Source organism: Brevibacillus sp. NPDC058079 (genome assembly GCF_042885155.1).
Classification (GTDB): Bacteria; Bacillota; Bacilli; order Brevibacillales; family Brevibacillaceae; genus Brevibacillus.
The window spans coordinates 1-40,375 of sequence record NZ_JBHVSO010000009.1 but is presented as its reverse complement, the minus strand read 5'-3'; the positions used below and the strand labels follow the sequence as shown (position 1 = coordinate 40,375).

Here is a 40,375-nt window from a genome sequence, read left to right as displayed (position 1 = left end):
CGAAGCCTGAACCAAAGCCAGAGCCGAAGCCTGAACCTAAACCAGAGCCTGAACCGGAAAAACCAGAGAAACCGGATAAACCAGACAAACCGGATAAACCGGATAAACCTAGCAACCCAGATCAACCTGGCAACCCAGACCAACCTAGCAACCCAGACCAACCTGGTACTCCTGATGCAAACAACAACAACAACAACAACAACAACAACAACAACAACAACACTACGAACCCCAACACTTCAGGAGAGTTGAATCAAACAGGAAATACGACCAAACCAAACGATTCGGGAGCTGCCAATAACTCCAACGTCTTGGAAACCAACGAATCTCCATCTACAGGTAAAGTATTGCCTCAGACTGGAGAACAGGCTAACCCACTCCCAATCGTTGCAGGCATCGTTTCGATCTTGATCGGTATTTCGATCATGTATCGCAGAAACAGAAAAGCGTAGCTCATCTAAAGGACCAAGTCCAGGGATTTTCCCGGCTTGGTCCTCTTTTTCCCTACTCTAGCAATTGCCGGAGAAGCGGTTCACTTTTATATAAAATCTCCAGATGTGTCGCCTCTACGTAATAACGCTCACCTTCCAGCGCGAATACACTGTTTGCCATGACACTCCCATCCCCAGCGTCACTATTGATCGAGCCCACTACTCTTCCATCGACCCATTTATCGGGAGACAGCGAAGGGACTGTTCGCAGGTAATGAATCGTTTCGTGTCCAATGCCAGCTACCAGCGTGACGCGAATATTGCGAGCAGCGATAATCCCCATCGTTGCGTTCAAGAAGTCCATGTATTGATTTTTCACGACCATTTGTTCATAAGGTACGAAGGCTTCTACCCCCTGTTTTTTCTCCAGCAAATAATCGCCATATGCTGCTGACGGGGTGAGATCAAGGAGACTGGGAAAGTGTCTGTGAATAGCTTGTATACGATGAAAAGGGATGCTTTGCTCCAAATAGGCCAGATAAACATTCATGTATAGCTCTACGACATTTCTTTTGGCAGAAACGGAGCGCGGCAGCTTCCCTCCTGCCCAATAGCTGTAGGCGACAGGCGATCCTGCGTTGGGAGTCGCAAAAATGAGCAGCTGATCCACATCGTTTTGATAAAATTCGCTCTGGACATAGGATCTAGCAACAAGGCCCCCCATGCTATGGCAAATGAGATTGACATAAGGTGAACCTGTCGTTTGCTTCGCTCGCTCGATGACAGGTAGCAAAAAGCGCTCGGCTGAAATATCGATCTGCCTTCGCCAATCATAAAAAGCTACAAACAATTGTTCATTGAGAGGGTAACCCATTTTTCCAAGTAAACGGATAAATGGCTCGTAAGCCGTTCGGGCAAACCCGAAGCCCCAGTCACCTGTACCCGGAATAATTTGATCACTCATCGACCCAAACAGCCCCGGAACAAAAATAATCGGTGCCTTTTGCGCAAGAAAAAAACTCATGCTTGCACTCCTCTCCCTCCCTTTTGTCCCATGACCAGAAGGAAAACAACATATGCTTTTGCCTATGCCAGAGCAGCTTGGCTGGTTCCCTTGCTTCGATGAGTCTCGTCATTTTTTGCCGAAACTTCCCACCTGAGCGAAACAAAGCGATATAATAAAGCGTCAAACGTTTTAGAGGTAGTTCAAAAAGTAGTCGTCTTTTTGAACGCGCATAATAAGCCAAAATTTTAAGCAAATCTATCTTGTCGGAGGATTGGCAAAAATGAAAGTACGCAAGTGGTTTATGCTTTTGCTAATGTTCGTACTATGTATTCCAACGATGGGGATATCCGTGCAGGCCGCGCAGACATCCTCTAGCATCAGCATCTATTTGGACGGGCAACAAATCAAAAGTGACGTCGCTCCGTACATTATTCCAAAAGCAAACGTAACGATGGTCCCTATGCGAGTGATCGGCGAAAATCTGGGAGCCGAAGTAAATTGGGATCCAAAGTCCCAAACCGCAATGATCAGCAAACAAGATACCTTGTTGTCCATGACGGTTAATCAGAAGAACGCTCTCGTGAACAACAACAGCATCCCACTCGATGCTTCTGTTCAGAACAAACAAGGAAGAATCATGGTTCCGCTACGTTTTGTCTCCGAGCAGTTGGGCCTTGCGGTAAAATGGGAAGACAAAACAAGAACCATTCGCTTACAAAGCGGCAACGTCGCTACCATGACTCCGCCACCACAGGATGTATTGAGTGAAACTGGCGGAATGGAACCAAGCACACCTGTCGTGACAAACGGAGATTTGCGCGGGGTATGGATATCTACGGTCTACAACTTGGACTGGCCATCTTCCGGTTCTTACGCAAACCCAGCGAAACAGCAACAAGAATACATACAGCTGCTCGATGAGCTGCAAGCCATGGGAATGAACGCTGCCTTCGTGCAAGTACGTCCATCTGGAGATGCTCTGTACCCTTCTACACTCACTCCATGGTCGAGATTTTTGACGGGAACTCCAGGGAAAGATCCTGGCTACGACCCGCTTGCCTTTATGGTAGAAGAAACGCATAGACGCGGGATGCAATTCCACGCTTGGTTCAACCCGTTCCGTGCCACTACGGATGCAAAAACAGACCAATTGCCAGCGAATCACGTGATCAAGCAACACCCTGACTGGATTGTGAACGCAAACAAAAAGCTGTACATCAATCCGGGTGTTCCGGCGGCACGTCAGCAAATTATCAATGAAGTAATGGAAGTCGTGCAGCGCTACGACATCGATGGTGTCCATCTGGATGATTATTTCTATCCTTCCAATGTCGCCTTTGCAGACGATGCAGCTTTCAAGGCTTACAACAGCAAAAAAATCGTGTCCAAAGCAGACTGGCGCCGCGATAATATCAATCAGTTTGTTCAACAATTGAATCAGTCCATCAAGAGCGTCAAGCCTCACGTTCAGTTCGGGATCAGTCCATTCGGTGTATGGCGCAACAGCAACGTCGATCCGACCGGCTCCGATACAAAAGCTGGCGTTACTGCGTATGACCACATGTTTGCCGATGTGCGCACGTGGATTCAACAAGGATGGATCGATTATGTGACTCCGCAAATTTATTGGAGCTTTTCCTTCGCCCCTGCCCAATACGACAAGCTCGTTTCTTGGTGGGCAAACGAAGTACAAGGGACAAACGTCAAGCTCTACATCGGTCATTCCCCTTACAAGCTGGGAACGGCTGAAGCAGGCTGGCAGAGTGCCCAGGAGATTATCAACCAGTTGAATTACAACGCGATGGTTCCACAGGTTCAGGGCAGCATTTTCTTTAGTGCCAAGGACTTGCGGAAAAATCCATTAGGACTGCTCCCAGCTCTTAGCAGTTATTACAACCGCTAGATAAATAGATAAAACCCCCGAATACTCGTAGCAGAGCATACTTACTTGCTACATGTGTTTCGGGGGTTTTTCTTCTACGCTAATTTTTCTACAATGAACTTGAGTTGCGCTTCCAAGGAGATCGGGTCATTAAAATAGGAGCCTTTCTGATCAATCTGAAAAACCTTGTTATTTTTTACTGCCGACAAGCCTTTCCAAACGTTTGTACCGTATACACTCTCCGGATTGGCATCATCTCCGGACCATGCACTGGTAAAAATGTAGTCTCCCGCAAAGTCCGGCAGTGTTTCAAGCGAGACCTCCGCCCAACCGGTATTGCTATCAATGGTTTCTTTTTGTACGGCATTCGGAGCCTTCAACTGGAATTCGCCGTAAAGGATGTCTCCACCCCTTCCGAAGTTGTGCCCAAACGCATAGATCCCCTTGGCGTATGGCTGCAGAATCGAAACGGTTTTATCTCCTACCGCTGCTTGCACCTTGGGTTTTGCCTCAGCTATTTTCTTGTCCCATTCGGCAATCCACTCATTCGCTTTGTCTTCTCTTCCTGTCATTTTGCCAAACTCCCGCAGTTCTTCGCGGATTGGCTTCTTACCGTATTGAATCACTACCGTTGGAGCTATTTTGGTGAACTGCTCGATATTCTTATCCCCTTCAAACACAATAAGTAAATCAGGATTCATCTCCAGTACTTTTTCTATCGATGTTCCGTCGCCTACGCTTTCGATACCATCCAGCTTCCCTTTAAAATACGGGTTTCCCATAGCATGGTCCGTGATACCGATAGGCTTGATCCCCAGTGTCAGAAAATGTCCAACATAGCTGTCTGCAAGTATCACAGCCCTTTTTGGGTCCTTAGGAATTCTCACTGTGCCATTAAATGCCTGGTAGTTGATATATTCATTGTTACTCTCGTTAACTGAACTTTCCTGCACGGGTTGCGCAGTTGGATTAGCTGGTGCCTGTCCGCAGGCTGATAACATGCTGATCATGATCATAATAACGGCTACCATTATGATCTTATCTAAGCCTGATTTTCTCATTCTCAAAAGAACCTCTCCTTCACCAATACTTGAAATTGATAATCATTCTCGTGAATTTTAGCATAAAGAGCTAGCTCTGCCCATCTTTTTCGTTCTCCGAGATACCATTTACAATTCGTCACAAAAAAATGCCGCGAAGCATGTTCGCGACATTGGTAGCTTTATTTTTTTGGCTTATTTCGTTACTTTGTGAAGACCGAACAGCATGAGGACATCATTATCGTTGGTCTCATACTCTTTCACTTCACCTTTAAAGGAAGTTTCTTTGACAACAATCTTGCTGCCTGTCGCATTTGGTTTCATTTCAATCATATATGAAGATAGATTAAGATCATCTGCGTTGATACCTAACTTCTCGGAGAGATCTTTAACCGTAGCCTTGTGCTCACCTAGTTGACTGTCTTTAATGGTTACTGACTGGCCATCCTTAGAAAAAACGAATGCAATCGTTAGGTCTAGGTTACTTTTTTCCGCTACGTTTACTTTTGCATCTGCTGTTGTGGTTGCATACGGTATAACAGTACCAATCACCCCAGTAAGTAACAAAGCTGATGCAGTTGTCATCCATTTCTTTTTCATTGGTCTCGCTCCTTTTCATATCCTTTTTTATGTGCAAGTAAATCTCTTACTCTTTTACTTGCTAAATCTAGGGTAAGAGGAAATGTTAAAAAAAATCGTGGGGTAAAACTAAAATTTTCCTTAATTCATCGCGCATCTACGGTTCTCCGAAATACAATTCACAATTCGTCACAAAAAATGCCGCGAAGTATGTTCGCGACATGTGAAAGCCTTATTTTTTGCCGAGCTCCGGCTTGTCTTGGTAAAAGAAATTCGGCGTATGGTTTGTGTTATCGTACAGACTGTGGAAAATGTGGGTAGCTGTTCCGGAGATCGGTGGAACCAGCCATGTCCAGTCACCAGTAACGGCTCGACCACATTTCTCTTCTCTTTCCTCAAATCGCTTGAATTGCTGGCTCGCCGTATGGTGATCGACAATTGATACTCCTTTTTCCTTGAAGGAATGCAGGACGGCTACGTTCAGCTCGATGAGCGCTTTGTCTCTCCAAAGTGTCGCTTCCTTGCTCGTATCGAGCCCCATGACCTCTGCGACCTTTGGCAGCATGTTGTATCGCTCTTGGTCAGCGAAATTGCGTGCACCGATCTCAGTCCCCATGTACCAGCCGTTAAAAGGCGCGGCCAAATAGTCGATACCGCCAATCTCCATGCGCATATTCGAAACAATAGGAACCCCATACCATTGCAATTCCATATCAGCAAAGCCCGGCAAATCGGGATGCACGATCGGTACCTCCAAGACCAGCTCCTGAGGAATCTCAAAAAACTGCGGCGTCCGATCTCCAATTTGTACGACAAGCGGCAAAACGTCGTAGTTTGTGCCTTTCCCTTGCCATCCCAAGCTCTCACATAGCTTCGTCAGCGAAAGCGAAACTGGATCACCCAATACGCCGTACTCTGTCTCGTATCCCGCGTAGCGAATTAGCTGGTCATTCCAGATGCGCATGGGTGCTCTGCCTGCTACAGCAGGTGCAAAAACCGTGATGGTCGGGCGAATTTTCCCGTCATTGGTGGCAAAGTCGATGTGTCGGAGCATGGCCTGCGCCATCTCTTCTTCTGTTTCGACGTGCCGCTCATCTATCACAAGTAACGATTCCCAAAAGAATCGCCCAATACATCGATTGCTATTGCGCCAGGCCATTTTTGCTCCGTGCCGAAGCTCCTCAGCCGTATGCTCATAGTATCCCTGCTGATGAATCAGCTGTCGTACTTCTTGCAGCCGTTGCTCGGTTTCGTCCGTTGTCTTGTCCAGTTCACGATAGCATGTCCGGATAAATTGCTCTGCCGCTTCCATCAGTTGAATTAGTTCCATATTACCCTCTTTTCACGCTGAAGGGTGTCACTTCGCTGCTATTTTCTTCATCGTAGAATTTTGTTACTTACATTATAAAATTACTCTTGTGTGATTACCAATCATGTAGGCATATGGACACATATCTGTAAGAAACACGGAAGCATTCAACCTAACTGTAACGTCAGGGTCTTTTCACCGATGAATAAATATAGAACACCCAGAGAATGTCAAGAAAGGAAGGTAAGTACATGAAACGCATCATTCTCTTACTGGCACTTATTTTAGGACTAACGCCCTTTCAACAACCTGTAGCACTGGCAGCACCAGCATTTAAAGATGTCGATCCCAAGCAATATGGGTGGGCAATGGACGCTATCTCCTTCATGGTAGACAATGGGGTCGTCAGCGGCTATCCCGATGGAAGCTTTCAGCCCGGAAGATGGGTGGACAAAGCTGAAATGACGGTGATGATCTATCGCTTGTTTGATCGCTACAGACCTTTCGAGCCGAATGGTAACTACTATATCCCAGATTTCCAAATTGATCACTTTGCCGATGTGCCGAAAAACCACTGGGCCTATAAGGAGATCAGCTCAATCGTGACAATGGAATTGGAGAATGCCGTTTTTCTTTCTCAAAACGGCTACAACTTCTATCCAGATTCCAAGTTAAATCGCATCGGCACAGTCTACGTCCTCCCTGTTTGGTTGCTAGAAAGCTCATACGATATCGATGACCCTGCCGTGGTTCAGACGATTATGTCTATGCGTGATATCCCCATTATCATTGCTCCCGATACAGATTTACCGTCTAAAGTCGATTTACTATCAGATGGACGCTTTGACTTAGATGATGACGGGGAAAACCGGACGAACACACTTTTCCCTTTCATCGTCAAGAAAAAAGGGGACTTATATCACTTTGATACCTACAGCGTAAATACTGCGTTCAACATCGCCCTCTTGCAACAAAAAGGGATCATGACCGCATGGAATGGCGAATTCGAGCCGAACGAAATGTTAACCCGCGCAGAAGCAGTAACCATTTTGTATAGAATGTATCTAGATATGAAGGAATTAGGCAACCTGCACTTACACTCGAGCAAATAGAAGATCAAACTTGTTACCCAATAAAAACACCTCCACTTCCTCAATCGGCATGGAGGTGTTTTTATGCAGATGAAAAAAAGACAGATGCTTTCACACCTGCCCTTTCTCCTAAACCGTCATATGGTTCCACATCTCCGACTTACTCAACGAAACAGCATCTGCTCCACTCTTCAACGCTTCGTTGACCTGTTCCATATTCCAAATCAACCCGCCCAAAATAATCGGCTGCGCCAAATGCTCCTTGATATAAGAAATAATCGACGGCGCTATCCCCGGCATGATTTCAATCGCATCTGGCTGGTTTTCCAAGACGTTTTTGATGGTCGTCGTGAGAGAGGTTGAATCGATCAAAAAGACTCGCTGGATCGTCAGCATCCCTTCCTTTTTGGCCGCGCGAATCATCGGTCCTTTGGTAGTGACAATGCCCGTTGGTTGGATATAGGTCGACAAGAAACGAAAAGCCTCCTTGTCATTGGACAAGCCATTCATGAGGTCTGTGTGCAAAAAAATCGGCTTGCTCGACTGACGGATGGTTTCGGCTTCCTCCATCAGCTTGGTCAGCTTTCCGTACATCAAAAGGACCGCGCAAGCTCGAGACGCCATTGCCTCTCCCAAGCGATCCTGTTCGGTTGCCGCAATAACCGGATTCGTTTTCAAAATCGTTTGCATGTCCATGTTATTCGCCTCCTGCCCTCAGTAGCCGTTCAACACTTACCTCAGCGCAGCCAAGCTGCTTGGTCTCTACAACCCAATGACCCGCGAATCCATTGTCTTTTAAAAGTGACAGGATCGATGCGAACGGAATCGTTCCGTCACCCACTGCCAAATGGTCGTCCAGCTTGCCAAAGTTATCACTCAGGTGAAGAGCAGACAAATGAGGAAGTACCTCCCTCAATGCATCGATCGCATATCCCGGACGAATCAAATGGGCATGGCCCACGTCGTACACGATTCCCACGCGAGAGGATTGTACGTGACGGCATATACGCACGAGATCCTCGACGTTCCACCCCAGCACTTTAGGATAAGGGGGAACATTCTCGACCGTCAGTATGGTTCTATTCTCTGCGGACAGCTCGGAGATCAACACGTAGAGTGCCTGACTCACATTTTCCACACCTCTGGCACGCTCTGTTTCCGCGAGTCGGTCTTCTACCTCCCCCGCATGCATCACGACATGGGTGCAGTCGAGAAAGCTGGCAATCTCCAGGCAGCGCTTCATCGTGTCCATTGTTTGATCCCGGATTGCCCCTGCGTCCGCCGCCAGATTGCAGCCGCTAATCGGCGCATGAATCGACCAGGCAACCCCTCTCTCGTCTCCCAGCTGCTTCACCTCTTTCAACTGCTCCCAGGACCAGTCCAAGAGGTCGGCATGATTCTCTTCACACATAATCTCTATGCCCTTCCAATCATGGTGCAAAAGCTGAAAGATAGCATTGCGCAAGGACAGATCAAATAACGCATAAGTGGATACGGCAAACGAGCTTTTGTCTCTCATCATTCATGACCCTCCCTCTTATTTCACGCCGGAGTGGATGAAGCTGTTGATAAACTGCCGCTGGAACAACAAAAATGCCAGCAACAACGGAAAAATCACCATGACCGTCGCTGCACTTACCTCGGCCCACTGCGCCCCTGTCTCAAACGATTGGGCAAAAATCGCCAGACCGACCGTCAACGGACGATTTTCCACGGAATTCGTAATAATCAGCGGCCACATGAAGTTGTTCCAATGGTAGCTCACCGAGACCAAACCAAACGCAATGTAGGTCGGCTTCGCTAACGGAACGTACACCCGCCACAGAATCTGAAACCAGGAGCAGCCTTCCATCCGTGCCGCCTCCTCCAGCTCGTTCGGGATTGTCTTGAAGGTTTGTCTCAACAGAAAGACCCCGAAGGCAGAAGCGAAGTACGGCAGCATAATACCGATTTTGGTATCCAGCAAAGACAAGTCACGCAAGACGTTATAGTTAGGGAAAATCAAGATATCCGCTGGGACCATGAGCTGGACCAGGAACAGGACAAACAACACATCCTTTCCCCAAAATTGCAGCTTCGCAAAGGCATAGGCTGCCAGTGTAGCCGTAATAATTTGCGCCACCAAAATACCAGTCACGATCAAAAAGGTATTGATGTAGTACTGATCGAAGGGCGCTGCGTCCCACACCTTCGCAAAGTTATCGAGTGTAAAATCTGCACTGAGCGACCACGAAGTCGCTAGCTCCCTCGGACGAAAGGAAGTCCAGACCGCCCAAAGCAAAGGAAACAACCAGAGAACGGCCAAGCCGTACATTCCAACCGTTGTGATTTTGCGAAGCATCTGCCATCCCCCTTAGTTGTAATGAATCTTTTTATCCATACCAAAAAACTGAAAAGCAGCGACTAACAGCAGCAGCACGACCATGACAATCGTCAATGCCGAAGCCATTCCTTGATCCCAGAATGAAAACGCCGTCTCGTATATGTAGTACAGCAAGAGATTGCTGGCATTATCCGGTCCGCCTTTGGTCATGATCACCAAATGGTCTACCAGCTTGAAAGAGTTAGTGAAAGCGATAATACTGACAAACATCGTCGTTGGCATGAGCAGTGGAAAGGTAATGCGGCGAAAAACCGTCCACGACGATGCCCCTTCCATGGAGGCGGATTCGTATAGCTCCTGCGAAATGTTTTGCAGCCCCGCCAAATAAAAGATCATGAAATAGCCCGCTTCCTTCCAAATGACCATGAAGATCATCGCCCACATCACATTTTTCTGATCGCCGAGCCAGTTCATGTCGCCTTTTCCGAACCACTCCATCACATGACTAAGCGCTCCGTACTCCGGTGTGTAAATAAACAACCAGATGTTCGCCACTGCAATCATCGGAACAACTGTCGGGTAAAAATAAGCCGTGCGGATAAAGCTCTTCCCTCGTAATGCCTTGTTGGCGAACAGAGCCATAGCTAGCGCGAGAGCCACACTCGTCGGTACCGTTCCGATGGCAAACCAGATATTATTGGTCAGCACCTTCCAAAACACTTCATCTTCCACCATTTGTTTATAATTATCTATCCCGTTAAAAAACGGCTCTGGAGAACCCAGATCCGCTTGATGAAAACTGAGTATGAACGTTTGTATAACCGGATAGAAGGTAAACAACAGCAGGAAGATGAGGGAGGGAAGGAGCAAGAGCCAGGCGTACATGTTCACTTTCCATTTTGCGCGTAGTTCCCCCATTGTCGCTCCCCCATTGCCTTGCTTGATTTATTTGTTGAATGGCGCCAGCATCTTGTCCGCTTCTTCCTGCGCTTTTTTCAATGCTTCCGCAGGCTCAGATTGACCAGTAATCACGGATTGCAGTGTGTCGTTCAAGAGCTTTGTCACTTTGCCGTTATTGTGTGTAGACAGCTCAGCATGACCGTATTCCAGCTGGTCGCGAGCTACTGCTGCTGCCGGGAAGTCCTTGACGTATTGCTTCATAGTCTCTTCTTCGTAAGCAGATTTGCGTGTAGCAACATAACCCGTATCGACACTCCACTGAGCAGCGCGCTTAGGCTCGGTCATAAAGCGAATGAATTTCCATGCCGCTTCCTGTTTCTTTGCATCCGTTCCCTTGAACATGTAGAAGTTACCGCCACCTGTCGGGCTGCCGTAGTTCTTTTTCGCTGGCAAAAATGCTACGCCAAAATCAAACTTCGCGCTTTTCTTCACGTTCGTCAGGTTCCCTGTCGTGTGGAACATCATCGCCGTTTTGCCTTCCAAGAAATCAGAAGGTACAGTCGCCCACTCGTTGACGCCCTCAGGCATGACTTGATGCTTTTTGGACAAATCTACCCAAAATTGCAGGGCTTCTACATTTTCTGGCGTATCAAAAAACACTTTTTTCCCATCTTCGGACATCAAGTTCTTGCCGTTTTGCAGGGCCAGCGCTTGGAACATCCAATACGTGAAGCTCGAGGAAGGAATCTCGACGCCGTAGCGTCCGTCCTTTTTCAATTTGGCAGCGTACTGAACCAGCTCGTCCCATGATGTCGGTGGTTTTTCCGGATCAAGACCGACTTCCTTGAACGCGTCCTTGTTGTAATAGAGCACGATGGTGCTGCGTTGGAATGGAATGCTGTATGTCTTGCCGTCTACTTGGGAATTCGCCAAAAAGCCCGGGAAGAAATCTTTTACGTATTCGTTGCCGCCATCCTTGGCAATGAAGTCATCTAACGGAAGGATTGCATCCATGTCCATCATCGTATGTAGCTCAGTGGAGAGCATCACCGCTACGTCGGGAGGAGTTTTGCCCTGTACAGCTGCCTGTACTTTTGTCGTCGTATCCTGATAGCTGCCCGTATACACTGGCTTGACTGTGATATCTGGGTTTTCTTTGTTAAATTCTTCTGCCATTCCGTCCACGATCTTGGTCAAAGGACCGCCAACCGCAACCGGATAATAGAAGGACAGCTCTGTTTTGCCTGACGAATTGGCTCCTTTTGCCGCGTTGTTCGTGGACGAAGAATTGCCACTGGAGCAACCCGCGATCAGACTCATACTCATGACGACCGCAAACAAGCTTTTGACAACTTTACGCATCGCAGTACCTCTCCCTTTTCTTTTCTCAATTGGTCGTAACCGCTAGATTTTTTCCTGTTTCTCCATCAAACACGTTCACCTGAGCTGGATCAAAACGAACATGCATGGTTTCGCCTCTTTTGCAGTGCCATTGCCCGTTCCATTTGGCCTTCCACAGCTTGTCTCCCACGGTGAATTCCACAATGGTCTCAGAACCGAGAATCTCTACTCCCTGCACGGTGACAGGAAGTTGGCAGGAAGCATCCACAGTTTGCCCTTCAAGGGCGGGCTGCAGTGACTCTGGACGCAGACCAAGAACGACCGGGGTCTGGTCCTTGATACCGTTAAACTTAGGAAGCGGCAAAAAATGCTGACCTGCCAGCTCAATCCCTGCTTGATCGCCAGCCCGCCAAATGGCAGGTACCGTATTCATCGGGGGCGCCCCCGTAAACTCCGCCACGAACAAATTCGCTGGATGGTTGTAGACGTCGAGCGGTTTGCCGACTTGCTGGACCTCGCCGTCGCTCAGGACCATCATGCGGTCCCCCATTGTCATCGCTTCCACCTGATCGTGTGTAACGTAAATCATCGTGATGCCCAGCTCTTGCTGCAAGCGACGGATTTCCGTGCGCATGTGCCCGCGCAGCTTGGCATCCAGATTGGATAACGGCTCGTCCATCAGGCAGATAGGGTGCTGACTGATGATAGCCCGTCCGAGTGCAACACGCTGTCGTTGTCCCCCGGATAATTCCTTCGGCTTGCGTTGCAAAAGATGCGCGATGCCCAACATCTCCGCTACACGCTCCAACCGCTTGCCCTGCACCGCTTTGTCTACTTTTCGAACCTGCAAACCAAACAAAATATTATCTTTTACCGTCAAATGCGGATAAAGTGCGTAATTTTGAAAGACCATGGAGATGTTTCGCCCACTCGGAGGGACTTGATTCATCGGCCTGCCGCCAATCAACAGCTCTCCCGTGCTGATCTCCTCCAGCCCGGCAATCATGCGCAGTGTGGTTGATTTCCCACAACCAGAAGGCCCTACCAGCACGAAAAATTCTCCTGGTAGAATACGAGCACTCACTTCATTGACTACCTTCTGGCCCCCATACATCTTGGAAATGCGCCGCAATTCCACTTCAGCCACGACTTTCCCCCCTGAACCTCTCGCTGTTTTTTACGTATCACTCGACTATAACAATTGCTTACTAAGGTAATATTTGGGTATTGTAAAGTTTTTGCGCATAGTCCGTAATAATTCCCCCGACTCCAGCCTCGGTTGCCCGCTTCATATCTACTTCCTCGTTAACTGTATACACGGTCAAAATGATTCCCCGATGCTTAGCGAATCGGATTAGCTCTGGCGTGACAATCTGATGGTTGATATAGTATTGGGCATTCAGTTGAACCGCGTCTGTTATCTGCTTTTCGGCATACTGTTCCAGCTGTTCCTTTGGCTTGGTCCCGCTCAAGGTAAAGCCCAGTCCCAATTCCGGATCGAGCTTGGCAAAACGCTCCAATACTTCTGAGCTGAAGCTGCTGACAATCACATCTTCAACCATGTCGTGCTCCTTAATGACCTTCGCCATTTCCTTTTCGTACCCAATCCCCTTTGCTTCCAGAATGAGCACTGCTTTGCCCTTGGCCGCTTCCAGCAATTCATCCATGGTAGGAATGACAGCATCGGTAATCTCAGGCTGGTACCAGGAAGGATTTGCTGGATCGAGCTTGTTCGCGTTCAATTCGCGCAGCTCCTTCAGCGTGAAATCCTTTACCTTCCCTGTCCCGTTGGTGGTACGCTCCAGATCAAAATCGTGGATCAGGACAAGGTGGCCATCCTTTGTTTTGTGGACGTCTGTCTCGATAATCTCCACACCCAACTCCATCGCTTCTTCAAAGGCGTACATCGTGTTTTCCGGCTTTAAGGAAGGGATACCTCGATGCGCCATGACCATCGGGGGTTGCGTGATGCTTTTCTCTGGGTACGCAGCAAGCAGCTCATGTACCTCTTTTGGGTCGTGTGAGACAACCCCGGCCACACCCATCTCGATCATTTCACTTGCTTGGCTCTTGTTCGCCCGATCAATTCCCCACACGGACAACCCGCGATTGCGGAAGTAGCGAATGACCTCCTCCGTCATCGCAGTTTGCGAGAGAACGATCACATTGGAACGACTGCTCCTGGCTGAGCGTACGAGCTCCTTTTGCTTCTTTTCGTTCAGCTTGCCGTCGATATACACGAGGGCACCACGGTATTCATTATTTTTCTCCCGCATCTCTTGGACGATTTCCGGTCGGGAAGACACAATGTGCACATCAGAGAGATTCTCTTTCTGGAGCAGGCGATCGACCTCCGCTACCAATTTCTTGTCCTCGATATGAATCACCGGGATCGCCTTGCCCTTGATCTGGTACAGTACCTCGTCCAGCGATGTGCCGTCCTGGGTGACGACTCCGTTCTTCCCGGATTTTTTCACCGGAATAAAAATGGAAGACGCTTCTGCTTCCAGAATCGCATCGATCTCGGACTCCTTGTCGTACATGGCAATCACCGTCGGCGGAAGGACAATTCCAGTCTTAGGTTCAGGGACAATCAGCACGTCGTCTTTCAGATCAGAGACTGGAATCTTGTCTTTTCGGGCATTCGGTCCAAACAACAACTCACCAGGGGTCGGCTTGGGCTGATCGACAAAATCTCTGGACGCATCATTCGTATCCTTTTCCGTCAGGCGTTCCATCGAATGTCCGCCAGCTACTCCCGGATGAGAGGTGACTCCCGGAACCTTCGCATCCATATAAGCCATCGAATCCACCACATTGTAATCAGGATCCATCAGAATGACGTGGTCACCGCCATTCGCCAAATAAATGCTGCCTGTCGCCCAATCCGTCGGCAACAGCTCAGGGACGTCCTCCATGGAATCGAACAATTCAAAATCAGGCGTGACGTCATGGCGTTCCACGATTCCGTCGGCATAGCGAGAAATGAGAATCGTCTGGTAAGGCTCAATCATGGTGCCTTCCGGAAACGCATGCATCCCTTCATTTCCTCCACGCTTTTCCTCGTCGCCGATCATGTAGCCACTCAAATCAATCGGATCGTTGGAGATATTGGTGATTTCGATAAACTCGCCTGTGCTTTCATCAAAAAGGGGATCATTGACAACTTCTGTAATGAGCAAGGTTTTGCTCACCGCGCTTTGCGCCATCGCGGGCATACTGCCTGTCACCAGACTTGCTGCCATTAGTGACCACAACCACTTTTTGCTGCTCTTTCCCAACTCCATCTCCCATGCCTCCTCGTTTTCCTACTCGACTTGCACCATGGCTTCCATCGTCGGAAGGATGTAATCTGGCTGAATCTCGGTGGCTTCCAGTTCCCGACTGGTCGTCACACCTGTCATTACCAGCGCCGTTTTCATGCCGCTGTTTTTCCCAAGTAAAATGTCTGTCTCCAAACGGTCGCCCACCATGACGCATCTTTCTGGCTGCACATGAAGCTGTTGAAAAACCTGATCGGCGTAGTACCGGGACGGCTTGCCAGTCATCGCCCAGACAGAGGCTCCGCCAGCCGTTTCAATCGCTCTCGCCAACGCCCATGTATCAGGAATGGCACCCCCTGGGACCGGACATAACGGATCGGGGTTCGCTACGATCAGGTGGGCTCCATTTCGCACAGCGTCAGCAGCTTGTTGCAGCTTTTCATACGTAAATGCTCGGTCCATTCCGACCAATACATGCGTAGCTTCCTCCGCATCTTGCACCTGCTTTATATGAAAGCTCGCAATCTCTTCCTCCAAGGCAGGCTCCCCAACAATCAGGGCACGCGCTTGCTCCGCATTCTCTTGAAGATACAATCCCGCGGCATAGGCAGCCGTCATGATTTCTTCCCGCTGAGCAGCCAATCCGAGCTTCTGGAGGCGAGTCTGACAAGCTGTTCTTGTCTGTACCGTCGTATTGGTCAAAAACATGATTTTTTTCTGCTTCTCCCGCAGCGCGGCAAGTGTCTTTTCCACCCCAGGAAGCAGTTCATTCCCAAGAAAAATCGTTCCATCCAAATCAAAAAAATACGCATCGTACCTATCTGTATCTAGCAAATCCCCTGCTCGCTCCTTTCATTCGAAAACACAAAAAGCCCTCATACACGGCAATAGCACAAAGAAACAAACCGAACAAACGGTCTTTTTCGAATCTATTGCTGTATGAGGGCTTTCTCCACGTCTCGACCCACTTACAGACGTTATTCATTTGGTTGATAGCTCGATCATAACAAGTCATTGTTAAGGGATTGTTGAGCTACTTTTGGTTTTTTGTGAACAACGCCAAAACTAACCAGTGATCGTTAGCCAAAAAAAGATTGCAAACTGTCTAAGAAAGAGTAAAATTCTTTGTGGATGATAATGATATTCATTATCGACATATAATCATATAATTATGCACTCATATTAGATGAAGGGATGTCTTTTCATGATTCAAAAATGGAGTTATCCACTCGCCGCAGTTGTTCTCGGCTCTTCCTTGCTCGTCGCTTGTGGAAACGCACAAACACAAACCGAAGAGAAAAAACCAGAAGCCGCTCAGCCTGACAAGCCTGCCGCTGCTGATCAGTCTGCGACAGCGAGCACTGCTTCTGCTCCTTCTCCTGAGCTGCAAGCCTCTATTGATCAATACCGAAAATGGGTCGTCGACCAAACCGATCAATTCGTAAAAGCAACAGAAAGCTTCACCACCGCCGTTAAAGCAGGCGATATGGAAAAAGCGAAAAAGGAGTATGCTCCAGCCCGTGCGTACTTTGAGAAAATCGAGCCTATCGCGGAATCTCTCGGCGATTTTGACCCGTGGATCGATGCCCGCGAAGGCGATGTGCCTGAAAACGAATGGCGCGGCTATCACAAATTGGAGAAAGCACTCTGGGAAACCAAATCAGTTGCTGACCAAGGAAAAGTGGCGGATCAGTTGCTGCAAGATGTGAAGCAGCTCCGCGTGAAGGTAGAGAGCGTTGAAATCGATGTGCCTATGCTGGTAACCGGTGCGGTTGAGCTCTTGAACGAGGTATCGACGAGCAAGGTGACTGGTGAGGAAGAACGCTATTCTCATACGGACTTGTACGATTTCGCTGCAAACGTGGAAGGCGCTCACGAAATTTACAAAGTATTGAAGCCTGCTGTTACGGCTAAAGACTCTGCTCTTGCAAATGAAATTGAAGCTCGCTTCGCTGATTTGGATAAAGCACTCGCACCATACCGCAAAGGCGACGGCTATGTGCTGTACACCGAGTTGAAGGAAGACCAGGTGAAAAAGCTGAGTCAGTCCCTCGATGCATTGGCTGAACCATTGTCCAAAATGGGTACGATCGTAGGAGGCTAACAAGATGAATGACAAGCATCTCGCAAACACCACAGCGAACAAATTCACACGTCGAGAAGCTCTAAAGTTGGCTGGTGTCGGGGGGATTGGACTGCTGTTGGGGGCAACTGGGGTCAATACACTTTTGCCCTCTCCTCCTAAAAATGAGCAGACAAGTGCCACTCCGACCGGCGCAGATGAGGTCATTCCCTTTTATGGCAAGCATCAGTCCGGGATCATTACACCTATGCAGGATTTTATCTGCATGGGTGCTTTTGATTTGACGACGACCTCGCTAGGGGATGTCCGCAAGCTGTTTCAAAGCTGGACGCAGGCAGCAGCACACATGACCGCCGGCAAAAACGTTGATGACGAGAGCGATAACGCCCTTCTTCCTCCTATCGACACGGGAGAAGCCATGGGCCTGCGCCCGATGAAATTGACGATCACATTTGGACTTGGCGCTTCTTTCTTTGACGAGCGCTTTGGTCTTGCAGCCAAACGCCCAGCTCCCTTGGTCGATTTACCACGCTTCAACAGCGATGAAATGCGAAAAGAATGGTCGGGTGGCGATATTGTCGTGCAGGTCTGTGCCAACGATCCACAGGTCGCCTTCCATGCTCTGCGGAACTTGGCCCGGATCGCTCGAGGCAAAGCTGTCCTCCACTGGCTACAGGAGGGCTTCCAGCGTACCAGCGCATCCGACCCGACTGGCTCCACACCACGGAATCTGATGGGCTTCAAGGATGGCACGAACAATCCGCCGGTGAACGACCCCGCTACCGCAAATGAGGTCGTCTGGGCTCACACTGCTGAAAGTCCTGCGTGGATGGCAGGCGGAAGCTACATGGTCATGCGTCGAATCCGCATGCGGATCGAGGTATGGGATCGCTCTTCCCTCACCGATCAGGAGAATACATTTGGTCGTCATCGGTTAACTGGAGCTCCTCTTGGCAAAGCAAATGAGTTCGACGAGCTGGAGCTGGATCGCAAGGATGCCAAGGGCAAACCCGTTATGCCTGTGGATTCCCATGTCGCCTTGGCCCATATGGAGGGCAAGGTGAAAATTTTGCGACGCGGTTACTCTTATTCGAGTGGAATGGATCTCAAGACTGGTCAGCTCGATGCTGGGCTTTTGTTCATTTGCTACAATCGTGATCCGCGTAAGCAATTCATTCCGATGCAACAAAAGCTCGCATCCGTCGACCTGCTCAATGAATATATCACCCATGTCGGCAGTGGTTTGTACGCCTGTCTACCTGGTGCAAGTGAGGGCGGATACATCGGGGACACGCTTTTTTAACCAACTACCTGGGATGGAGTGAACACCTTGAAACGCTATCTGTTTATCATTTGTACCTGCATGCTGCTATGGACATCTGCTCTGTCTGCCGCTGTAGCCGCGCCGCTGGTGCCAGAGCAGCTCAAGCAAATGATCGCCCTCTCTAGCGATGCCTTGATTAGCAGTGGAGATAACAACTGGGAAGAAGTAGCTAAAGCGATCAGCAGTATGAAGAGCATCTGGGAAGGCAATTCGGAAGAAACCTCCGCAGATGCACAAGCATTGACGCAAGCAATCGTGGAAGCAGAGCAAGCCCTTGCCCAAGCGAAGGCGAATCCTGACACTGCAAAGGCAGCCATCTCCAATCTGGCAAAAGCGACGGATCGTTACGTCTCGTCCAAAGAAGAAGGCGGTCAACCAAAAGAAAGAGCACACAAGCAAATTGCGGCATTGCTACCGCTCTTGCAAAACAGCATGACAGCCATCACGGAAGGCGATCTGGCGAAAGCCAAGCAATCGTACAACAGCTTCGTCACCGGCTGGTACAAGGCAGAGGGTCTTGTGCGAGCGGAAAATGCCGCAATCTACGGGGATATGGAAATCAAAATCAGCAGTGCACGCATTGCCTTGAATACAGAACCACCAGACCCTAAAAAGAGCGCAGAGAAAGTACAGGCACTCATTTCTACCGTGGACAATTATTTGTCAGGAAAAGCAGTCCAACAGGCCGCTGCGAATCCTTCTTCTGAGCAGCCCACCATCTCGTCTCTACTGGAACTCCTTGCATCGATAGAAACAGATATCGCCAATCAGGATGCAACCGCTGCTTCTGACAAAATGGAGACCTTTATCACCTCTTGGCCCTCTGTAGAAGGCGTGGTCATGACCAAATCACAAGCTACCTACAGCAGTATCGAAGCCAAGATGGTCGCCGTCCCGACACTCATCCTGTCCAATCCCCCGCAATGGGAAAAGGCGACGGCTCATCTTGCGGAAATGAAGACAGAGCTGGCGCCATTTGCGACAGCATCCTCGTACACCGCTTGGGATGCGGGACTCATCTTGTTCCGAGAAGGACTGGAGGCTATCTTGATCATCGTCTCTCTGCTTACTGTCCTGAACAAGTCAGGTAATGCCGACAAGCGCAAATGGATTTGGTCTGGGTCCATTGCCGGGATCGTAGTTTCCGCCATTCTTGCCGTCATTCTCAGTTTCGTTTTCTCCAACCTCTCCACAGGCAACTCGCGAGAAACGATTGAGGGAGTAACCGGACTGATTGCCGTCTTCTTTATGGTAACAATCGGTGCCTGGTTGCATAAGAAGTCCAATTTGCAGGCATGGAATCAATTTGTCGAGAAATCTATCGGCTCTTCTTTGGCAAAAGGAGCTCTATGGTCACTCTCATTCACCGCCTTTCTCGCTGTCGCCCGCGAAGGGGCAGAAACGATTATCTTTTATATGGGGATGGCCGCTACGATCTCCATGACAGACCTGGCGATTGGCATTTTGAGCGCGCTTATCGTCTTGGCCGTGATTGGCTTGGTCATCATCAAGCTCAGTGCACGCATTCCGGTTCGTCCGTTCTTTTTTGTAGCCAGCCTCTTGCTCTACTACATGGCGTTTAAATTCGTCGGCGTCAGCATCCACGCTTTGCAGGTGACGGGAAGCTTATCTGCACACAGCAGCGATTACTTGTTGTATGCACCGACTCTCGGCATTTACGCGAGCTGGGAAACGACGATCCCGCAATTGATCATACTCGTGATCGTTCTCTTCAATTTGTTTCTGTATTCTCGAAAAAGAGCCGCCACTTCTATTCCGCGGGTGAACTAAAAAAGAGAAAACCTGAAAAACGCAGCTCCATCACGAGGGCTGCGTTTTCTTGTAAACCCTGATATTATTTTTGGCAATCATTCTTTATCGCAAGTTCACAGTTTTTCTGTTATCCTTAAATTTTTATGGAGGAAGTTATGTTACCATATTACAGGTGTAACCTTCTTTTTACATTTTCCGTCATTAGAAGGTACAAGATTCGATATATAGGATAGGGGTTAGATATGGGGGCAACATCAAATTCTGTTAAAGTTGACGTCAAAACAACGCCACGCGTTCGACAAAATATGGTCTACCTATTAGTGAAGCAGCTTCGTCCACATCAATGGACGAAAAATTTGCTGGTCTTTGCTGCCTTGCTATTTTCCTTGCACAAAGTAAGTCCGGATGTCATTGGAAAATCAGTGCTGGCCTTCCTGCTGTTTTGTTTTGTATCCGGCTGTGTCTACATCCTCAATGATTTTGTCGATATCAAAAATGACCGAAATCACCCGGAAAAACAGTTCCGGCCCATGGCTTCTGGTGCATTACCGCCCGCGCTCGCATTAGCATTCGGTGCGTTTTTGCTACTGGGTTCCCTTTTTAGTGCTTATTACTTTGACCGATTATTCGCGCTCGTACTGCTCGTTTACTTTGTGCTCAACGTCGCTTACTCGCTGAGGCTGAAGCATGTGGTCATTCTGGACGTCATGATTATTTCAGCCGGTTTTGTTTTGCGTGCCATCGGTGGAAGTCTGATGATCCAAACGCCGTTCACGCCGTGGTTTTTGCTCTGTACGATGCTGCTCGCACTGTTTTTGGCCATCAGCAAACGTCGCCACGAGTTGATTTTGTTGCAGCAGGATAAAGGAACGCATCGCAAAGTGCTCGACAGTTATTCGTCCGAATTGTTGAATCAGTTGAATACGATTGTTACGACTATGACAATCATCAGTTATTCCTTGTTCACTTTTACATCAGGACGCACGATTCACTTGATGTGGACCATTCCGCTCGTGATCTTTGGTATTTTCCGTTACCTGTATTTGATCACCGTCGCAGGTCAGGGCGGCAGTCCGGAAAAAGTTTTGTTGCAGGACAAGCCGATTCTCATTACGGTGTTCCTGTATGTCGTCATGGTGGCCGGGATTATTTACGTATTTGAATTTAAATAAGGAAGTTCAAAAGGTCGAATTTTGAACTTGAATTTCCTTGCACAGATAGGTTGTGGATCAGGCTATGCCATCAATTGTTCTAATCATCATTTCCGTGGTCCTCAGTGCGTGTGGACAAGTCGCGATGAAGATGGGCGCATCCTCGCTCTCCAGCAACAGTGACATGCTGCTACTGAAGTTCCTGCACTATTTCACGAACCTGCCGATTATGGTGGGACTTGCGCTTTACGGACTTTCTGCGTTTATCTGGATTGCTGCGCTGGAAAAGGTGCAGCTCTCCTATGCTTATCCCATGGCAGCACTCGGATACGTGTTGGTAGCTGCGCTGTCCTTCTTGATCTTCAACGAACCGTTGTCCCTTACACGTATTGTCGGTCTGGCGATTATCGTCGTGGGCGTCGTCGTCATTTCTCAGTCGTAATCATCACGTAGAGGAGTTTTATCATGTTATATGCGGTAGCGCCGTTCATCGGCTGGCTTGTGTCCGGAATAACCAAATTTTTGATTAATTACCTCCGTTTTGGGTCCCGGGCCAAAGAAATGGTCGGGAACGGCGGGTTCCCCAGCACGCACACAACTGTCATGGTCACGACTGTGTTTCTGATAGGTTTGCAGGAGGGCTTTACTCATCCTGCATTCGGGCTGGGTGTGGCTGTGACGTTTATTGTGATCATCGATGCGACTGGATTGCGCAGAGCGGTAGGAAAACATGCAGAGGCACTCAACAAGCTCGCAAAGGAACATCCGGACGTGTTTCCCGCCAAACCTTTGCGCGAAAGCATGGGACATACCAGATGGGAAATTGCCGGGGGTCTGGTGCTCGGGGTACTGCTTGCGACCGTATTGCATCTGCTGGCAGCGAACCTCCCTAACCTCATTGGCTAGTAGATTCGTAGACAGGAGATTATATTCATGAATAACCGTACAGCTACGTACTCGTTCCTGCTTGGAACGGCTTTGCTATTGTTTATGGCTACGATTGTGCTTAGCACATCGGTTTTATTTTTGTTCGGCGTGTCCGTGACGGCCGCCAGCTTTTGGATTGGCCTCGTTGCGGCTTTGGCTGCGATGGGCGGGATGGTGTCGGTCTTCGTAAGTTCACGTCGTCGGGCCTGGTTTTTCTCCCTGTTGGCTGGACTGGCGGTTGTTTCAGGCATCAGCTACTCCATCAGTGCCAATACGTTTGATCTTTCTTTTGACGGACAAACGTATCATCAAGAAGCAATCGTGAAGATAACCGACGGCTGGAATCCGGTTCGTGACCAGCCCATCCTCAAGCCTCCTAGTTCAAAAGAAGTGGAGGAGATGGATAATAGAGAGGTTCTCTCGGCCTTTCACCTTTGGATCAATCATTACGCCAAAGGTCCTTGGATGCTCGATGCAGTCATGTATAAACTGACTGGTCAGATCGAGGTTAGCAAAATTTTTAACCTGTTGTTGATTGCATCGTCCTTTTTCCTGACACTCGCTGCCATCCGGACCGCTTTCCCAGAGAAACAAGGGGCTGCGATTGCCTTCGCGCTGCTCGCAGCGTTCAATCCCGCGGTGATCATGCAATCGACTTCCTTCTATATTGACGGACAGCTCGGGTCACTCGTGCTCATCATCTGCGCTCTCGGCTATCTGCTATATAAGCGCTACCATGTGTGGACGCTACTAGCGCTATGCGCAACGCTCATGCTGCTGGCGCAGATCAAATTCACGGCTTTGGGGTATGCCGGATTGCTCGGCTTGGCTATTCTCGTGCTCTTCTTTTTCTACGATCGCCGTCAGCACATCAAGAGCATGCTCGTGTGGCTTTCGATTAGTCTGGTTATTACGGTAGGGGTTGTCGGGTACAATCCGTATGTCACCAACACGCTAGCGAAGGGGCATCCGTTTTATCCGTTGGCGGGCAAAGGTGCCGTTGATATCATGACCTCGAACAGCCCGCATGGCTTCAAAGACAATACGAGCATAGAAAATCTGGCTATCTCCTTATTTTCTAAATCGGAGAACATCGCAACACCCCATAGCCCTACATGGAAGGTGCCATTTACGGTCACCTTGAAAGAGCTCGCAGTGTTCTACTCTCCTGACGTGCGTGTAGCCGGATTCGGGCCGCTTTTCGGAGGAGCTGTGATTGTCACATGCCTGATTCTCGTTGTCTTGCTTCTGGGGACTCATCGAAAAAAAGGAGCACCTTTCTTGTGGATCAGCCTGGCGCTTTTCGTGACCGTGCTTATTAATCCGGAAAGCTGGTGGGCGCGCTATGTTCCGCAGCTTTGGTTGATTCCACTCTTGATTGCGCTGGCAGTATGGGATGTCCAGAAGGGCTTTTTCCGTCATGCGGGCAAGGTTCTGGTCGTCATTTTACTCGCCAATATGGTGATGGTAAATGCTTCTCATATCATTGGACAGTCTGGCGCCAATGCATTAGTTAAAAAGCAGCTTGAAGAGATCAAGGCAAGCAACAAAACGCTGGTCGTAGACTTCCACCATTTCAATGCGGTGAAAGTACGTCTACAAGAAGCTGGCATTCCTTTCGTCGAGCAAAAGCTGGATAAAGGCGAAGAGGTCAAAGGATTTATGACTACGCGTGCCGTTTACCTGTTGAAATAAAACATAGAAGGGGCCGTCTCTAAGTCGGGAAATCGACTTTTGAGACAGCCCCTTTTTAAATTCTAGGTTGCTTGTTTAGTGGACAAGTTGCCAACTAGCAAAAACGTATAAATCTTCATAATCATTTCTGGAAAACTATGGTAGAGTTTACTTGTATTGATTATCCAGAAGGGAGTGTGCATCATGCCTGTTGAAACATTCAAAGCAACTGCACATCTACAGAAGGGAATGGTTGTGAAGGCCAGTTCCAGAAATTTCGAGATAACCATCGATGAACCGAAAAGCTTGGGAGGAACGGATACTGGGATGAACCCCGTTGAACTGGTACTCTCCGCATTAGGTGCATGCCAATCTATCGTTGCCAGAGTATATGCCAGGAAGTTTAACGTTCAACTAGACGATTTTTGGGTGGAAGTCGAAGGCGATCTCGATACAGATGGCTTCATGAACAAATCTGATGTTCGACGCGGGTATTCTGAAATCCGATACACCTTTCATATCAAAACCGATGCTCCTAGAGAGCAAGTAGAGTCTTTTGTGGAATTTTTGGAACAGACATGCCCCGTTGGAGATACGATTGCGAATCCTGTCACTCTTAAATTAAACGGTATTGTTATTGAAAAACCGAGCGAGCTAAAGGCGAATGATTAAAACAAGGCTCCCAATTGGGAGCCTTTGTCGTATTTTTGATTTTTACATAAACACAAAGTAAATGACCGCTGCCAGTACCAAGCGATAAATCGCAAAAGGTGTCAGCTTGATGCGATTGATCAGCTTCAAGAAGAAACGGATCGACAGAAGCGCGAACACAAACGCGCTAATAAAACCGATAACAAAAAATGGAATGCTGTCCATCGTAATCGCATCCCAGCGCTTCAACAGCGACAAAAAGCTCGCGCCCGCCATGATCGGCACAGCCATAATAAACGTGAAGTCTGCCGCTGCCCGATGGCTCATGCCCAACAGTACGCCCCCCGAGATCGTGGAACCCGAACGGGAAAAGCCAGGCCACAGGGAGAAGCATTGAATAAGTCCGACCAGAAACGCTTGCTTGTACGTAATTTGGTCAACCGACTCGATCTTGGGACGTCTTGGTCGGAACCAATCCGCAGCAAGCATGAGAAGAGCGCCCAGCACGAGTCCGATTACAACTGTCTTCGTCGAGAACAAATACTCATCGATGTAGTCGTCAAACAGAACACCCAGAATCCCCGCAGGAATCAACCCCACAATGACCGTAGCCAAATTCAGTCGAGGTCCTGCCTGAATCTCACTCTTACCCGCCAGCTTTTTCAAGCCGAGCAAGCTCATGAACCGATCCCACATCAAAACGACAACAGCCAAAATCGAGCCGAGCTGAATGACAATTTTGAAGGTATTGGCCACTTCAGGTGAAAACAAATCTTTCGTTTGGAACAAAAAGTCATCCACGATGATCATGTGACCCGTAGAGGAAACAGGGGCAAACTCAGTCAAACCTTCTACTAGCCCCAGCACAATCGCGACAAAAGCTTCCCAGAGACCCAAAAATTCCACGCTCCTATGAATGATGTCCAAAATCAATATGTAGCAGCCGCCCTGTAAAAGAGCAGACTACTGCTTCTAGCATTATAACGTTCATCTCCGGTACAAAGTTACATTGTGATAGAAAAACATTCTAGCAATTTATTGATGGTTTCCCATAGTGAAAGCCCTCATGTTTTTCTTGATTCATTTTTACCTTGCAAGATGTGAATCCAAAGCTGCGTAGGAAGAAGCGAATTTCCAGTCCAAGCGCCTCTGAAGCCCACCTCAGCGTAGGAATAAATGGCGGGGAATTTAAGCTTCACTTATGAATGACATCCTCGAAACTTCTACGTTTGAAGCGCTCCCGCCATTTATTTCGAAGCGGACAGTCAATCACCCCTTGCGGGGCGTAGGCCGAAGCGCAGACTGGAAATTCGCTTCTTCCCTCCACCACAGCCCCTCATCGATTCACATATTGCAAAGTCCCTTCCCCCATGTCACCTAGTCGCCAAAGCGCGATTTTCTCAATGCCCGCTTTCTTTGCGACTTCGACCCATTGCGATAGCGTCTCTTCATCCGCATACCAAACCGTGTGCTTTTGTCCGTCTTCATCCATATAGTCGAAGTACAAACTACCACTCGCTTTATCCCGCTTTTGCGGCTCGACACTAGAGATAGCAAGGTCTACTGCCTGTTTTTCCGTCACAGCCGTCACTTTTCCATCAGAAGCCCAATCAAATCCGCCTACAGAGAGGGCCATGACCTTGTCACCCGGCACCTTTTTCATTCGATTGGCGAGCTGCTCAATAAATGCATGATCGGCTTTGGGACCTGGCTCTGTATTCGTACCGTACAAATTATAAGCCATCATGACGTAAGTAGGTCCCTTTGGCAATGCCAAGTCTTCAATCGGCGCGCGCGGCTCCAATACGATGCGAAGCGACTTCCCCTCCTGCTCCATATGCTGATACAAGGTATGGATAAAAGTAAGGAAGTTGTCCCAGTCTTTCTCGTCAATTCTCTCATAATCGATTTCTAAACCATGAAAGCCATTCTGGATCACGGCATTCTTGATCTCCATAATGTGCTTGGTACGGCTTGCATCTGTCGCCATGAGCCGGCTGACAATCGACGGGTCCTTTTGAACCTGCGTACCATCACTGTTAAGACGATCATTCACGATGGTCAAATCGAGATCGACATAGCTGCCCTGCTTCGATGCTTCCTTGATTTCCGGCATCGCCTTGGTCATGCGGTCAGTAAAGTGCAGCTTGTCGTTTTCATCAAAATACGCGGCGAAGACTTGCACACTGGACAAGCCATCCGTCATCCTGCGGAAATCCTCTAAACCGGATTCCCACTGCCAGTCTACCACCCAGGCAGTCAACTCCGTCCTGTTGTTGGCTGCATCTACAATCTCTATGCTTTCGGTATCATTCCATTTCATCACGTACCACACGAGGGTGATACACGCTACTATCAGAAGAACAGTCAAAATGATCGATCGTTTCTTGATGTTTGACACCTTACACTGATCCCCCTTGTTTCAGATTTAAAAGGTGTCGATGACCCAGTCCATTGTGGAAGAAAAAGCTTTCTTGATCGAACTGACGACTCCTGCAAGCCCTGTCTGCACATTACTGAACAGCGTCTGCTGCTCACCATTTGGTTGCACCAGGGACCCAATCTGTATGTCCGCAAACACACCGTCATAAATGTCGTCTTTTTTGTTCACTTCACTATAGGCCGCTTCCAATGCAACACCACCGCTTCTAATGCTCGGGTCGATCTGTTGCTGATCCATGAGCGGTGTTTTATCCACGGAAACACTGAGACGGTCTCCTTGAACAGTGATTTCGAGTTGACGCGTATTTTTAATGTTAATCGGGTATTTTTCCAGCTCGGGAGCACCTGACTCACCCTGCTCTCGCGTATAAACAGAGGCACGGTCAAAGGTCAAATCTTCTGGATTCCAAATCACTTGGCTCAATTCCGTCTTGAAAAGCTCCTGAACTTCTCCTTTTTCCTTCTTCTGCTCGACGCGCAGCTCATTATCATGCAGAACGACCCGTACAAAGCTGCCTTTTTCCCGATCATAGCGCAAATAAATCGTCTGCTTGCCGATTACATTCCCTTCCAGCTTGGCAGAAAGCTTGATATCCTTCTGGGTGTCGCTGTTTTTTAAATATAACATGCCAGAGCCAGCAGCTGGAGAGGTCAGGACGATCTGATCCTCCATAAATTGCGCGGCGCCACTGAGACGATCCCACTCTTTGGCCTGCTCTTCATCGCCGCGAACGAAGCGAATCTTCTCGTCAGTGTCTTTTTGGATGCGCATTAACAAATGATTCGTGTACCAGTAAGGCTCTGGCTGCACGCGGGTCAGGTCGTACAGATCACCCTCGCTGTCGTTGTAGGCGGTTCCTTCCCGGTTAAAGTGCATCGTAAAATACTTTTTGATATTCGCGTCGTTCGCATCCGCTACCAAGCGATTCATGCCGCCATACAGGGTGTTCGCATGCATAATCATATAGGCACCCGGGACAAAGCCCAATTGATCCATATACGTATCATTCATCAACTTGTAGTCTTTGTTCATTCTCGCTTCCATCTTGCTTCTGTCTTCAATCGGGATCATATTGCTGTCACGGATAAAGTCCATCAAGTAGTGGTTATAGTAGCCCACTTTTGTTTTATTCGTTAATTCACTCTCATCCTTTACCCCGATGAAATTGCCCTGATCATCAAACACATTGATATACGTCAACCGATAGCCGTTGGAACCGAGCTCCCAGAAGCCATTTTCCATCATTTTTTTCAAGTCTTCCGGCTGGAGGAATTTGTTCTCGCTGTTTCCCATCTTGTTGCCGTAAGACAATGCTGTTGCTTTGAAGTTGTACTTCTCCAAAAGCGGTTGGGCAAACAAGCTCGAATCGTTGCGGCCATCTTCAAAAGCCAAAAACAGTGCCTTGTCAGGAAGTGGCTTCTTTTTCTTGTAAAAGTCCAAGATATCTTGTTGCGAGATCGTTTGATAGCCCTGGTCATACAACGCCTGCAGCTGCTCGTCCAATTGCTTCTTGGCTACTAATTTCGGTGTACCCGAACGACCTACGCCAAAATAGGAGATGGCGATAAAGCCTTTTTCATTCGTCCAGTTCGCCTTATTCGGCTCCTCGTACTTCTTCCAATCAAATACCGCATTATATAACATGACACCCAGGACGACTAAGATAGCGACCTGGATCAGCGTCTTGATGAATTTATTGCGATCTTTTTTCCGATAGTCCAAGACATCGCTCGTCGTTTTCCCCATAACTCCTGACACCCTCACTCCCTTTGTCTTTCCCTCTTAAAATGGCAGCCCAAAACCTTTTTTGTTCTTCTTTCGAGCTTCTTTTTTCAATCTCGCTTCGACGTCCTGCGGTGTTTCTCGCGTACCCCAAGTAGATTTCCAGAATGTCACCCAAGCCACAGGCATCTGCCACAGCAACACCAGCTCATAAAACACACAAAAGACAATCCCGAAAACCCATAGCTTGCTTCTACGGAAAAACAGATGAGCCAAGCTCATTAAGAGCGCCATCAACAGCAAGCCCATTAAAAACGTACCCGGGAAAATATGATGAACGAGCGGAACGTATACGAGGTTGTACAGTACGATGACGGGAGCAGCGATAGGAACAATCAGACCAATGTAAAAGAAGATCGCCATAAAAGGCTCCTTGCGCCAAATAAAGCCGCTGGCACGCAAAGATTCCCTCAACCACGAACGCTTCCAGCGCATCTGCTGCTTCAAAAATATATTCATGTCTGACGGCACAATCGTCGAGCAAATTGCAGAATCCTGATAGCCTGTCCGATGGGTTCGCAAAATAAAGTTGGTCATGCTTCGGTCATCGCCAAAAGTGGCGGGCTGCCCGAGAAACTTCTGATTCAGCCATGCTTCAGAATGCTGCAAAATCAATTCCTTGCGATAGCAAGACAACGGCCCAGACAAGCAAGTGACACTATCAAACCACGACTCAGCCGCCTTCATAATGCGAAAAGCAATGTAGTAACGAACCGTTTGGAGCTTGGTGATTGCGTTGGTGAACTTGTTTTCCACATCCGTACGCCCTGCGACACCACCCATTTTCGGGTCTTGGAAAGGCTGTACGAGGTTGCGAATCGCAGTCGGTTCCAAAAAGCTGTCCGAATCAACGAAGACAACCAAATCGTGCTTGGCCATTTCCACACCTTTTACCAAAGCAACCCGTTTCCCGCCGTTTTCAGAAAGAATGTGCATCTTCACGCGTTCGCGAGTCATATAGCGCTCAGCCTCGTTATGAATCATATCGATGACCTTTTGAATCTCTTCTGCTGATCGGTCTGTCGAGCGGTCGTCTACCACGATGACCTCCAGCTTATCAATCGGGTAGTTCTGATTCACACAACTCAAAATCGTCCGGTGAATCCACTGCTCTTCGTTGAAGCACGGAATAATAATACTCACACCCGGTGTATAGTCCGGATTGACGGGAACCTCCCGATAAAGAGCACCGAATAAATACCGTGTCAGCAAAAAGGCAGCGGCAATCAAGCTGTACAAATACAAGTACATGTTGTATTTGAAATAAATCACGCTCTCCGCGCGCATGAGCACGATAAACGCCGCAGCGAAAAACAGGGAGGCACTTGCGATATAAATCGCGTATCCCCAGCGCTTTTTGCGAAAATACTCGGTCAGCGGTTTGGAAAACTCGAAGGCGAGCATGAACTTCTGACGCCCGTCCTCTTCCTGCGTAAACCAGCGAACGACAGTTGCATCCAGCTTCACCGTTGACTCATAGCCTTCTGGCATTGTACCTGGCGGGATTGTGCAATAAATCATAAACACTTGTCCCACCTGGATGTCTTCTATCTCTGAATCTAGTTCAACTAATAGGCCAGTCGAAGAAATGTCGACGGCTCTGGCCTTGACTCCATCCTTGACCCGCTGTTTCTTGGTCAATAGCGTCACCGGGAAATCCGCCATATAGCGCAGACTTAGCATCCGAATGCGATTCAAATATTCTGGGTCCTCCAGCTGTCCTTGCTCATTCGTATCTTTAGCACCACGTCGGTCCACTTGGACACGAATTTTCTCCGGGTCTGGCACATTCGATAGCACGCGCCTCTCCGTTTTGGAAACCGTCAGTACTTCATCGATTTTCTCTTTCTTTTTAGGCTTTATTTTCTCTATCAACTGTTTCATCACTGTCGCTCTCTCCCCTCCACTGCCTACAAGCTCCAGTAATGAAATCCACTGTTTTCAAAGTCAGCTTTGGAATAAGTCTCTTTTATATCGATCATGATTTTTGCTTCATTCTTGCCGTACATCGCGGCAAAATCAGCGACTTCCATCTGGGCAAAGGGAGCATGCGGTACGGCTACAACCACAATGTCCAAGTCATGGAGAGCCTTCGTCTCTGACAGCTCGATGCCGTATTCCTCGTATGCCTCCTGAGGATTTACCATCGGGTCTACGACCAGTGGGTTGATCCCGTACTCCCTCAGTTCCTCAACGATATCCGTCACCTTGGTATTTCTGATATCCGCGCAATTCTCTTTGTAGGACAGTCCGAGTATGCCAATCCGTACATTCTTGAGGTCGAGCTTCGAACGAACAGCCATTTTGATAATTTGTTGAGCGACATATCTCCCCATGCCATCGTTAATATGTCTAGCCGCCAAAATGATGCGGGAGCGATAGCCGCTGTCCTCTGCTTTGTACGTTAAATAGTAAGGGTCGATACCGATGCAATGCCCACCGACCAAGCCCGGTGAAAAAGGGAGGAAGTTCCACTTGGTTCCTGCCGCTTGCAATACTGCCTTCGTCGGAATATCCATCTGATTGAACAGCATAGCCAGCTCATTCATAAACGCAATATTGACATCCCGCTGAGCATTTTCAATGACTTTTGCCGCTTCAGCTACCTTGATGCTTTCTGCTCGATAAACGCCTGCCTTGATCACGAGCTCGTAGACGCTTGCTACGATTCCCAATGTTTCTTCATCCATCCCCGATACGATCTTGACGATGTTTTCCAAACGATTTACCTTGTCTCCCGGGTTGATGCGTTCAGGTGAATAGCCAACCTTGAAGTCTATGCCACAACGCAAGCCCGACTCCGACTCCAGGATTGGCAAGCAAACTTCTTCGGTTACCCCTGGATAAACGGTTGATTCAAAGACAACGATTGACCCTTTTCTCAACTGTCTGCCCACCATGCGGGATGCACTTTCTACATATTTCAAGTCGGGGACATTGCCGCTTTTGACCGGAGTAGGCACTGCCACGATAAAAAATCGCGCTTCCTGCAATCTATTTTCATCTGAAGTGAATTCAATAGCAGCGTCACTCGTCAGCCCCTGATCCACGTCATTATCATAAAAGTGTCCCTTTTGATAGGCTGCTACTTTTTCTTTGTTTACATCGAATCCGATCACAGCCGCACGCTTGGACAGTGCCATCGCTATCGGCAAGCCTACGTACCCAAGACCGACGACAGCAATTTTCTCCTTTCTCTCCACAATCCCTTCGTACAAATTCATAAGCTGGCTCCCTCTCCCTGTTCTATTTTGGGCTTTATTGGCCAAACATCTCTGTCATGGGTACAAGCGTGTAACCTTTACTTCTAAGCTGGTCAATTACGATTGGTAGCGCCTCTATTGTGTGAATGTCATCGAGCATGTGCAGCAGAATCACGCTTCCGCTCCGCGTTTGCTCCATAATGGTTTTGACGATATCGTCCGCACTCCGTTTCTTGTCGTAATCGGACGGCGTCACATCATAAATCGTAATATCCTCGTAGCCCGTCGCTGCAATCGCCTTGAGTGTCTGTTCGTCAAACGCCCCAGTTGGTGGTCTGAAATACATCGTCGGCTTCTGCTGAATCGCTTCGGTAATGATCTGATGGGCTTTGACAATCTCTTTTTGCAATTCTTCCGGCGCAATTTTGGTATTTACCGGGTGAGAATAGGTGTGGTTGGCTACATCATGACCCGCTTCAGCAATCGCTCTCGCCAAGTTTGGATTTCGCTCTACACCATCTGCGCGAAGGAAAAACGAAGCCTTTACTCCTTTTTTGTCCAAGATATCGAGAATCTTCGTAACTGTTTGATCCGTACCCCAATCATCGAAGGACAAGGCGACCATCTTCTTGTCTGTTTCTTTTCGATAGATGAGTTTTGGCTTGGACTCGTAGTACGCCGCATTCATTTTTGCTGCATCAAAACCCGGAATTTCTTGCAGCGGCTTTCGCTCCCCGCCTTGTGCAATCAACTCGTGCAATGGGACGAATCTGTAACCGACATCCGTAGCTGCCTCTGCGAGAAGACGGATGTTTTCTACGACAGACTTGTTCTCCTCTGTATCCATCGCGATGATGCCGCCGCGATTCATATATTTTCTTAAGTAATGAATTTTTTGCTCCTCCGTCTCTTTTTGCCAATTGTGCAGAAACAGACTGGAGGACACGACCGCTTCTTGTCCATTATGCGCAGCTACCAATCGAAGATCGTCGGAGTAATCGCCCGACTTCGTTCTGATATACCGCGGTGTTTTGTCGGTCTCTCTTTTGATGACCTCATTAGCCAATTTGATATCTTCGTACATTTTCTCGTAAGATTGACCCTGCAAATCTGACTGTTTTAACGTGTTGTTTTCAATTTCGTGACCTCTGGCGACAATTTCTCGCGCAATGTCAGGCTCTTCCGCTACTCTCATTCCTGGCATGAAAAAAGCTGCCTTGATGTGGTACTTGTCCAACTCCTCGAGCAGTCTTTTCATCGTGTCCTTATCTGCCATCCCATTAAAAGTAAGAGCAAGCTGTCTTTGCGTCGTGTAGACCATAGACACTGCCTTGCTCTTTTCCCCTTGGTAACGCTCGATATTTTCAGGTTTGGCTGGCGCTGGCCCGTTATCTGCACCGTTTTCTTTCCCCTGAAACGGTGAACAGCCTGCCAACAATGCCACGATCGCTACCAGGGAGATCCAGTGAAATAATCGGAACCCACTGGCCCCTTTCTTATGACTAATCATGATTGTCCCCTTTTCATGTAAGAAATGCCCTATACACATAAAAAAACGACTATTTCATCTGCGCAACAAGTAAAGTGTAATCACACACTCTTCCGCAAAAATGAACATAGTCTGCCACTACACGCTAGACTAACATAACCACCTATACCAAACAACTTTTTGAAGCGGTTTCATTTATGACAATTTATGGAAATGGAAAAAATCGCCTTCAAGACGCTATTTTCAAAAAAAGACGAGCCTCATCGGGCCCGTCATTCGCTGTTACAGTTTGATCGCGATTAATTTTAGTTCCGTTAATTCCTCGACCGCATACTTGATCCCTTCGCGGCCAAAGCCACTGTCTTTTACTCCGCCATACGGCATGTTGTCTACGCGGAACGTTGGAATGTCGTTGATCATCACGCCTCCGACCTCCAGCTCTTCCGCTGCACGCATAGCCGCGTGAATGTCACTCGTATAGATACCTGCCTGCAAGCCGAATCGGGAGTCATTTACCGCCTCAATCGCTTCGTCCATCGTCTCAAACGGTGTAACGACTACGATTGGACCGAAAACCTCTTGGCAGGAGACGGCAACATTCGCGCCCACATTGGTCAGAATCGTAGGGGCAAAGAGGTTGTCACTGACAGGCTTCCCGCCAGTAACTACATGTGCACCTGCTTCTACTGCTTCCTGTACCCATGCTCCCATGCGTTCATGATCCTTGGCGGAGATCACAGAGGACATGTCTGTCTCTTCGTTCAGCGGATCTCCCAGCACGAGCTTTTCTGTGCCCGCCTTAAACTTCTCCAGGAACTCTTCGTACTTGCTTTGGTGAATATAGACGCGTTGCAGCGAGATACACACTTGACCGCTAAAAGAGAAGGCACCCGTCACGCAACGATCAATCAACGCTTGCGTGATTTCCACGTTGTGGTCGATGATTACTGCGGAGTTGGAGCCAAGCTCCAAGGTCACGCGCTTGAGTCCCGCTTTGTTTTTCATTGCGATTCCAACCGCTGGGCTTCCCGTAAACGTAATCGCGGCAATTCGGCTGTCACTGACCAGCTTTTCGCCTACGACTGCGCCTTTTCCAGGCAAAATATTGAGTGCTCCTGCTGGCAAGCCTGCCTCTGCGAAAATATCGGCCAGGATCAGCGAGCTAAGCGGCGTCTGACTCGCTGGCTTCAGTACGACGGTATTTCCTGCGGCAATGGCAGGCCCAACCTTGTGTGCTACGAGATTAAATGGAAAGTTAAAAGGCGTGATCGCGCCGACTACGCCTATCGGCTTACGTACCGTAAAAGCAAGACGTCCTTCACCACCCGGTGCTGCATCGAGCGGCACCGTCTCTCCGTGAATGCGCTTCGCTTCTTCTGCTGCGAACTTGTAGGTCTGGATTGTCCGAGCGATTTCTACACGACCCGTGCGAAGTGGCTTGGCGGCTTCCTGTGCGAGGATGACCGCCAGTTCCTCCTTGCGTGCTTCCATAATCGCAGCGGCCTTCTCCAGTATCAAGGCGCGCTGACTGGCTGGCATTTTCGCCATGACTTTGGCTGTTGCTTTGGCCGCCTTGATTGCCTCGTCGACGTCATGATCGTCTGCCTGAGCGATTTCAGCCAGCAGCTCCCCAGAATACGGGGAGTAGAGCGGTGCGTATTCTTTTGCTTCTTTCCATTGTCCGTTGATGTAGAGATGCTTTTTCATGAGTATGGAGAACCCCCTCGGGCTTTTTAGTTCGTCACGTATTGGCTTTTCAGAACATCCGTCATAATGTCCAGTGCCTCTTCCAGTTGCTCGTCTGTAATAACCAGTGGAGACAGGAAGCGCAGCACGTTGCTGTGTACGCCAGCAGAAAGGACGATGACGCCAGACTCGTAGCAGCCTTTGGTCAAGCCAGCAACGAGCTCTTTCGCTGGTTGTTTGGTTGTTGGATCGATAAATTCTACGGCGCACATCGCACCTAGCCCGCGCACCTCTGCGATCACAGGGAACTCTTTTTGCAACGCGTGGAAATGTGCCTTGATCTTGTCCCCGATCACCTGCGCACGACCAGAAAGGTCTTCGCGCTCCATTTTTTCAATGACTGCCAATGCCGCTACACAGCCAAGCGGACTTCCTCCATAGGTACCGCCGATCTCACCTGGATTTGGCGCGTCCATGATTTCTGCGCGTCCCGTAACCGCAGAGATAGGCAAGCCTGCCGCGATTGATTTGGACATGGTGATGATATCTGGCTCGATATCAAAATGGGTAGAAGCAAACATGGCGCCAGTACGACCGAAGCCTGTTTGAATCTCATCCGAAATGAAGAGAATTTGATGCTTTTTACAAATGTTATAGACTCCTTGAACGAAGGACACAGGCGGAACGATAAAGCCGCCTTCTCCCTGAATCGGCTCCATAATCACGGCAGCCACTTCTTCCGGTGCAACCTCAGTCAAGAGGAAGTCCTCGAACTGACGTACGCAGAATTGCGCGTACTCATCATCAGTCATGGATTCCGGCTTGTTCAGTGGATACGGAAACTGCGCTTTATACGTAGCTGGAGCGAATGGACCCATCTGGAATTTGTACGGCTTCACCTTGGAAGTCAGTGACATACCCAGAAGCGTACGACCATGGAAGCCGCGGCTAAAGGAAATGATGCCTGGGCGTCCTGTGTATTTGCGGGAGATTTTTACCGCGTTCTCTACTGCTTCTGCCCCGCTGTTTGCGAGCATCGTCTTCTTTTCAAAGCTGCCTGGTGTGATTTGCGTCAGCTTCTCAGCCAACGCCACATATGGCTCATACATCCCTACGTGGAAGCAAGGATGAATGTATTTGTCCAGCTGCGCTTTTAGTGCCTCAACTACTTCCGGCGGGCAGTGTCCGGCATTCAGTGTACCGATCGCTCCGGCAAAATCGATGTACGTATTACCATCTACATCCGTGACCAAGGCACCTGAAGCTGACTCTACAAAAACAGGGGTATTGTTGCCGACACCTTTTGGAACGAACTGCTTTCTTTTTTCAATCAGGGCCGCTCCCTTTGGACCTGGCACACCAGCAGCTACGTTTACAAATTGACGTTGTTTGGACATATCGTTTCCTCTCCTCGTTCGAGATGGTATTGGTTGAATTGCTTGCTTGTAAACTCAACCACGATATGTAGCAATACCTATGCCAAACGCCAGAGCTTGATGAAATCGCGTTTCCGGCACTACGGTCACATCAAATTATTCAAAAATGAATCAAAATACCAGAATGATCGATTCACTTTTGAATAAACGATTCATTTTTGAATCACCTGGAACGAATTCGATATTTTTGCAGCTTCCGCACGACAGAGGGCTGACTAATGCCGAGAAACTCCGCGATTTCTCCAGTGGTCCGGCAGTGCTCGGATGCATAGCGCAGCCATTTTTCCTCTACCTGCTCCAATGCTTCGCGAAGCGACATCTTGGAAGTAGCCAGACTCGGCTCTATCGCTGCCTGCTCTTCCCCTGCCAACCTGATTTCCGCGGGCAGATGCTGAGAAGTGATCACCTCTTCGTCCGCTGTGACCACCATTCTCTCCAAGACGTTCTCCAGCTCGCGCACATTGCCGGGCCACTCGTACTGCATCAAGGCATGTGTTACAGCAGGGTCCAGACGCTTGTCCATTCCGTATCGTTCATTGAGCGAGCGCAGGACGCGCTTCAGGAGAGCCGCGATATCCTCTGGCCGATTTCGTAACGGCGGGACGTGGATCGGGACAACATTCAGACGAAAATACAGGTCCTGCCGGAACTTCCCTTCCTTCACCATCTTCTCTAAATCGCGATTGGTGGCGGCAATCAGCCGAAAATCCACGTCGCGGTACTGTGTGCTCCCAACGCGCTGCAACCGTTTTTCTTGAATCACCTTCAACAGCTTGGCCTGCAAGGTCAGCGGCAGTTCCCCCAGCTCGTCCAAGAGGAGAGTCCCTTGGTTCGCCATCTCGATAATCCCTTGCTTCCCCTGCTTGGCGGCTCCCGTAAACGAACCAGCCTCATAGCCAAACAGCTCCGATTCCAGCAAGCCCTCCGGGATCGAGCCACAGTTGATCTCCACGAATTGCCCACCCGCACGACGGCTATTGCGATGAATTTCTTTCGCGATCACGTTTTTCCCGACACCTGATTCCCCGAGGATCAGGACATTCGAATCGACAGCCGCAACTTTTTTGATGAGACGCTCAATGGCTTGCATCGGCTGACTCACTGCCACGAAGCCCTCCTGGTGCTTTTCGCGCAGCTCCTCAATCTCGGTTTCAAACTGCTTGAGCTGCTCTGTCAGACCTTCGTAACGCCGTTTCAATTCCATAATTTCAGTCAGGTCATGGGAATAGCTGATGATCGAATGCATGCTGCCATCTTCATTCCAGACGGGAAAGGCTGTCACCATCAGCTTTCGACCCCCGGGTATTTCCTGCATGATCGTCTGCGGCGTCTTGGCATCCATGACCTTTCGCGTGACAGATGGAGAAAAAACCTTTCTTTTTTCAAGCTCGATGACGTTTTTGCCCAAGAGCTCTTGCTTTCCAATGCCGTATATTTCATAGGACGAATCGCCAACCAGCCGGATGTAGCCCTCAGGGTCCGTGATTAACAAATGATCGCGAGACGTTTCAACAATGGCCTCCAATACGCGGCTCATCCACTTCTCCGTGCTCTCTTCTCTCTTCATCTCTTCGCCGCCTCTCACACGCCGCTGTGTCCGACCTGTGTTTATTTTTTCATTATAGAAAACAGCAAGAACAACGACAACCTATGAAAAATATGTAAAAATAACGATATTAACACGCCTTGCGAGATGGAAAGGATGGTAGAAATGACGCCCACAGTCGGAGACATCTACTGTGTTTTTGTCGAGAAGCTGCAAAAGTACGCAGCTTGCCAGGTCACATCGGTAGAAGAACCTGGCTCGAGTAAAGCCAATTCGCTCATCAGTATCCTCGAGCTGGACTGGAGCAGCGATACACTACCTGATGAATCAGATCTGCACCAGATGAGGCCCTTATATTGCGACTACTTCTTCTGGAACAACAAGCTCGATCACATCTATGTTGATCCAGCGGTTCCCAAAGGCTACATAAAAGTAGGCAATGTACCACCTATCCTGACAGAAGAGACAAGGAGTTACGGCAGTTGGGATGTCGGAGGGAGCCTGTACCGTCAACACAAGTGGAATCAAATTCCCGAGGAACGTCGCAAGCAGTTTAAACAGGCCGCAAAGGATGACCAGATGATTTCGCTGGGCGGAACAAGCCTGCGCCGATCTAACAACGTCATTCATGCTGACATCCTGCGAAGCCTGACGGACATCTCTGAATTGGAAAAGCTCCCTTGCCTGACAAGAATCTATGCAGAGCAGCCCACCGATTCCTTGCTTACCTTTGTCAAAAGCAATCCGTTTATACTGGAGCTTCACTTGGAAAAAGCCAATGGCTCCTCTCTAGATCTGACAGGAAGCCATCTCAGTAAATTCTCTATCCAAAACGCGGACGGGCTGGAGTCACTCCATCTGAACGATTGTCTAAGAGAGCTCATACTGGGCAAGGACATTTCATCAAACCTGTTCATAGATGCCGAGCAGAATGGGCATTGGCTGACCGCCTCATTCTCAGATTCGCTGCCGCTTCACCGTGGGCTCGACCAGCTAGGAGGACTCAATCTGCATAATGTAGTGGAGCTGGACTTGCTGCCACTCGTCCAACGCTATCCTTCGCTTCAGAACATCCGTCTGCGGGGCAAGCCTGGTACCCTCAGCAATCTGGGCAGTATCAAGCACTTGAAGGAGCTACTGACGTTTACGACCTACGATCTGTTTGGCTTCACAGGGGACGAGTTCCCTTCGCCAGATCAATGTCCCAAGCTCTCCTCGCTCTGGATGACGAGCCTCCCAGCTGAAGCCGCCAAGACCATTAAAGCCGCCTACAAAAAAGAAGTGAAAAATGGGCTGGATTTGTCCATCACCAAGCCGCGCAAGCCCGAATGGCTGGCCAATAATTTGACCAATCCGTTTCGCGATTGGGATGGCAGGGAGCACATCTCAACAACCCACGCCAACAAGGCTGCCAGTCTCTATAAAAAAATGAACACCTCGATCAGTGCGCTTGAAAAACAATGCAGTGAAGACGCTACGAATGCGGAAGAAATACAAACTGCTTTGCGTGCATTGGTCAAAGAGTACACAGAGACTTTCAACAAAATGGATCGCCGGACTGGCTTTATTGAAACGGTTGAGCGGGAAGAAATTTTCGTTGTGCTCGATGAGCTGCTTCAGTCGGCAAAACGGAATTTGGCTACTGTTGGTGTGGAAGTAGATGTGGACGAGCTTTTTGCTATTTTTGATCAGACGCGTGATTTTTGAGTGGGAAAAAAGACGCCGCCTCTCCTACAGGAAGGCGGCTTTTTTGTGCTTAGGCATTCTTTTGGATTACCCACGTACTCATGCAACTGCGGGAAGCACCTACAGCACTATTAAGTGTGTATATCTCAATGAACAAAAGGAACGTATTTGGTTCGTACTTATTCATAAAAAAAGCCATCCCTTAAAGGAATGGCTTCTTCATTCATTCAAAACTGGATCTGCATGATCAGTTGCTAAGTGTGTGGATAAGTCCTCGACCGATTAGTATTCGTCAGCTCCACGCGTTACCGCGCTTCCACACCGAACCTATCAACCTCATCGTCTATGAGGGGTCT

General features: G+C 48.7%; 33 protein-coding genes and 1 rRNA gene. 12 read left to right on the top strand and 22 right to left on the bottom strand.

Features of this window, described 5'->3' with window-relative positions:
- Nucleotides 1–452 (top strand): LPXTG cell wall anchor domain-containing protein (locus tag ACFVS2_RS24060; RefSeq protein ID WP_390238395.1); only part of this gene is annotated, 452 nt, incomplete at its 5' end.
- Between the two features lie 52 nt (nucleotides 453–504).
- Here the strand turns inward: ACFVS2_RS24060 and ACFVS2_RS24055 are convergent.
- Nucleotides 505–1,455 (bottom strand): lipase/acyltransferase domain-containing protein, encoded by a 951-nt coding sequence (locus tag ACFVS2_RS24055; protein WP_390238393.1) that lies wholly within the window; start codon nucleotides 1,453–1,455, stop codon nucleotides 505–507.
- A 262-nt stretch (nucleotides 1,456–1,717) separates the two neighbouring features.
- On the opposite strand from ACFVS2_RS24055, the gene ACFVS2_RS24050 reads away from it, so the two are divergent.
- Nucleotides 1,718–3,340, top strand: coding sequence for a family 10 glycosylhydrolase (locus ACFVS2_RS24050; protein ID WP_173619918.1), 1,623 nt, complete (start codon nucleotides 1,718–1,720; stop codon nucleotides 3,338–3,340).
- Between the two features lie 74 nt (nucleotides 3,341–3,414).
- On the opposite strand, the gene ACFVS2_RS24045 is transcribed toward ACFVS2_RS24050, so the two are convergent.
- From ACFVS2_RS24045 to ACFVS2_RS24035, 3 genes are all read right to left on the bottom strand, one after another.
- Nucleotides 3,415–4,380, bottom strand: a complete 966-nt coding sequence (locus ACFVS2_RS24045) for an iron-hydroxamate ABC transporter substrate-binding protein (protein WP_390238749.1) — start codon at nucleotides 4,378–4,380, stop codon at nucleotides 3,415–3,417.
- Nucleotides 4,381–4,554: 174 nt separating this feature from the next.
- The gene (locus tag ACFVS2_RS24040) at nucleotides 4,555–4,959 is read right to left on the bottom strand and encodes a hypothetical protein (RefSeq protein ID WP_390238391.1); all 405 of its coding nucleotides are present in this window, start codon (nucleotides 4,957–4,959) and stop codon (nucleotides 4,555–4,557) included.
- A gap of 211 nt (nucleotides 4,960–5,170) precedes the next feature.
- Nucleotides 5,171–6,268, bottom strand: coding sequence for a nitric oxide synthase oxygenase (locus tag ACFVS2_RS24035; protein WP_390238389.1), 1,098 nt, complete (start codon nucleotides 6,266–6,268; stop codon nucleotides 5,171–5,173).
- A 230-nt stretch (nucleotides 6,269–6,498) separates the two neighbouring features.
- On the opposite strand from ACFVS2_RS24035, the gene ACFVS2_RS24030 reads away from it, so the two are divergent.
- A complete protein-coding gene (locus ACFVS2_RS24030) occupies nucleotides 6,499–7,359 on the top strand; it encodes an S-layer homology domain-containing protein (protein WP_390238386.1) in 861 nt (286 codons plus the stop codon).
- A 108-nt stretch (nucleotides 7,360–7,467) separates the two neighbouring features.
- Here the strand turns inward: ACFVS2_RS24030 and ACFVS2_RS24025 are convergent, their stop codons facing one another.
- From ACFVS2_RS24025 to ACFVS2_RS23990, 8 genes are all read right to left on the bottom strand, one after another.
- Nucleotides 7,468–8,034: a glycerol-3-phosphate responsive antiterminator gene (locus ACFVS2_RS24025; protein ID WP_390238384.1), complete on the bottom strand. Its 567-nt coding sequence runs from the start codon at nucleotides 8,032–8,034 to the stop codon at nucleotides 7,468–7,470.
- Nucleotide 8,035: 1 nt separating this feature from the next.
- Nucleotides 8,036–8,857 carry a sugar phosphate isomerase/epimerase family protein gene (locus tag ACFVS2_RS24020; protein WP_390238747.1) on the bottom strand — a complete coding sequence of 274 codons (822 nt, stop codon included), beginning with the start codon at nucleotides 8,855–8,857 and terminating at the stop codon, nucleotides 8,036–8,038.
- Nucleotides 8,858–8,875: 18 nt separating this feature from the next.
- A complete protein-coding gene (locus ACFVS2_RS24015; RefSeq protein ID WP_173621315.1) occupies nucleotides 8,876–9,679 on the bottom strand; it encodes a carbohydrate ABC transporter permease in 804 nt (267 codons plus the stop codon).
- Nucleotides 9,680–9,691: 12 nt separating this feature from the next.
- Nucleotides 9,692–10,579: a carbohydrate ABC transporter permease gene (locus ACFVS2_RS24010; protein ID WP_007717821.1), complete on the bottom strand. Its 888-nt coding sequence runs from the start codon at nucleotides 10,577–10,579 to the stop codon at nucleotides 9,692–9,694.
- Nucleotides 10,580–10,606: 27 nt separating this feature from the next.
- Nucleotides 10,607–11,923 (bottom strand): ABC transporter substrate-binding protein, encoded by a 1,317-nt coding sequence (locus ACFVS2_RS24005; protein WP_390238379.1) that lies wholly within the window; start codon nucleotides 11,921–11,923, stop codon nucleotides 10,607–10,609.
- Between the two features lie 25 nt (nucleotides 11,924–11,948).
- Nucleotides 11,949–13,049 carry an ABC transporter ATP-binding protein gene (locus ACFVS2_RS24000; protein ID WP_390238377.1) on the bottom strand — a complete coding sequence of 367 codons (1,101 nt, stop codon included), beginning with the start codon at nucleotides 13,047–13,049 and terminating at the stop codon, nucleotides 11,949–11,951.
- Between the two features lie 61 nt (nucleotides 13,050–13,110).
- Nucleotides 13,111–15,189, bottom strand: a complete 2,079-nt coding sequence (locus ACFVS2_RS23995; RefSeq protein WP_390238374.1) for a glycerophosphodiester phosphodiesterase family protein — start codon at nucleotides 15,187–15,189, stop codon at nucleotides 13,111–13,113.
- 21 nt (nucleotides 15,190–15,210) lie between these two features.
- Entirely contained in the window at nucleotides 15,211–15,999 is a 789-nt protein-coding gene (locus ACFVS2_RS23990) for an HAD-IIA family hydrolase (RefSeq protein WP_390238371.1), read from the bottom strand.
- 370 nt (nucleotides 16,000–16,369) lie between these two features.
- Between ACFVS2_RS23990 and efeO the strand changes: the two genes are divergently transcribed.
- The 8 genes from efeO to ACFVS2_RS23950 all read left to right on the top strand — a co-directional run bounded on the left by efeO (nucleotide 16,370) and on the right by ACFVS2_RS23950 (nucleotide 24,769).
- Nucleotides 16,370–17,269: an iron uptake system protein EfeO gene (gene efeO, locus ACFVS2_RS23985; RefSeq protein ID WP_390238368.1), complete on the top strand. Its 900-nt coding sequence runs from the start codon at nucleotides 16,370–16,372 to the stop codon at nucleotides 17,267–17,269.
- A 4-nt stretch (nucleotides 17,270–17,273) separates the two neighbouring features.
- Nucleotides 17,274–18,551: an iron uptake transporter deferrochelatase/peroxidase subunit gene (gene efeB, locus ACFVS2_RS23980; protein WP_390238365.1), complete on the top strand. Its 1,278-nt coding sequence runs from the start codon at nucleotides 17,274–17,276 to the stop codon at nucleotides 18,549–18,551.
- 27 nt (nucleotides 18,552–18,578) lie between these two features.
- Nucleotides 18,579–20,363 (top strand): FTR1 family iron permease, encoded by a 1,785-nt coding sequence (locus tag ACFVS2_RS23975; protein WP_390238362.1) that lies wholly within the window; start codon nucleotides 18,579–18,581, stop codon nucleotides 20,361–20,363.
- A 224-nt stretch (nucleotides 20,364–20,587) separates the two neighbouring features.
- The gene (locus ACFVS2_RS23970; RefSeq protein ID WP_007717841.1) at nucleotides 20,588–21,517 is read left to right on the top strand and encodes a decaprenyl-phosphate phosphoribosyltransferase; all 930 of its coding nucleotides are present in this window, start codon (nucleotides 20,588–20,590) and stop codon (nucleotides 21,515–21,517) included.
- 64 nt (nucleotides 21,518–21,581) lie between these two features.
- Complete coding sequence (locus ACFVS2_RS23965; protein WP_173621324.1) at nucleotides 21,582–21,938, top strand: SMR family transporter; 357 nt, start codon at nucleotides 21,582–21,584, stop codon at nucleotides 21,936–21,938.
- Between the two features lie 23 nt (nucleotides 21,939–21,961).
- Nucleotides 21,962–22,402: a divergent PAP2 family protein gene (locus ACFVS2_RS23960; RefSeq protein WP_376894908.1), complete on the top strand. Its 441-nt coding sequence runs from the start codon at nucleotides 21,962–21,964 to the stop codon at nucleotides 22,400–22,402.
- Between the two features lie 27 nt (nucleotides 22,403–22,429).
- Nucleotides 22,430–24,118: a hypothetical protein gene (locus ACFVS2_RS23955; RefSeq protein WP_390238358.1), complete on the top strand. Its 1,689-nt coding sequence runs from the start codon at nucleotides 22,430–22,432 to the stop codon at nucleotides 24,116–24,118.
- Nucleotides 24,119–24,301: 183 nt separating this feature from the next.
- On the top strand, nucleotides 24,302–24,769 hold the full coding sequence (locus tag ACFVS2_RS23950) for an OsmC family protein (RefSeq protein ID WP_173621327.1): 468 nt from the start codon (nucleotides 24,302–24,304) through the stop codon (nucleotides 24,767–24,769).
- A 42-nt stretch (nucleotides 24,770–24,811) separates the two neighbouring features.
- Here the strand turns inward: ACFVS2_RS23950 and ACFVS2_RS23945 are convergent, their stop codons facing one another.
- The 9 genes from ACFVS2_RS23945 to ACFVS2_RS23905 all read right to left on the bottom strand — a co-directional run bounded on the left by ACFVS2_RS23945 (nucleotide 24,812) and on the right by ACFVS2_RS23905 (nucleotide 38,354).
- Nucleotides 24,812–25,645, bottom strand: a complete 834-nt coding sequence (locus ACFVS2_RS23945) for an undecaprenyl-diphosphate phosphatase (protein WP_390238356.1) — start codon at nucleotides 25,643–25,645, stop codon at nucleotides 24,812–24,814.
- A gap of 439 nt (nucleotides 25,646–26,084) precedes the next feature.
- Complete coding sequence (locus ACFVS2_RS23940) at nucleotides 26,085–27,149, bottom strand: glycosyl hydrolase family 18 protein (protein ID WP_390238353.1); 1,065 nt, start codon at nucleotides 27,147–27,149, stop codon at nucleotides 26,085–26,087.
- Nucleotides 27,150–27,176: 27 nt separating this feature from the next.
- Entirely contained in the window at nucleotides 27,177–28,937 is a 1,761-nt protein-coding gene (locus ACFVS2_RS23935; protein ID WP_390238351.1) for a polysaccharide deacetylase family protein, read from the bottom strand.
- A 36-nt stretch (nucleotides 28,938–28,973) separates the two neighbouring features.
- Nucleotides 28,974–30,857, bottom strand: a complete 1,884-nt coding sequence (locus tag ACFVS2_RS23930; RefSeq protein ID WP_390238349.1) for a glycosyltransferase family 2 protein — start codon at nucleotides 30,855–30,857, stop codon at nucleotides 28,974–28,976.
- A gap of 26 nt (nucleotides 30,858–30,883) precedes the next feature.
- On the bottom strand, nucleotides 30,884–32,197 hold the full coding sequence (locus tag ACFVS2_RS23925) for a nucleotide sugar dehydrogenase (RefSeq protein WP_390238348.1): 1,314 nt from the start codon (nucleotides 32,195–32,197) through the stop codon (nucleotides 30,884–30,886).
- 34 nt (nucleotides 32,198–32,231) lie between these two features.
- Nucleotides 32,232–33,686, bottom strand: a complete 1,455-nt coding sequence (locus ACFVS2_RS23920; protein WP_390238346.1) for a polysaccharide deacetylase family protein — start codon at nucleotides 33,684–33,686, stop codon at nucleotides 32,232–32,234.
- 261 nt (nucleotides 33,687–33,947) lie between these two features.
- Nucleotides 33,948–35,372, bottom strand: coding sequence for an aldehyde dehydrogenase family protein (locus tag ACFVS2_RS23915; RefSeq protein ID WP_390238344.1), 1,425 nt, complete (start codon nucleotides 35,370–35,372; stop codon nucleotides 33,948–33,950).
- Between the two features lie 26 nt (nucleotides 35,373–35,398).
- Complete coding sequence (gabT, locus tag ACFVS2_RS23910; RefSeq protein ID WP_390238342.1) at nucleotides 35,399–36,748, bottom strand: 4-aminobutyrate--2-oxoglutarate transaminase; 1,350 nt, start codon at nucleotides 36,746–36,748, stop codon at nucleotides 35,399–35,401.
- A gap of 202 nt (nucleotides 36,749–36,950) precedes the next feature.
- Nucleotides 36,951–38,354 (bottom strand): sigma-54 interaction domain-containing protein, encoded by a 1,404-nt coding sequence (locus tag ACFVS2_RS23905; protein ID WP_390238340.1) that lies wholly within the window; start codon nucleotides 38,352–38,354, stop codon nucleotides 36,951–36,953.
- Between the two features lie 144 nt (nucleotides 38,355–38,498).
- Here ACFVS2_RS23905 and ACFVS2_RS23900 point away from each other — a divergent pair, with 144 nt between their 5' ends.
- Nucleotides 38,499–40,040, top strand: a complete 1,542-nt coding sequence (locus ACFVS2_RS23900; protein WP_390238338.1) for a hypothetical protein — start codon at nucleotides 38,499–38,501, stop codon at nucleotides 40,038–40,040.
- 241 nt (nucleotides 40,041–40,281) lie between these two features.
- Here the strand turns inward: ACFVS2_RS23900 and ACFVS2_RS23895 are convergent.
- Nucleotides 40,282–40,375: ribosomal RNA gene (locus tag ACFVS2_RS23895) — 23S ribosomal RNA — on the bottom strand; the annotation flags it as partial.

Coding starts and splice junctions, on each gene's coding strand:
- ACFVS2_RS24010 (WP_007717821.1), bottom strand. CDS start 10,579: ATGGGGGAACTACGCGCAAAATGGAAAGTGAACATGTACGCCTGGCTC.
- ACFVS2_RS24035 (WP_390238389.1), bottom strand. CDS start 6,268: ATGGAACTAATTCAACTGATGGAAGCGGCAGAGCAATTTATCCGGACA.
- ACFVS2_RS23955 (WP_390238358.1), top strand. CDS start 22,430: ATGAATAACCGTACAGCTACGTACTCGTTCCTGCTTGGAACGGCTTTG.
- efeO (WP_390238368.1), top strand. CDS start 16,370: ATGATTCAAAAATGGAGTTATCCACTCGCCGCAGTTGTTCTCGGCTCT.
- ACFVS2_RS24055 (WP_390238393.1), bottom strand. CDS start 1,455: ATGAGTTTTTTTCTTGCGCAAAAGGCACCGATTATTTTTGTTCCGGGG.
- efeB (WP_390238365.1), top strand. CDS start 17,274: ATGAATGACAAGCATCTCGCAAACACCACAGCGAACAAATTCACACGT.
- ACFVS2_RS23930 (WP_390238349.1), bottom strand. CDS start 30,857: ATGAAACAGTTGATAGAGAAAATAAAGCCTAAAAAGAAAGAGAAAATC.
- ACFVS2_RS23995 (WP_390238374.1), bottom strand. CDS start 15,189: ATGGAGTTGGGAAAGAGCAGCAAAAAGTGGTTGTGGTCACTAATGGCA.
- ACFVS2_RS23965 (WP_173621324.1), top strand. CDS start 21,582: ATGCCATCAATTGTTCTAATCATCATTTCCGTGGTCCTCAGTGCGTGT.
- ACFVS2_RS24020 (WP_390238747.1), bottom strand. CDS start 8,857: ATGAGAGACAAAAGCTCGTTTGCCGTATCCACTTATGCGTTATTTGAT.
- ACFVS2_RS24015 (WP_173621315.1), bottom strand. CDS start 9,679: ATGCTTCGCAAAATCACAACGGTTGGAATGTACGGCTTGGCCGTTCTC.
- ACFVS2_RS24050 (WP_173619918.1), top strand. CDS start 1,718: ATGAAAGTACGCAAGTGGTTTATGCTTTTGCTAATGTTCGTACTATGT.
- ACFVS2_RS23920 (WP_390238346.1), bottom strand. CDS start 33,686: ATGATTAGTCATAAGAAAGGGGCCAGTGGGTTCCGATTATTTCACTGG.
- ACFVS2_RS23950 (WP_173621327.1), top strand. CDS start 24,302: ATGCCTGTTGAAACATTCAAAGCAACTGCACATCTACAGAAGGGAATG.
- ACFVS2_RS23925 (WP_390238348.1), bottom strand. CDS start 32,197: ATGAATTTGTACGAAGGGATTGTGGAGAGAAAGGAGAAAATTGCTGTC.
- ACFVS2_RS23970 (WP_007717841.1), top strand. CDS start 20,588: ATGGGGGCAACATCAAATTCTGTTAAAGTTGACGTCAAAACAACGCCA.
- ACFVS2_RS24045 (WP_390238749.1), bottom strand. CDS start 4,380: ATGAGAAAATCAGGCTTAGATAAGATCATAATGGTAGCCGTTATTATG.
- ACFVS2_RS23915 (WP_390238344.1), bottom strand. CDS start 35,372: ATGAAAAAGCATCTCTACATCAACGGACAATGGAAAGAAGCAAAAGAA.
- ACFVS2_RS24040 (WP_390238391.1), bottom strand. CDS start 4,959: ATGAAAAAGAAATGGATGACAACTGCATCAGCTTTGTTACTTACTGGG.
- ACFVS2_RS24025 (WP_390238384.1), bottom strand. CDS start 8,034: ATGGACATGCAAACGATTTTGAAAACGAATCCGGTTATTGCGGCAACC.
- ACFVS2_RS24030 (WP_390238386.1), top strand. CDS start 6,499: ATGAAACGCATCATTCTCTTACTGGCACTTATTTTAGGACTAACGCCC.
- ACFVS2_RS23935 (WP_390238351.1), bottom strand. CDS start 28,937: ATGGGGAAAACGACGAGCGATGTCTTGGACTATCGGAAAAAAGATCGC.
- gabT (WP_390238342.1), bottom strand. CDS start 36,748: ATGTCCAAACAACGTCAATTTGTAAACGTAGCTGCTGGTGTGCCAGGT.
- ACFVS2_RS24005 (WP_390238379.1), bottom strand. CDS start 11,923: ATGCGTAAAGTTGTCAAAAGCTTGTTTGCGGTCGTCATGAGTATGAGT.
- ACFVS2_RS23960 (WP_376894908.1), top strand. CDS start 21,962: ATGTTATATGCGGTAGCGCCGTTCATCGGCTGGCTTGTGTCCGGAATA.
- ACFVS2_RS23905 (WP_390238340.1), bottom strand. CDS start 38,354: ATGAAGAGAGAAGAGAGCACGGAGAAGTGGATGAGCCGCGTATTGGAG.
- ACFVS2_RS23900 (WP_390238338.1), top strand. CDS start 38,499: ATGACGCCCACAGTCGGAGACATCTACTGTGTTTTTGTCGAGAAGCTG.